The organism is Sulfitobacter dubius (assembly GCF_027214245.1).
In the GTDB taxonomy this organism is placed as follows: domain Bacteria; phylum Pseudomonadota; class Alphaproteobacteria; order Rhodobacterales; family Rhodobacteraceae; genus Sulfitobacter; species Sulfitobacter dubius_A.
On record NZ_JAPWHM010000004.1, the window covers coordinates 112263 to 169933 of the forward strand.

The 57671-nt window shown below is 61.8% G+C and carries 52 protein-coding genes (1 of these 52 only partly in view); 30 read left to right on the top strand and 22 right to left on the bottom strand.

All coding sequences use genetic code 11. The features are described 5' to 3' along the window. Nucleotides 1-117: 117 nt before the first annotated feature. The 7 genes from O4H31_RS10630 to lexA all read left to right on the top strand — a co-directional run bounded on the left by O4H31_RS10630 (nt 118) and on the right by lexA (nt 5597). The gene (locus tag O4H31_RS10630) at nt 118-699 is read left to right on the top strand and encodes an anthranilate synthase component II (protein ID WP_269345552.1); all 582 of its coding nucleotides are present in this window, start codon (nt 118-120) and stop codon (nt 697-699) included. Then, nucleotides 696-1712, top strand: coding sequence for an anthranilate phosphoribosyltransferase (gene trpD / locus O4H31_RS10635; protein ID WP_269345554.1), 1017 nt, complete (start codon nt 696-698; stop codon nt 1710-1712). The genes O4H31_RS10630 and trpD overlap by 4 nt, the downstream gene beginning before the upstream one ends. Beyond that, the gene (locus O4H31_RS10640) at nt 1709-2368 is read left to right on the top strand and encodes a uracil-DNA glycosylase (protein WP_269345556.1); all 660 of its coding nucleotides are present in this window, start codon (nt 1709-1711) and stop codon (nt 2366-2368) included. The genes trpD and O4H31_RS10640 overlap by 4 nt, the downstream gene beginning before the upstream one ends. Before the next feature lie 7 nt (nt 2369-2375). Continuing rightward, a complete protein-coding gene (trpC, locus tag O4H31_RS10645) occupies nt 2376-3188 on the top strand; it encodes an indole-3-glycerol phosphate synthase TrpC (protein WP_269345558.1) in 813 nt (270 codons plus the stop codon). Then, nucleotides 3188-3661 carry a cyclic pyranopterin monophosphate synthase MoaC gene (moaC, locus tag O4H31_RS10650; protein ID WP_269345560.1) on the top strand — a complete coding sequence of 158 codons (474 nt, stop codon included), beginning with the start codon at nt 3188-3190 and terminating at the stop codon, nt 3659-3661. The genes trpC and moaC overlap by 1 nt, the downstream gene beginning before the upstream one ends. Further along, nucleotides 3658-4830 (top strand): gephyrin-like molybdotransferase Glp, encoded by a 1173-nt coding sequence (gene glp, locus O4H31_RS10655; protein ID WP_269345562.1) that lies wholly within the window; start codon nt 3658-3660, stop codon nt 4828-4830. Before moaC ends, glp begins: the two co-directional genes overlap by 4 nt. A gap of 71 nt (nt 4831-4901) precedes the next feature. Next, nucleotides 4902-5597, top strand: a complete 696-nt coding sequence (lexA, locus tag O4H31_RS10660) for a transcriptional repressor LexA (RefSeq protein WP_269345564.1) — start codon at nt 4902-4904, stop codon at nt 5595-5597. Here lexA and O4H31_RS10665 read toward each other — a convergent pair. Beyond that, nucleotides 5591-7618 carry a ComEC/Rec2 family competence protein gene (locus tag O4H31_RS10665; protein ID WP_269345566.1) on the bottom strand — a complete coding sequence of 676 codons (2028 nt, stop codon included), beginning with the start codon at nt 7616-7618 and terminating at the stop codon, nt 5591-5593. The two genes, lexA and O4H31_RS10665, sit on opposite strands and share 7 nt — an antisense overlap. A gap of 115 nt (nt 7619-7733) precedes the next feature. Between O4H31_RS10665 and gltX the strand changes: the two genes are divergently transcribed. From gltX to O4H31_RS10680, 3 genes are all read left to right on the top strand, one after another. Then, nucleotides 7734-9134, top strand: a complete 1401-nt coding sequence (gene gltX / locus O4H31_RS10670; protein WP_269345568.1) for a glutamate--tRNA ligase — start codon at nt 7734-7736, stop codon at nt 9132-9134. 115 nt (nt 9135-9249) lie between these two features. Further along, nucleotides 9250-10545, top strand: coding sequence for a citrate synthase (locus O4H31_RS10675; protein ID WP_269345570.1), 1296 nt, complete (start codon nt 9250-9252; stop codon nt 10543-10545). 480 nt (nt 10546-11025) lie between these two features. Beyond that, nucleotides 11026-11325 carry a hypothetical protein gene (locus O4H31_RS10680; protein ID WP_269345572.1) on the top strand — a complete coding sequence of 100 codons (300 nt, stop codon included), beginning with the start codon at nt 11026-11028 and terminating at the stop codon, nt 11323-11325. A 2-nt stretch (nt 11326-11327) separates the two neighbouring features. Here O4H31_RS10680 and O4H31_RS10685 read toward each other — a convergent pair whose 3' ends face one another. From O4H31_RS10685 to O4H31_RS10730, 10 genes are all read right to left on the bottom strand, one after another. Continuing rightward, nucleotides 11328-12101, bottom strand: coding sequence for an enoyl-CoA hydratase-related protein (locus tag O4H31_RS10685; protein WP_269345574.1), 774 nt, complete (start codon nt 12099-12101; stop codon nt 11328-11330). Between the two features lie 67 nt (nt 12102-12168). Further along, nucleotides 12169-12621: a cytochrome c-type biogenesis protein gene (locus tag O4H31_RS10690; protein ID WP_269345576.1), complete on the bottom strand. Its 453-nt coding sequence runs from the start codon at nt 12619-12621 to the stop codon at nt 12169-12171. Beyond that, nucleotides 12618-14582 (bottom strand): heme lyase CcmF/NrfE family subunit, encoded by a 1965-nt coding sequence (locus O4H31_RS10695; protein WP_132443504.1) that lies wholly within the window; start codon nt 14580-14582, stop codon nt 12618-12620. Before O4H31_RS10695 ends, O4H31_RS10690 begins: the two co-directional genes overlap by 4 nt. Nucleotides 14583-14656: 74 nt before the next feature. After that, entirely contained in the window at nt 14657-15232 is a 576-nt protein-coding gene (locus O4H31_RS10700; RefSeq protein ID WP_269345578.1) for a holin family protein, read from the bottom strand. Beyond that, on the bottom strand, nt 15223-15834 hold the full coding sequence (locus O4H31_RS10705) for a holin-associated N-acetylmuramidase (RefSeq protein ID WP_269345579.1): 612 nt from the start codon (nt 15832-15834) through the stop codon (nt 15223-15225). Before O4H31_RS10705 ends, O4H31_RS10700 begins: the two co-directional genes overlap by 10 nt. Nucleotides 15835-15916: 82 nt before the next feature. After that, on the bottom strand, nt 15917-16360 hold the full coding sequence (ccmE, locus tag O4H31_RS10710; protein ID WP_067626977.1) for a cytochrome c maturation protein CcmE: 444 nt from the start codon (nt 16358-16360) through the stop codon (nt 15917-15919). Next, nucleotides 16357-17385, bottom strand: coding sequence for an N-acetyl-gamma-glutamyl-phosphate reductase (gene argC, locus O4H31_RS10715; protein ID WP_269345582.1), 1029 nt, complete (start codon nt 17383-17385; stop codon nt 16357-16359). Before argC ends, ccmE begins: the two co-directional genes overlap by 4 nt. A gap of 38 nt (nt 17386-17423) precedes the next feature. Beyond that, complete coding sequence (locus O4H31_RS10720; RefSeq protein ID WP_269345584.1) at nt 17424-18233, bottom strand: glutamate racemase; 810 nt, start codon at nt 18231-18233, stop codon at nt 17424-17426. Nucleotides 18234-18242: 9 nt separating this feature from the next. Continuing rightward, on the bottom strand, nt 18243-19043 hold the full coding sequence (locus O4H31_RS10725; RefSeq protein ID WP_269345586.1) for a lysophospholipid acyltransferase family protein: 801 nt from the start codon (nt 19041-19043) through the stop codon (nt 18243-18245). A gap of 129 nt (nt 19044-19172) precedes the next feature. After that, on the bottom strand, nt 19173-22589 hold the full coding sequence (locus tag O4H31_RS10730; protein ID WP_269345588.1) for an indolepyruvate ferredoxin oxidoreductase family protein: 3417 nt from the start codon (nt 22587-22589) through the stop codon (nt 19173-19175). Between the two features lie 169 nt (nt 22590-22758). Here O4H31_RS10730 and O4H31_RS10735 point away from each other — a divergent pair, with 169 nt between their 5' ends. Both O4H31_RS10735 and purL read left to right on the top strand, forming a co-directional pair. Next, on the top strand, nt 22759-23670 hold the full coding sequence (locus tag O4H31_RS10735) for a LysR family transcriptional regulator (RefSeq protein WP_067626714.1): 912 nt from the start codon (nt 22759-22761) through the stop codon (nt 23668-23670). Nucleotides 23671-23954: 284 nt separating this feature from the next. Beyond that, a complete protein-coding gene (gene purL, locus O4H31_RS10740; RefSeq protein ID WP_269345591.1) occupies nt 23955-26114 on the top strand; it encodes a phosphoribosylformylglycinamidine synthase subunit PurL in 2160 nt (719 codons plus the stop codon). A gap of 211 nt (nt 26115-26325) precedes the next feature. On the opposite strand, the gene O4H31_RS10745 is transcribed toward purL, so the two are convergent. Beyond that, on the bottom strand, nt 26326-27585 hold the full coding sequence (locus O4H31_RS10745; protein ID WP_269345593.1) for a vWA domain-containing protein: 1260 nt from the start codon (nt 27583-27585) through the stop codon (nt 26326-26328). A 5-nt stretch (nt 27586-27590) separates the two neighbouring features. Then, nucleotides 27591-28499 (bottom strand): AAA family ATPase, encoded by a 909-nt coding sequence (locus O4H31_RS10750; protein WP_269345595.1) that lies wholly within the window; start codon nt 28497-28499, stop codon nt 27591-27593. A 185-nt stretch (nt 28500-28684) separates the two neighbouring features. Here O4H31_RS10750 and O4H31_RS10755 point away from each other — a divergent pair, with 185 nt between their 5' ends. From O4H31_RS10755 to O4H31_RS10800, 10 genes are all read left to right on the top strand, one after another. Continuing rightward, nucleotides 28685-29704, top strand: a complete 1020-nt coding sequence (locus O4H31_RS10755; RefSeq protein ID WP_269345597.1) for a glycosyltransferase family 2 protein — start codon at nt 28685-28687, stop codon at nt 29702-29704. After that, nucleotides 29701-30327 carry a sulfotransferase gene (locus tag O4H31_RS10760; protein ID WP_269345599.1) on the top strand — a complete coding sequence of 209 codons (627 nt, stop codon included), beginning with the start codon at nt 29701-29703 and terminating at the stop codon, nt 30325-30327. The genes O4H31_RS10755 and O4H31_RS10760 overlap by 4 nt, the downstream gene beginning before the upstream one ends. Further along, nucleotides 30327-32681, top strand: coding sequence for a glycosyltransferase family 2 protein (locus O4H31_RS10765; protein ID WP_269345600.1), 2355 nt, complete (start codon nt 30327-30329; stop codon nt 32679-32681). The genes O4H31_RS10760 and O4H31_RS10765 overlap by 1 nt, the downstream gene beginning before the upstream one ends. Before the next feature lie 3 nt (nt 32682-32684). Beyond that, on the top strand, nt 32685-33374 hold the full coding sequence (locus tag O4H31_RS10770; protein WP_269345602.1) for an FkbM family methyltransferase: 690 nt from the start codon (nt 32685-32687) through the stop codon (nt 33372-33374). Continuing rightward, entirely contained in the window at nt 33364-34428 is a 1065-nt protein-coding gene (locus tag O4H31_RS10775) for a glycosyltransferase family 2 protein (RefSeq protein ID WP_269345604.1), read from the top strand. The genes O4H31_RS10770 and O4H31_RS10775 overlap by 11 nt, the downstream gene beginning before the upstream one ends. Nucleotides 34429-34570: 142 nt before the next feature. After that, a complete protein-coding gene (locus O4H31_RS10780; protein ID WP_269345606.1) occupies nt 34571-35530 on the top strand; it encodes a phosphoadenosine phosphosulfate reductase in 960 nt (319 codons plus the stop codon). Between the two features lie 46 nt (nt 35531-35576). Beyond that, on the top strand, nt 35577-36608 hold the full coding sequence (gene pyrC, locus O4H31_RS10785) for a dihydroorotase (RefSeq protein WP_269345608.1): 1032 nt from the start codon (nt 35577-35579) through the stop codon (nt 36606-36608). A 55-nt stretch (nt 36609-36663) separates the two neighbouring features. Continuing rightward, nucleotides 36664-37341, top strand: a complete 678-nt coding sequence (locus tag O4H31_RS10790; RefSeq protein ID WP_269345612.1) for an orotate phosphoribosyltransferase — start codon at nt 36664-36666, stop codon at nt 37339-37341. 150 nt (nt 37342-37491) lie between these two features. Beyond that, nucleotides 37492-38994, top strand: coding sequence for a replicative DNA helicase (locus O4H31_RS10795; protein ID WP_269345614.1), 1503 nt, complete (start codon nt 37492-37494; stop codon nt 38992-38994). A 175-nt stretch (nt 38995-39169) separates the two neighbouring features. Continuing rightward, nucleotides 39170-39625 (top strand): DsrE family protein, encoded by a 456-nt coding sequence (locus O4H31_RS10800; protein ID WP_269345616.1) that lies wholly within the window; start codon nt 39170-39172, stop codon nt 39623-39625. 45 nt (nt 39626-39670) lie between these two features. Here O4H31_RS10800 and O4H31_RS10805 read toward each other — a convergent pair whose 3' ends face one another. Together O4H31_RS10805 and O4H31_RS10810 are read right to left on the bottom strand one after the other, a co-directional pair. Then, the gene (locus O4H31_RS10805; protein WP_269346335.1) at nt 39671-40978 is read right to left on the bottom strand and encodes an alpha/beta hydrolase family protein; all 1308 of its coding nucleotides are present in this window, start codon (nt 40976-40978) and stop codon (nt 39671-39673) included. Nucleotides 40979-41078: 100 nt separating this feature from the next. Then, nucleotides 41079-41786 carry a sterol desaturase family protein gene (locus tag O4H31_RS10810; RefSeq protein WP_269345618.1) on the bottom strand — a complete coding sequence of 236 codons (708 nt, stop codon included), beginning with the start codon at nt 41784-41786 and terminating at the stop codon, nt 41079-41081. Between the two features lie 147 nt (nt 41787-41933). Here O4H31_RS10810 and alr point away from each other — a divergent pair, with 147 nt between their 5' ends. The 5 genes from alr to purF all read left to right on the top strand — a co-directional run bounded on the left by alr (nt 41934) and on the right by purF (nt 47841). Then, nucleotides 41934-42977, top strand: a complete 1044-nt coding sequence (gene alr / locus O4H31_RS10815) for an alanine racemase (RefSeq protein ID WP_269345620.1) — start codon at nt 41934-41936, stop codon at nt 42975-42977. A gap of 280 nt (nt 42978-43257) precedes the next feature. Next, complete coding sequence (locus tag O4H31_RS10820) at nt 43258-44055, top strand: DNA repair protein (protein WP_269345622.1); 798 nt, start codon at nt 43258-43260, stop codon at nt 44053-44055. 104 nt (nt 44056-44159) lie between these two features. Then, complete coding sequence (radA, locus tag O4H31_RS10825; protein WP_269345624.1) at nt 44160-45527, top strand: DNA repair protein RadA; 1368 nt, start codon at nt 44160-44162, stop codon at nt 45525-45527. Nucleotides 45528-45556: 29 nt separating this feature from the next. Next, nucleotides 45557-46111, top strand: a complete 555-nt coding sequence (locus O4H31_RS10830; RefSeq protein ID WP_269345626.1) for a CvpA family protein — start codon at nt 45557-45559, stop codon at nt 46109-46111. Nucleotides 46112-46356: 245 nt separating this feature from the next. Beyond that, a complete protein-coding gene (purF, locus tag O4H31_RS10835) occupies nt 46357-47841 on the top strand; it encodes an amidophosphoribosyltransferase (protein ID WP_269346336.1) in 1485 nt (494 codons plus the stop codon). Between the two features lie 92 nt (nt 47842-47933). On the opposite strand, the gene O4H31_RS10840 is transcribed toward purF, so the two are convergent. Beyond that, entirely contained in the window at nt 47934-48203 is a 270-nt protein-coding gene (locus O4H31_RS10840) for a hypothetical protein (protein WP_067629134.1), read from the bottom strand. Nucleotides 48204-48402: 199 nt separating this feature from the next. Between O4H31_RS10840 and infC the strand changes: the two genes are divergently transcribed. Further along, nucleotides 48403-48951: a translation initiation factor IF-3 gene (gene infC / locus O4H31_RS10845; RefSeq protein WP_120350915.1), complete on the top strand. Its 549-nt coding sequence runs from the start codon at nt 48403-48405 to the stop codon at nt 48949-48951. A gap of 111 nt (nt 48952-49062) precedes the next feature. Here the strand turns inward: infC and O4H31_RS10850 are convergent, their stop codons facing one another. From O4H31_RS10850 to O4H31_RS10875, 6 genes are all read right to left on the bottom strand, one after another. After that, a complete protein-coding gene (locus O4H31_RS10850) occupies nt 49063-50949 on the bottom strand; it encodes an OmpA family protein (RefSeq protein ID WP_269345630.1) in 1887 nt (628 codons plus the stop codon). Nucleotides 50950-51111: 162 nt separating this feature from the next. Next, nucleotides 51112-51900: an FAD binding domain-containing protein gene (locus O4H31_RS10855; protein ID WP_269345632.1), complete on the bottom strand. Its 789-nt coding sequence runs from the start codon at nt 51898-51900 to the stop codon at nt 51112-51114. A 71-nt stretch (nt 51901-51971) separates the two neighbouring features. Further along, a complete protein-coding gene (locus O4H31_RS10860; RefSeq protein WP_269345634.1) occupies nt 51972-54347 on the bottom strand; it encodes a xanthine dehydrogenase family protein molybdopterin-binding subunit in 2376 nt (791 codons plus the stop codon). Between the two features lie 115 nt (nt 54348-54462). Next, on the bottom strand, nt 54463-54948 hold the full coding sequence (locus O4H31_RS10865; protein ID WP_269345635.1) for a (2Fe-2S)-binding protein: 486 nt from the start codon (nt 54946-54948) through the stop codon (nt 54463-54465). Between the two features lie 86 nt (nt 54949-55034). Then, nucleotides 55035-56036: a molybdopterin-binding protein gene (locus O4H31_RS10870; RefSeq protein WP_269345637.1), complete on the bottom strand. Its 1002-nt coding sequence runs from the start codon at nt 56034-56036 to the stop codon at nt 55035-55037. Next, nucleotides 56033-56992, bottom strand: coding sequence for an XdhC family protein (locus tag O4H31_RS10875; protein WP_269345639.1), 960 nt, complete (start codon nt 56990-56992; stop codon nt 56033-56035). The genes O4H31_RS10870 and O4H31_RS10875 overlap by 4 nt, the downstream gene beginning before the upstream one ends. Before the next feature lie 145 nt (nt 56993-57137). Here O4H31_RS10875 and O4H31_RS10880 point away from each other — a divergent pair, with 145 nt between their 5' ends. Both O4H31_RS10880 and O4H31_RS10885 read left to right on the top strand, forming a co-directional pair. Next, nucleotides 57138-57374, top strand: a complete 237-nt coding sequence (locus O4H31_RS10880; protein WP_067629149.1) for a BolA family protein — start codon at nt 57138-57140, stop codon at nt 57372-57374. Between the two features lie 3 nt (nt 57375-57377). Then, nucleotides 57378-57671, top strand: the 5' portion of a protein-coding gene (locus O4H31_RS10885) for a hypothetical protein (protein ID WP_269345644.1). 51 nt of this gene lie beyond the right edge of the window; only the first 294 of its 345 coding nucleotides appear in the window; the start codon lies at nt 57378-57380; the stop codon falls past the right edge of the window.

Consider the following 57671-nt stretch of genomic DNA (forward strand, 5'->3'; position numbering starts at 1 on the left):
CTCAATTGGCTTGCCCCAAACTCTTGACGATAGGGTTCAAGCCTGAACATGTATGCCAAAACCTATACCGCGCCCCGGCGTGGTTTCTCCAGTCCTAATACAAAGAAATGCCTGCCTGTGCTGCTGCTCATCGATAACTACGACAGCTTTACCTATAATCTGGTTCATTACCTGGGCAGCCTCGGCGCGGATGTGCAGGTGCACCGCAATGATGCGCTTAGCGTGGATGAAGCGATGTCCATGAACCCCGCCGGTATCTTGCTGTCTCCCGGCCCCTGTGACCCTGACCAAGCGGGAATTTGCCTAGGGTTGACCCATGCCGCTGCCGAAGCGCGGGTGCCGCTCTTGGGTGTCTGCCTTGGTCATCAAACGCTGGGCCAAGCCTTTGGCGGCAAGGTCGTGCGTGCGGATGACATCGTGCACGGAAAGCTGGGCCAGATGCAACATGAGGGGCGCGGTGTCTTTGCCGGGCTGCCCTCGCCCTTTGGGGCCACGCGCTATCACTCGCTGGTGGTGGAACGCGCAAGCCTGCCGGAGTGTCTTGAGATCACCGCCTCGCTCGAAGACGGCACGATCATGGGGCTGCAACACCGCGACCTGCCGTTGCACGGCGTGCAATTCCATCCAGAATCGATCCGGTCCGAGCATGGCCACGCCCTGCTGCAAAACTTCCTGAATGAGATGAAGGTCCCGGCATGAGTAGCGCGCTGAAACCCTTGCTCGACGCCGCTGCCAACGGGCCGCTCACCTCGGATCAGGCTGTAGAGGCCTTTGAAATCCTCTTCGAAGGCGAAGCCACGCCAAGCCAGATCGGCGGTTTTCTCATGGCCCTGCGCACCCGGGGCGAAACGGTCACCGAATATGCCGCCGCGGCACAGGTCATGCGCAGCAAATGCAACGCCGTGCGCGCGCCCGAAGGGGCGATCGACATCGTTGGCACCGGAGGCGACGGCAAGGGCACACTCAACATCTCCACCGCTGCCGCCTTTGTCGCGGCAGGCGCCGGGGCGATCGTAGCGAAACACGGCAACCGCAACCTCAGCTCGAAATCCGGCGCTTCCGACGCGCTTTCGCAGCTTGGCATCAATGTCATGGTCGGCCCTGCGGTGGTCGAACGTGAATTGGCTGAGGCGGGCATCGGTTTCATGATGGCCCCAATGCATCACCCCGCCGTCGCCCATGTCATGCCCACAAGGTCCGAGCTTGGCACCCGCACGATCTTTAACATCCTCGGCCCGCTCACCAATCCCGCAGGGGTGAAGCGCCAGTTGACCGGCGCCTATACCCGTGACCTGATCGAACCAATGGCGCTGACGCTGAAACAACTCGGCTCTGAAAAAGCGTGGCTCGTGCACGGATCCGACGGCACGGATGAACTGACGATCACCGGCGTTAGCTGGGTCGCCGCACTGGAAGACGGCGTGGTTAACTTGCGCGAATTGCACCCCGAAGACGCGGGACTGCCCGTGCATCCGTTCGAGGCCATCGCCGGGGGTGAGCCTGCCGAGAACACCAAACATTTCAAAGCGTTGTTAGACGGCGCTCCATCGGGTTACCGCGACGCTGTGTTGCTCAACGCGGCCTCTGCCTTGGTCGTTGCGGATGTGGCCCCCGATTTGAAAACCGGCGTCGAAATGGCTCGTGAAAGCATCGACAGCGGTGCTGCGCGTGAGCGGATCGAAAAAGTGGCGCAGATCAGCCAGTCGAAATGACACCGCCAAGCCTCAGCGCGCTTGGCGAATGGGCCGAACTGCCCTTTTTCGCTGCGGACTGGCCGCGTATCGCCGAACAGCTAGCAGCCGAGCCGCGTGAGATTTTGCCGCCCGCTCCCAAGATATTCGCGGCACTTGAACACCTTCAACCTGCAGCGGTGGAGGTGGTGATCCTCGGCCAAGACCCCTATCCAACGCCCGGCCATGCGCACGGCTATGCCTTCTCAGCCGAGCCTCATGTGCGCCCGATACCACGATCTCTTGCCAATATTTTCAAAGAGTTACAGGACGATCTTGGTGCACCGCCTGAAGACCCCGATCTGCGGTTCTGGGCCGATCAAGGCGTCTTGTTGTTGAACAATGTGCTAACGGTTCCAGCGGGCTCTGCGAACGGACATGCGAAACTCGGCTGGCAAACGCTGACCGCTCAGGTGCTGGCCCGCATCTCGGATCGTCCTCGCGCCTATCTGCTCTGGGGCGCCCATGCGCAGAAGGCCGCGGCGGAGGTTGACCCGGCGCAAAACCTCAAGATTGAGACACCGCACCCCTCGCCGCTTTCCGCCCGGCGCGGCTTCTTTGGCTCGCGCCCCTTCAGCCGGGTGAATGACTGGTTGCAGGGCCAAGGCAAGCCCGGCATACATTGGACAAAGCCGTGAGGATGCCATGACCGCCACTATTCTGGAAAAAATCAAAGCCTATAAGCTGGAAGAAATCGCCGCTGCCAAGGCCGAAAAATCGCAGGCTGACATGGAGGCCGCCGCCCGTGCAGCACCGCCCGTGCGCCCCTTTGCGCAGCGCCTGCACGAAGCCTCCCGCGAAGGCTATGGCCTGATTGCCGAGATCAAGAAAGCCAGCCCGTCGAAAGGGTTGATCCGAGAAGATTTTGAGCCCGCCGACCTTGCCCGCGCCTATGCGGCAGGCGGCGCCACCTGCCTATCGGTTTTGACCGATACGCCCAGTTTTCAAGGTGCGAAGGAATTTTTGGTCGATGCCCGCGCAGCCTGCGATCTTCCGGTGCTGCGCAAGGATTTCCTTTACGACCCCTATCAGGTCGCCGAAGCGCGCAGCCTTGGCGCGGATTGCATTCTGATCATCATGGCCTCTGTTTCTGATGCGCAGGCCGCCGAGTTGGAGCAAGCCGCGCAGGACTGGGGCATGGATGCGCTGATCGAAGTGCATGACGCCGCCGAACTGGCCCGCGCCGAAAAGCTTACCAGCCGGATGATTGGGATTAATAACCGCAATCTTAATACCTTCGAGACCTCTCTTGATGTAACACGTCAACTTTCGGAAGCGGTGCCGCCCGATCGTATGCTGGTCTGTGAATCCGGCCTTTACACCCCTGCGGACCTCGCCGATATGGCGGTTTATGGCGCGCGCTGTTTCTTGATCGGCGAAAGCCTCATGCGGCAAGAAGATGTTGAACAGGCCACCCGCGATCTACTGGCCAGCCCCCTCGTCCCGGGGGGTATGTAATGGCGCTGACGCATTTCGACGCCGAGGGTGACGCGCATATGGTCGATGTCTCGGACAAGGCCGTCACCTCTCGCGTTGCCAGAGCCGAAAGCTACATCAAGATGGCACCCGAAACACTTGAAATCATTACCGAAGGACGTGCCAAGAAAGGTGACGTTCTCGGCGTCGCAAGGCTTGCGGGGATCATGGCGGCCAAGCGCACAGCGGATCTGATCCCGCTTTGTCACCCTTTGCCGATCACCAAAGTCAGCGTTGACCTAGCGCCCGACGCCACCCTACCGGGCATTCGGATCTCGGCCACCGTCAAGACAACCGGTCAAACGGGAGTTGAGATGGAAGCCCTCACCGCTGCCTCCGTCGCCGCGCTCACAGTCTATGACATGGCGAAAGCGGTAGATAAGGCGATGGAAATTGGCGGCACGCGGGTCACATTGAAAGACGGTGGCAAATCAGGCCGTTATGAGGCGACATGATCAGCGTTGAAGCGGCAATGGAGGCTGTTTTAGACCTCGTCACCCCGCTAGAAACCGAGGAAATCGCTCTGCGGGCCGCAAATGGCCGCGTCTTGTCACAACCCGTGATGGCGCAGCGCAGCCAACCGCCCTTCGCCGCGTCCTCTATGGACGGCTACGCACTGCGCTGGGCTGAGGTTGAGCCGGACGCGATGTTTAAGGTGGTTGGCGAGGCCGCGGCGGGCCATGGCTACGCAGGGACGCTCCGCGCCGGGCAAGCCATCCGCATATTCACTGGCGCACCCATCCCCGATGGGGCCGATTTCGTGGTGATCCAAGAGGATATCACCCGGCGCGGCAACCTTATCATCCTTGGCCACCGCATTGATGACAAAGACAATATCCGCCCTGCGGGGGGTGACTTCACCCAAGGCGAAGAGCTCACTGCTCCGCGCATTCTGCGCCCCGCCGACGTGGCGTTGCTCGCCGCGATGAACGTCGCGAGAGTGCCCGTCACCCGCAAACCCGTCATCGCGATCCTCGCCACAGGCGATGAATTGGTGCAACCCGGCGAGAGCCCCCGCCCTGACCAGATCATCGCCTCCAACAGCTACGGCCTTGCCGCGATGTTCGAGGATGCAGGCGCCGAGGTGCGTATGCTGCCCATCGCGCGCGACACTGCAGCCTCGCTCAAACAAGCCTTCGCCTTGGCCCGCGGCGCGGACCTTATTGTCACGATCGGCGGCGCTTCGGTAGGCGATCACGACCTGATTGCGCCGGTCGCGGCAGAACTCGGCATGCAACAGGCTTTTTACAAAGTCGCCATGCGCCCGGGCAAGCCCCTGATGGCAGGCAAAATCGGAGCTTCAGCAATGATCGGTCTGCCGGGAAACCCAGTCTCAGCAATGGTTTGCGGGGCGGTCTTCGTGTTGCCGATGCTGCGGCGGATGTTGGGGTTGCAAGACGTACAAGCCACTCTGCGCGATGCGCCACTCGGGCGCGGCATTGGTCCGAATGGACCGCGAGCGCACTATATGCGAGCTCAGCTTCGCGATGGGGAGCTTTATCCGGATGATCGTCAGGATTCATCGCTTCTGTCCGTCTTGGCGCAGGCGGATGCTTTGATGGTTCGTCCGCCCGCGGATCCAGCAAGGAATGCCGGGGATATGCAGCAGTACATTTTGATTTAACGCCCGCAGCGGTTGACACAAAACAAGAACATCCCTAGAACAAAAGCGATAAAAGCTTCAGGGGCCCTGCGATGCTGACCAAAAAACAACTCGATTTGCTTTCTTTCATTCACCAGCGCGTGCAGCGCGACGGCGTCCCGCCGAGTTTTGATGAGATGAAGTTGGCGCTCGATCTGCGGTCAAAATCTGGCATTCACCGTTTGATCACGGCACTAGAAGAACGCGGATTTATCCGGCGCCTTGCCCATCGTGCCCGCGCGATCGAAGTGGTCAAACTTCCTGAAAGCCTTGGCGGTGCGCCCGGGTTTGCCCCGCGCGTGATTGACGGGGATCGCCCCGACACCCCGCCGCCGCCCGCAGCACAATCGGTGACGGCGCAACATGCCTTTGATGTGCCGGTCATGGGCCGGATCGCTGCCGGTGTTCCGATTGAGGCGATCTCACAAGTCTCGCACAGCGTTACGGTTCCGGGTGGAATGATCGCCGGTCAAGGCGAGCACTACGCGCTTGAAGTGCGGGGCGACTCGATGATTGAGGCGGGCATCAACGATGGCGACATCGTGGTTATCCGCGAGACAGCTGTGGCCGACAACGGTGATATCGTGGTCGCGTTGGTCGAGGATCAAGAGGCGACGTTGAAACGTTTCCGTAGGCAGGGGTCTTCGGTCGCGTTGGAAGCGGCGAACGCGGCCTATGAAACCCGCGTACTGCCTTCGGATAAGGTTAAGGTTCAGGGCCGACTGGTGGGGTTGATCCGCACCTACTGACGCTTTGGCCCGCTGTTCCACAAACGCAGGCCGGCACGGTCCCTCGCGGTGGTGATCTGCCAACCCTGGGACGATTTGGTTAGCGCCAGTGCGCCGGTTTCACGTAGGCGAACGGGATCATAGATCGGGCAGCCCCAAGCCTGGGCGGTCTTTATCTCGACAGATGCCACCACGATCTCTTCGGGCTGACAGCCGGTAAATGCAGCGACGGCGCGTTTTCCTGAAAGGTGGATAATTCCAGCCTCTTGCGCGGCCCACCTTTGGGCGGCCATGGCCTGATCGACGCCGTCGCCGTCATTTTCCAACCAATTGCGGGCAACAAATCCGGCACCCCTCTCTTTGCTGAGCGCCCTGCCCGCCGGGGTCATTACACCCACCAACGTCCCAGTATCGGCGACAAGCACATCGGGGCGCGTGGCCCCCTCCCAAAGGGCGAAGGACAACAGCATCGCGGGCGCGCCCAACCAGCGCAGGCGGCCTTGCCACAGGATGAGCCATAGAAATCCAAGCGACAGAAGCGGCAGCACCCATCCCCCCGGCCCCGGCACGAAACTGCGCGCGCCGGGCAGATTTGCCACCAGATCCGCGACCGATAGTATCCACCTGAGGCCGAGCCCCATCGCCCAAAGCGGGAGCCCCTCGCCCCCGATGGGCGCGAGGATGGCGGCCAGCACGGCGGCGGGGATGACCAAGACGCCCATCAAGGGGACCGAAAGCAGGTTTGCCACCAGCCCGTAATGTGCGACCGTGTTAAAATGCGCGGCGGAGATTGGCGCGGTGGCGAAACCCGCAACGGCCGAAGAGATCACGACAGCAGCGACCGGGCGCAGGCGCTTGGGGATGACTTCACCCTCGAAGTCGCGCATCCAGCTAAAGACAGCGACAAGCGCGGTGGTCGCGGCGAAGGACATCTGGAACCCCGGCCCCATCAGCGCCTCGGGGCGCAGGGTCAGCACGATGATCCCCGCCACGGCAACGGCACGCAACGAAATCGCCCGCCGCCCGATCATCAGCGCGCATAATGCGACGGCACACATAATATAGGCCCGCTCGGTCGCGACATTTCCGCCTGAGAGCGCGAGATAGCCGGTGGCGGCGATAAGCGCAGCCGCCGCCGCGATGCTGCGGCTGGGCCACCCAGTGGCCGAAACCGGATGCAGAGCAAGGATCAACCGCGCCGCGCCAAAGACGACCGCGCTGAGCAGCCCCATGTGCAGCCCCGAGATCGCCAATAGATGCGCCAGATTGCTGCTGCGCAGGTTTTGCAGCGCGGCTTGCGAAATGGCGCTGCGGTCGCCGGTGGTGATGGCGGCGGCAAAACCGCCAATGTCTCCGGGCAGATGCGCGCGTACCCGTGCAGATGCGGCCATGCGCAGCCGAAACAGGGCCAGATCGGGGTCCCTTTCGGCGGGTTCCGCGATCCCCAACAGCGGCACCCGGGCATAGCCCACCGCCCCCAGCCCCACGAACCAAGCGTGGCGCTGAAAATCAAAGCCGCCGGGTTCAACCGGGCCCGCGGGCGGCGACAGATGGGCCGTGGTCATCACGAGCATGCCCGGCTTGGGCGCAACCGCGCCGTGGAGTTTTGAGTGGAGCGAGATCCGGACTCGGCTCGGCGTCCGTGCGGGCGGCACCCGCTCCAACCGAACCTGATCAAGCGTGATACGCGGCGCATCCGATTGGCTGCGGTCAAGCGCCACAACGCGCCCTTCGACAGCGCCGTAGTAGCGCCAGCCAAGCACGGGGGCGCTTATCGAATGCGCCCGAAACGCCGCAAGGAGCAACCCCAGCAGAACCAAGGCCAAACCGACCGCGAAGGGTGCAGTGACCTCAGGCAAGGCCCGCGCCACAAGCGCCAACGCGGCGGCGGCGAGTGCGGTGGCCCATAGCAAAGCTACCGAAGGCTCCGCCGCCAGCGAAAAATACCAACCGATCCCCAAAGCGAGGCACACCGGCACCCAGCCGAACAGATGCCCCCGCTGGCGCAGCATTATGGCGCTGAACTGGTTCCAAAGGCCCATGCTTGCCCCCGCGGATCGCACTGGGTAGACAGACGTCAAATCCTAGGACCGGTAGGGTTACCAAACGGTAAACGCCGCTCCGAGCACCATATCTCTGACCGAAAGGCCCACCGCCATGAACGCCCCTGTTGTGACCCGTTTCGCCCCGTCTCCTACCGGGTTCTTGCACATCGGCGGGGCGCGTACCGCCCTGTTCAATTGGCTCTATGCCCGTGGCCGTGGGGGTAAATTCCTGCTGCGCATTGAAGACACCGACCGCGCGCGGTCCACACCAGAAGCAACGAAAGCGATTCTCGCCGGCATGTCCTGGCTGGGTCTGGATCACGACGGCGAAATCGTCAGCCAGTTCGAAAACGCCCCCCGCCACGCCGAAGTGGCGAACGAGCTGCTCGCAGCGGGCAAAGCCTATAAATGTTTCGCTTCCCAAGACGAAATCACCGCATTCCGTGAGGCCGCACGCGCCGAGGGGCGCAGCACGCTCTATCGCTCCCCTTGGCGCGATGCCGATCCGGCGAGCCATCCTGACGCGCCCTACGTGATCCGCATCAAGGCGCCGCTGGAAGGCACCACCGTGATCCGCGATCAGGTGCAGGGCGATGTCACCATCCGCAACGATCAGCTCGACGATATGATCCTGCTGCGCTCGGACGGAACGCCGGTCTATATGCTGGCCGTGGTGGTGGACGATCACGATATGGGCGTGACCCATGTGGTGCGCGGCGACGATCACCTCAACAATGCCGCCCGCCAGATGATGATCTATGAGGCGATGGGTTGGGACGTGCCGGTCTGGGCGCATATCCCGCTGATTCACGGCGCGGATGGCAAGAAGCTGTCGAAACGTCACGGCGCCTTGGGTGCGCAGGAATATCAGGTGATGGGCTATCCTGCGGCGGGCATGCGCAACTACCTCGCCCGTCTGGGCTGGAGCCATGGGGATGACGAATTCTTTACCGATGCACAGGCGCAGGAATGGTTTGACCTTGACGGCATCCGCAAAAGCCCCGCGCAATTCGACCTGAAAAAGCTCGAAAATCTTTGCGGCCAGCATATCGCGCAGGCGGATGATGCCGCGCTGCGGCGCGAAATCGAAGCCTATCTGGAGGCCGCAGGTCAGCCTGCCCTTACGGCACCCCAAGCCGAGGGTTTGGAGAAGGCGATGTATTGCCTCAAAGATCGCGCGAAGACATTCCCGGAACTGCTTGATAAAGCGACCTTTGTCTTAGCGGAGCGCCCGATCACCCCGGATGAGAAAGCGGCAAAGAACCTCGATACGGTATCCCGTGGCATACTGTCGGAATTGACGCCGCAATTGCAAAATGCTAGCTGGAACAAAGAAACGCTGGAGGAGGTACTGAACGGCTTTGCTGCCGCGCATGACACCAAATTTGGCAAGCTGGCGGGGCCGCTTCGGGCGGCCTTGGCTGGCAGGGCAGTCACCCCATCGGTTTTTGACATGATGTTGGTGCTGGGGCGCGATGAGACCCTTGCCCGACTGACGGACGCCGCGGCCTAAGTTTTGGTTCACCACTTCTTTGGGCGGCAGGTATAACTGAACGGGACAGCCCCATTTGGGGCTAGGCCCAGACGGCGGAGAGCATCTCCGCAGCCTACATTCGGGAAGGGATTTCATGACCAATAACAATAAAACCGCAACGCTGACGATCGACGATCAGAGCTTTGAGCTGCCGATTCACAGCCCCACCGACGGCCCCGATGTTGTCGACATCCGCAAGCTTTACGCTCAGGCGGGTGTCTTTACCTACGACCCGGGGTTCACTTCGACCGCGGCCTGCGACAGCACGATTACTTTCATCGACGGTGACAAAGGCGTGCTGCTACATCGTGGCTATCCGATCGAGCAACTGGCGAGCAAATCGCACTACCTCGAAGTATGCTACCTGCTGCTATACGGTGAGCTGCCCGGCCCCAAAGCCTTGGAAGAGTTCGAATGCTTGGTGACCAACCACACCATGCTGCACGAACAGATGATGAATTTCTTCCGTGGTTTCCGCCGCGATGCGCACCCAATGGCGATCATGGTCGGTGTGGTCGGCGCAATGTCGGCTTTCTATCACGACAGCACCGACATCAACGACGAGCACCAGCGCGAAGTCGCGACGATCCGTCTGATTGCCAAGATGCCGACCATCGCGGCGATGGCCTATAAATACACCATCGGTCAGCCCTTCATTTATCCGCGCAACGATCTGGACTATGCGTCGAACTTCCTGCGCATGTGCTTTGCCGTTCCGGCCGAAGACCATGAGGTAAACCCGATCCTGAGCCGCGCGATGGACCGGATCTTTACCCTCCACGCGGACCACGAGCAGAACGCCTCAACCTCCACAGTGCGTCTGGCGTCTTCTTCCGGCGCGAACCCCTTTGCTTGTATCGCCGCTGGCATTGCCTGCCTTTGGGGCCCGGCGCATGGCGGTGCGAACCAAGCCTGCTTGGAAATGCTCAAGGAAATCGGCACGCCCGATCGCATTCCTGAGTTCATCGCCCGCGCCAAGGACAAGAACGATCCCTTCCGCCTGATGGGCTTTGGCCACCGCGTTTACAAAAACCACGACCCGCGCGCGACCGTGATGAAGGAAAGCGCCGACGAGGTTCTGGAGCTGATGGGTGTTGAAAACAACCCTATCCTTCAGGTCGCCAAGGAACTCGAAAAAGCGGCATTGGAAGATCCGTATTTCGCGGAGAAGAAGCTTTTCCCGAACGTGGATTTCTATTCCGGCATCATCCTCGAAGCGATGGGCTTCCCCACATCGATGTTCACCCCGATCTTCGCGCTGGCGCGGACCGTGGGCTGGATCTCGCAGTGGAAAGAGCAGATCAGCGATCCGCAGCTTAAAATCGGTCGTCCGCGCCAGCTTTACCTTGGTGAGGACAAGCGCGACTACGTCGACATCGAGAACCGCTGAACCAACCGACAGTGACATCGCAAACGCCCCGGAATTCCGGGGCGTTTCGCATTTTACCCCAGCCATGCAAACGCCACCGGCGTCAGACGTTGTTGACCCTAGGGCAACAATTGAAATGCGAAGCGGGGTGCGAACACCCCGGTTCCGAATCGCGAAAATCAACGCCACTTCTCGCGGCGTATGCAATGGTTCCGAAAAACAGTGAATGTTTCCAAGCGTTTTGCCAGTTGCGAAACACCGAGGCGCAAATTACGGCCAAATTACGGCACTGTTTCGCTTCGCCTGACAATGACCCCGGCCCGCTTGACGGGAATCCCCCCGGGGCGATACCCTCCCATCAAGAGGCTTTTTCGGGGTGGGAAAGGCATCATCGCGGCACTGCATTGAGGGATTTCTCCTCTCGCGGTCCGGCTGGAGGCCGCCCCAAAGGTAGATGACATTAGGCAGCTTTGCAGCCCGCCCGCGACGAAGGAAAGCACGATGACCGCATCAGAACGGACCAAAGGGCTTCGCTGGGACTGCGCCACCGGTCTGACGCCCGCCAAGGCCAGTGAAATCCCCGGCCCTCAGGGTGCACTGGTGCCCGACACGCTGCATGATTGCGATCAGATTGCGGTGGTCTATGACAAGGGCCAGACCCCGCCGCGGATCACCATCGCGCAGGTGTCGAATTCTGTGCATACGGTTTTGGCGGATGGGGTCGCGGTGGCGGTGGTGGCGCGGGCCAATGGCCCGGCACCTTCGGCAAGCGATGTGCTTTTGGTCGAGCGGAGCTGCTAGCCTTACCGCCCCTGAAACTTGGGGCTGCGCTTTTGGGTAAAGGCCGTGACCCCTTCGGCGAAATCCTGTGACTTTCCGCAGCGGCCCTGCGCTTCGGCTTCCAGCGACAGTTGATCCTCTAACCCATTGTCCCAAGACCCGCGGATCGCTTTCTTGGCCTCTGCATAGGCCGCTGTGGGACCAGCGGCCAATTGCGCGGCCTTGGCGCGCCAATGGGCGTCGAATTCGGCATCCGCTACGGCTTGCCAGATCATGCCCCAGTCATCGGCCTGCCGCGCGGTGATCTTATCGGCGAAAAGGGCCGCGCCCATCGCCTTGGCCATGCCCATCTGGCGCGGCAGCGCATAGGTGCCGCCCGCGTCAGGGATCAAGCCAATGCGGGTGAAAGCCTGCATGAAATAAGCGCTCTCACTGGCAAAGACGACATCGGCGGCCAGTGCGATATTCGCACCCGCTCCCGCTGCCGGGCCGTTCACGGCGGCGATGGTCGGCACGGGGCAGTTGATGATGGCGCGCAGCAGCGGGGCATATTCTTCGCGCAGCGTTTTCTCCAGATCAGCGACGCCGCCTGCCCGGTCGGCCAAGTCCTGCCCCGAGCAAAAGGCCCGGCCCGCCCCTGTCAGGACCACGACCCGCGCCGCGCGCCCGCCTTCGGTCACCGCATGGGTTAGCTCCGCCCGCATTTGGGTGGTCAGCGCATTCATCTTGTCGGCGCGGTTCAGCGTGATCAATGCGACATCATCGGTCAGCGCATAGGTGATCGTTTCATAGTCCATCTTGCTATCCTTGATTGCTTGGCCGCAGCATATCAAAGCAAGTTGTCACTGCCAGTACAACGGCGCGTCAGCGGTCGAGAATATCGCGCAGGCGGGCTTCTTCCTCTGGTGAAAGTGGGGCCTCGGTCGGGGTTTTGCTGCGCGCACGGCCACGCAGATAGACCACACCGAGCCCTCCGGCCAGCAAAAGCATCAGCGGCCCCGCCCCCCACAGCAGCCAATTGCCCCCCGTGGCCTGCGGGTTAAGAAGGACATATTCACCGTAGCGGTCGACGATGAAATCCACCGCTTCCTCATCGCTGTCGCCTGCCACCAACCGTTCGCGCAGCAGTATTCGCAGATCGCGCGCAAGGCTTGCGTTGCTCTCATCGATGCTTTCGTTACGGCAAACGAGGCAGCGCAGACCTTGGCTCAGTTCCCTCGCGCGGGCCTCCAATGCGGGATCGTCCAACACCTCGTCAGGCTGAACCGCCCAAAGCGGGCTGGCGAGCAAGGCCAAGATCAGGATCAGTCGCTTCATTCCGCAGGCACTCCCGCAGGTTGTTTGCGTGCGCCCGCCGCGACACGGAAGCGCCGGTCGCTCAGGCTCAGTACCCCGCCAAGCGCCATCAGCGCACAACCAATCCAAATCCAATTGGTCATCGGTTTGATATAGGTCCGCACGGCCCAACCGCCGCCGTCCTGCGCATCGCCGATCACCACATAGATGTCCCGCGCGAGATTATAGTCGATCGCCGCCTCGGTCGTCGGCATCTGCGCCACGGGGTAGAACCGCTTTTCAGGCCGCAGGGTCGAGATCACATCACCCTCCTGCGCCAGCGTGATCTCGGCCATAGTGCTGAGGTAGTTCGGCCCCCTGACTTCACTCACGTCGCGGAGGGTTAGCGTATAGCTGCCCACGTCAAAAGGCTCATCAATCCGGGCCACGCGGATGTCATCCACGGCCCAAGCCATCAGCCCCGCGATCCCGGCCATGGTGATGCCCAGCCCGCCATGCGCCGTGGCCTTGCCCCAATCAGCGCGCGGCAGACGCCGAAGACGGCGCAACTTACCCGGGCCGCGGCCCAAACGCTGCATCACATCCACCCCGGTACCCATCAGCAGCCATGCCCCAAGGAACATGCCCACAGGCCCCAACAGCCCGCGTCCGGACTGCATGGCAAAGGCCAAGCCCCCAAGCGCCAGCGCCAAGAGGAAGACATAGCGCAGCGGGTATAGTGCGCGCATGATCTTGGCCCGTTTCCACGGCATCGCGCTGCCGATCGGCAGGATCAGTCCAAGCGCTACCATGAAAGGAGTAAACGCAGCGTTAAAGAATGGCGGGCCGACACTGAGTTTGCGGTCAAGGAACATCTCGGCCACCAGCGGCCACATGGTGCCCACGAAAACGACGAAACAGGCCACAGCCAGCAGCAGATTGTTCACCACCAAGGCGGTCTCACGGCTCAAAAGGCCAAAGACGCCCTTGGCCTCAAGCGCCGATGCACGCAGCGAGTAGAGCACCAGCGCCCCGCCGGTGAAAGACCCCAAAATGGCCAGAATAAAGACCCCGCGCTCAGGGTCATTGGCAAAGGCATGGACCGAGGTCAGCAGACCAGAACGCACAATAAAGGTGCCGATCAGCGAGAAACCGAAAGCAAGGATCGCCAGCAGGATAGTCCAGCTTTTCAAGCTCTCGCGTTTTTCGACCACAATCGCCGAATGCAACAGCGCCGCCGCCAAGAGCCAGGGCATGAAGCTCGCGTTCTCGACCGGATCCCAGAACCAGAAACCGCCCCAGCCAAGCTCATAATAGGCCCACCAAGACCCAAGCGCGATGCCGATGGTCAGGAAGACCCAAGCCGCCAGTGTCCAAGGCCGCACCCAACGCCCCCAAGCCGCATCCACACGCCCCTCGATCAGGGCCGCCACCGCAAAGCTGAAGGCCATGCTCAGGCCGACGTATCCGAGATAAAGAAACGGTGGATGGAAGGCCAGACCGGGGTCTTGCAGCAGCGGGTTCAGGTCTTGGCCGTCAAAAGGCGGCGTGCCCATGCGCAGAAAGGGGTTCGAGGTGAAGAGGATGAATGCCAGAAAGGCCACCCCAATCGCCGCCTGTACCGAGAGCACCCGCGCGCGCAGGCGCGGCGGCAGATTACCGCCAAACCACGCGGCCATGGCCCCGAAAAGCGCCACGATCAACACCCAAAGCAGCATCGAGCCTTCGTGGTTGCCCCATGTCCCGCTGATCTTATACAGCATGGGCTTGGCGGAATGGCTGTTGGCCACCACCAGTTGCAGGCTGAAATCCGAGGTGATGAAGGCCCACATTAGCGCGCCAAAGGACAGGGCAATCAGGATGAACTGCGCCGCCGCCGCCGGTTCGGCCATCGCCATCCAAGCAGCCCGGCCCCGCCAAGCGCCCCACATCGGCACCACCATCTGTACAAGGGCCACGCCAAAGGCGAGCACAAGCGCGAAATGTCCAAGCTCTGTAATCATGGGGCAGACTATAGGGGGCCTAAGCCCCCTAAGCCATGGCAAATCAAACGTGGAAAACGGTCAATCGGTCGCAGTCAGGCACGGCTGCGGCGCCACGCGTCTAGGGCCGCGTTGTCCGACGGTGTGACCACAGCGAGCGCCAAGCGGCTATCGGCACCCGTGTCGGCCACATGGGGGCTATCTGCGCGCAGCGAGCGCAGGGTCTCGATATTCTCGACCACCTGGGGCACCCGCGCGATGGTGCCCACGATCGCGCGCTGAAACTCCTGCGATTTCATCTGCTGCCGCGCTCCGAAATAGAAGGACACGATCACGCCCAACAGCCACCAAAGCGGCTCTGGCACCAGCGCAATGCCCTGCATCCGTTCGGCAAACCACAAAGGGTTAACCATTGCCGTGACGAACAGCCCCAATGTGCCGAGCGCCAGCATCGGGCGGGGCAAACGGTTGATCCCATCCATGAAGCGGTCAAAGCCGCCCTGCCGAGCCTGGGCGAACTCGGCCCCATATTGCGCCATCGCTTGGCCCTGCACCGCATGGGCACGCTGCGCCCCGGCCTCGGCATTCTCGCGAAACACTTCGACCGTGTCGCGGATGACATTGCGCTCGCCGCCGAAAACCGTCGTGAAAATACGTTCGATCAGCCCCATTGTGCCACCCTCCGTGCGAAATCGGCGTCGCTCATGTGATATTGCGGTGCGATGAACTCCTCCGCGCGCCGGATCCAGCCGCCCTTGCCGCCTGCCCGGCTGCGCGCGTATTTGCGGCTGGCGGGGCGACGGTCGGCGAGACGAAAGTAGTAGTTGCACCGCGCGATGCCGTAGGCGTCGACCAGATGATCAGGGGCGGCCCGCCACGCGGCATGGGCTGCGCGGATGGTTTGCGGCCCGATGACCCCGTCAACCGCGATCTCCTGCCCCATCTCGCGCAGCAAGCTTTGCAGGATCTTCACCGCATTGCTGCCTGCGTTGACATACATGTCAAAGACGCTCGGCTGCAAAGGCGCGGGCAATTCCGCGATGCGCGGGGCGTTAAAGTAATGTCTGACAAAGATATCCACCGCCTGCGCGCGGCTAAGGCGGCGTACGTCGGGCACATTGATCGCCCCATCCCCCGTCAGGTCCAGCCCCAATCGGCGCATGGTATGGATCGTCACCCCGAATTTCGTCGCCCCGCCGGGGTCATCGGGATCATTCACAAAGCCGCCCTCCCGGGCGACGATGGCGCTGGCGATCTCTCGGACGGTCTGCATCGCGGGCTCTCCTGTCTTGGGTGCAGACAGGCTCGGCCGGATGGGTTAACGGGGCCTCAGCCCCGCGTGCGTTGCGCGCAGATCAGCCTTCGGGCTCGCGGTAGACGCCCTGCTCTTTCAGCGCGTCCGTCACTTCCTTGGGCATGTAAGTCTCGTCATGTTTGGCAAGGATTTCAGAGGCTTCGAAAGTCCCATCGATATAACGCCCGGTGCCGACCATGCCTTGGTTCTCTTCAAACAGATCAGGCAGCACCCCGGTAAAAACCACCGGCACGGAGGCACCACCATCGGTCACGGCAAAACGAATCTGTTCGCCCTGCCCGCGTTTCAGCGAGCCTTCTTCGACCAGCCCGCCAATGCGGAACACCTCTGCCGGGCCGGGCGGCTCGGCGATGACCTGGCTGGGCGCGCGAAAATAGTTAATCCCGTCGCGCAGCGCATAGCCGATCAAGGCGGTAGACAGCACCAAGGCCACCGCTGCCACCGCGATGATCTGGATCCGGCGCTGTTTCTTGAGGCTCTTCATGGGAACAGCGGGGCCATCATCAGCCCCTCGGTTTCCGGCAGACCGAGCATCAGATTCGCGTTCTGCAACGCCTGCCCGCTAGAGCCTTTGGTCAGGTTATCGAGCGCCGCGACCACCGTCGCCCGCCCGGTCTGACGGTCGGCCACCACGCCAATATGGCAGAAGTTCGAGCCGCGAATGTGCCGGGTGCTGGGCGCTTCGCCGAAGGGCAACACCTCGATAAAGGGCTCTTCTGCATAGGCTTTCTGCATCGTCTCATGGATGATCTGTGCATCCCCTCTGACATAGCAGGTGGCCAAGATACCACGGTTTGCGGGCACCAGATGCGGGGTGAATTGCACCTGCACGGGCCGCGCGGCAATGGCCGAGAATTCCTGATCGAACTCACCCAAATGGCGGTGCGTGCTGCCAAGCGCATAGGCGTGATAGCCCTCGCTCAATTCCGCATGCAGCAGGTTCTCTTTCAACGAGCGCCCTGCGCCCGAGACCGCGCATTTCAGGTCTAGGATGATGTCATCCAGATCAATCACCCCTGCCGCGATAAGTGGGCGCAGGGCAAACTGCCCCGTGGCCGCATTGCAGCCCGTTCCCGCCACCAGACGCGCGGCGGCGATTTCCGCGCGGTAGAATTCGGTGAGCCCATACACCGCCTCTTTCTGCACATCGACAGCCGCGTGTTTGTTGCCGTACCATTTGGCATAATCCTCGGGGTCGCGCAGGCGGAAATCGGCGGAAAGATCGACGATCTTTAGATCTTTGGGCAGTGCCGCGATGACCTGTTGGCTGGTCTTATGCGGCAGCGCGCAGAAACACAGATCAATCTGGGAAAAGTCGATTTCTTCGATCGTGACCAGCGCCGGAAGATCAAGATGGCGCAGATGCGGAAAGACCTCCGCCATGGTCTGCCCCGCCTTGGAGTTCGCCCCCAAAGCGGTGATCTTCATCGAAGAATGGCCAGCTATCAGCCGGATGAGTTCTGCCCCGGTATAGCCGGAGGCGCCAAGAATGGCGATGTTCTGGGTCATGGTCTGTCCCCTTGTTCGGAACGAAATGTAATTGGAATTCAGGCGGCGGTGAATGTGATCTGTCGTCGCAGGAACTGCGTCGCACGGTCGCTTACGCGGGCGGGATCACCGGTGGTCAGAAAGGCCGCCTCGCCACTACCCATCATATTAGGGTGCCGTACAAGATAGTCCGCAAGCGACTCCGCGACCAACTCGGCTTGGCTAAACACCTTTACCTTGGCCCCCAAGGCCGCCTGAAATGCCTCTTGCATCAGCGGGTAATGGGTACAGCCCAAGATTGCCGCATCTGGATCGGGCATCTTGCGCTTCAGCGCGTCGACATGGCTGCGCACCAACGCCTCGGCGAGGATCATGTCACCCTCTTCAATAGCATCGACCACCCCGCCGCAGGCCTGCGCCTCGACATCCACACCGATCGCGCGGAAGGAAAGTTCGCGTTGAAACGCGCGGCTCGCCACGGTTGCGGGGGTGGCAAAGAGCGCCACATGGTTCACGGCCACTTCGCGCGGCGGGGAATTGTCGCCCCACTGCCGCTCCGTCATCGCTTCAATCAGCGGCACAAAGACGCCCAGCACACGTTTGTCGCGGGGAATCCAACCCTCTTGCATGCGCCGCAACGCAGCAGCAGAGGCAGTATTACAGGCGAGGATCACCAGATCGCAGCCCGCATCAAACAGCCGCTGTACGGAGGCACAGGTCAGATCATAGATGTCATCCGCGTTGCGCACGCCGTAGGGCGCATGGGCACTGTCAGCGAGATAGACAAAATCCACCTCCGGAAGCCGTTCTTGCACCTTGTTCCAGACGGTCAGACCGCCCAGCCCCGAATCGAAAATACCAACTGCCATGGTCTGTCGTCACCTGTCGGCTCTATGCCGTTCCTCAAACTCGTAACCGAGACCCTGATACTGGCCCGGCTTTGGTGACAACTCATAGGTGGCTTTGCGCAGGAAATCCATCATCGCTTTTGCGTCCCCCGCAAGCGGGTCAAGTGCAGCGCGCGGGATCGGGTCGCCGATGGCCACGCGCACGGGGGTATCGACACGCGCGCGGAACTCCTTAATCAGCAAGCCCATGCGCAGATTGGCGTGCAGATGGCTGGCGATTTGGAACAGTCGGCTAGTGTGGCCGTCAAAGTAGATCGGCACGACCGTGGCGTTAGATTTGGCGATCATCCGTGCGGTGAAACTACGCCAACCCGGATCCATCGGCTGGGAAAAGGGTTTTGCCGCCGTGCTAACCGTGCCGCCAGGAAAGATGCCAATTGCCCCGCCCTGCGCTAGATAATCTAACGCGGTTCGGCGTGTGGCGAGGTTCAAAGCCAGCGCGGCGCGGTCTTCGGCAAAGCTGATCGGCAAAAGATGATACGCCAGATCCGGCGCTTGGCTGAACACCGCATTGGCCATGATCCGAAAGTCACCGCGCGTCTTGCTGAGGATATGGCCCAGCATCAGCCCGTCCAGAATGCCGTAGGGGTGATTGGCGATCAGAATGACAGGGCCGCGCTTTGGAATATCGGCCAAGGACCCGCGCATCACATCCAATGTCAAACCACAGCGCCGCACCATGGCATCAAAGAACCCCAGCCCCGCGGCCACATCGTCTTCGTAGCCCTTGGCCCGTTTCAACAAAGACACCCGCCCGGTAGTGTTTTCCATCAATCGAATGAGCGCCCTCCCGCCTCGAGTTCGGGCGGAATGGGCATAGCTTATGTCACGGGCGTAGGTCACATCTGGGCCTCAGGATCGCACTGATGCTTTCCCTAGCCCAGAAATGTAACAGCCGTATTACTCCGCTGCCTTGGCCGTGGAGGTGCCGCCCGCGCGGATCACCGCCAGCAGTTCCTCACGGCGCTTCTCGGCCTTGGCTTCATTGGCCTGTTTCACCGGACCGAAACCGCGAATTTGCAACGGCAGTTCGGCCAGCGCCACGATGGCGTCGCGGGTCTGATCGGTCAGTTTGGGCAGCACTTCGGCCATGTCTGCCTCATACTGTTTGATCAACGCGCGCTCCATCTTGCGCTCGGCGGTATAGCCGAAGGGATCGAAAGGCGTGCCGCGCAGCCCCTTGAACTTCGCCATGACCCGCAGCGGCCCTTCGAGCCATTGGCCGAATTCCCGCTTCTGGGGCCGACCGTTGGGCCCCATCTTGGACAAGAGCGGCGGCGCCATGTGGAAAGTCATGCTGAAATCGCCATCGAACTGCGCCCGCGCCTTGTCACGGCTGGTGATCAACAGGCGGGCGACCTCGTATTCGTCCTTGTAGCTCAAGAGCTTATGATAGCCCATCGCCGCCGCCGCCTTGACGTCACGGTCTTCAATACCGTCGAGCATCTTGGTATAGCGCTTGGCCAGCCCCTTGCCCTGATAGTCGGTCAGGTGATTTTCGCGGAAAGCAATTTTCTCAGTCAGCGATTTGGGTAATTCCACCACGTTATCAGGCTGGCTTACCGCTTTGGCGTCTTCGGGATAGAGCACGGCCCAGCGGCCAATCTCAAACGCGCGCTTGTTGCGCTCTACCGCCGCGCCGTTCATCTCGATCGCTTGCATCAGGCTTTCGAACGAGAGGGGCAAAAGGCCGCGCTGCCATGCGGCGCCGAAGATCATCATGTTGGAGAAGATCGAGTCGCCCAATGCCGCCTTGGCCAGATCAGAGGCATCAAACATCGCGACATCGTCCTTCAACCGCGCTTCAAGCGCGAGGCTCAGCCGGTCATAGGGCATCTGAAACTCGGTATCGCGGGTGAAATCACCGGTGATAATCTGGTGCGAGTTCACCACGGCCCCGGTGCGCCCGGCGCGGGTCAGCCCCAGTGTCTTGTGCCCCGCCGAGACGACCAGATCGCCGCCAATGAGCGCATGCGCCTCGCCGGTGGCCACGCGGATCGCGCTGATGTCTTCGGGGCGCTCGGCCAGACGGCAGTGGATATGCACAGCGCCGCCTTTTTGGGCAAGGCCGGCCATCTCCATCATGCCAGCCCCCTTGCCATCAAGCTGTGCCGCCTGCGCCAGCAGCGCGCCGATGGTGACGACCCCGGTGCCGCCCACGCCGGTGATGACGACGTTATGGGTGCCGTCGATCTTGGGCAGTTCGGGCTGTGGCAGGTCGGGGATGGTCAGTTCGGTGGTCGGGTCCTTGCGGATCTTTGCCCCTTCCAGCGTCACGAAGGAGGGGCAGAACCCGTCGAGGCAGGAAAAGTCCTTGTTGCACTGCGACTGGTCAATGGCGCGTTTGCGGCCCAGCTCGGTCTCGTTCGGCACCACGGCCACGCAGTTCGACTGCACACCGCAATCGCCGCAGCCTTCGCAAACGTCCTCGTTGATGAAAACGCGCTTGTCGGGGTCCGGGAACAGCCCGCGCTTGCGGCGGCGGCGCTTCTCGGCGGCGCAGGTCTGGATATAGACGATGGCGCTGACGCCCTTGTGCTTGCGGTAGGCCTTTTGCACATTCGGCATCTCGGCGCGCTCGTGGATTTCGACACCCTTGAAGCGCGACAGGTCCACGTCTTCCTTCTGGTCATAGACCACGGCGAGGTTCTTCACGCCCATCGCCTTCAACTCTTCGACGATGCGGTAGGCGTCAAGGTCGCCCTCGTTGTGCTGCCCCCCGGTCATTGCAACCGCATCGTTATAGAGGATCTTGTAGGTGATGTTTGTCCCCGCCGCTATGGCGGCCCGAATGGCCAGCACACCGGAGTGGTTGTAGGTGCCATCGCCAAGGTTCTGGAACACATGCTCTGTATTGGAGAACGGCGCCTCGCCGATCCAGTTCGCGCCCTCGCCGCCCATATGGGTGAAGCCCGTGGTCTCACGGTCCATCCACTGCACCATATAGTGACAGCCGATCCCCGCATAGGCGCGCGAGCCTTCAGGCACTTTGGTCGAGGAGTTATGCGGGCAGCCCGCGCAGTAATACGGCAGACGTGCTGCGATATCTTCGGCATTGTCCGACCGGCGTGCCTCGTTCAGTGCCTCAAGCCCCGCCCGGATGCCATCGGTCTCGCGACCCTCTTCCAACAGGATGCCGCCGATCTTTTCAGCGATCAGAATAGGGTCGAGCGCGCCACGAGTCGGGAACAACTCTTCGCCATGCTCCATGCCCGCGCCCCCCTTGTGCCAGCCATAGACGCGGCGGTGGGTATCATTGAACAGCGCTTCCTTGATCTGTACTTCGATCAGCTTGCGCTTTTCTTCGACCACCACCACCAGATCGAGCCCATCGGCCCATTCATGGAACCCCTGCATGTCGAGCGGGAAGGTCTGACCGATCTTATAAGTGGTGATCCCTAGGCGCTCGGCCTCGTTCTCGTCGATGTTCAGCAGGCTCAGCGCATGCACCAGATCGAGCCAGTTCTTGCCCGCAGCGGCAAAGCCAATCTTGGCCCCGCGCTTACCCCAGACGCGCTTGTCCATCTTGTTGGCATGAGAGAACGCCTCGGCGGCGAAGCGTTTGTAGTCGATCATCCGCGCTTCTTGCAGATGCGGCGTATCGCCCAGACGGATGCTCAGACCGCCATCAGGCATGTCGAACTCCGGCGTAATCAGCTTCATCCGGTTCGGATCGCCATTAACGACGCTCGTCGCCTCAACGGTGTCCTTCATCGTCTTCAGGCCGACCCAAAGGCCCGAGAACCGGCTGAGCGCCCAGCCGTAGATGCCGTAATCAAGGATTTCCTGCACACCGGCGGGCGAGACCACCGGCATATAGGCATCCACCATCGCCCATTCCGACTGGTGCAACACGGTCGAGGATTCGCCGGTATGGTCATCCCCCATCGCCATCAGCACTCCACCATGGGGCGAGGTGCCCGCCATATTCGCATGGCGCATCACATCGCCGGTGCGGTCCACACCCGGCCCCTTGCCGTACCACAGACCAAAGACACCGTCGTATTTCCCTTCGCCGCGCAACTCGGCTTGCTGGCTGCCCCAAAGCATCGTCGCCGCGAGGTCTTCGTTTAGACCCGGCTCAAACCGCACGTTATGCTCGGCCAGTTTCTTTTCAGCGCGCTGCATTTGCAGATCGACCCCGCCCAGCGGGCTGCCCCGGTAGCCGGTCACATAGCCTGCGGTGTTCAACCCTGCCGCGCGGTCGCGTGCGGATTGCATCATCATCAGCCGGACCAGCGCCTGCGTGCCGTTCAGCAGCACCGGGCTTTTCTCAAGGTCGAAACGATCGTTCAGTGAAATCTTTTGCGTTGTCATGGCGGGCCCTCCCTAGCACGTCAGTCTTGCATGATTGCGTCCTATATAGGTCACAGTTGCTGACCTGTATAGCAGTTATTCCGCAGCGGCAGCCCTGCAGGGGACGGTTTGTGCTGTTTTCTCCCGGCTATTAAGGTAGGAGAAAGGCTGGGCAAGGAAAGTACGGGCCATGGATTGGGACAAACTCAGAATTTTTCACGCCGTGGCCGATGCCGGGTCGCTGACCCATGCGGGTGACAAGCTTAACCTCTCGCAATCTGCCGTCAGTCGGCAGATTCGCGGGCTTGAGGAACAGCTTAATACCAACCTCTTCCACCGCCACGCGCGCGGGCTGATCCTGACCGAACAGGGCGAGCTATTGTTCGACGCGACCTCGGCCATGGCCAAGCGTCTTGACGCCGCCGCCGCGCGCATTCGCGACAGTGAGGAAGAAGTCTTTGGCGAATTGCGCGTGACCACCACCACTGGTTTCGGCACGCTCTGGCTCGCCCCGCGCTTGCCGAAACTTTATGAGCAATATCCTGACCTTAAGGTCGACCTAATGCTCGAAGAGCGCGTGCTCGACCTGCCGATGCGCGAGGCCGACGTGGCGATCCGCATGAAAGAACCAAGTCAGGCCGATCTGGTGCGCAAACGGCTGATGACCGTGCGGATGGGCCTCTACGCAAGCCCTGAATACCTGGAAAAACACGGCACGCCGGAGCGGATGGAAGATATGGCCGATCACCGGCTGATCTGTCAGAATACCGACAGCGATCAAGTCGGCGCCGGGCTGCAACTGGTCAAAGAACTGATGATGTATGACCTGCGCTCGCTCTTGACGGTGAACAACTACTTCGGCGTGTTGCAAGGCGTGGTGCATCACCTTGGCCTCGGCGTGTTGCCCAACTACCTGATCCAAGATTTCCCGCATATCGTGCAGGTGATGCCCGATATCGAATCCGCCGAAGTGCCGGTCTACCTCGCCTATCCCGAAGAGCTTCGCCAATCCAAGCGCGTCGCCGCCTTTAAGGATTTTGTGCAGGAAGAGATCATAACCTACCGTAAACAATGGCGCGAACGGGTCGAAGGCGACAACTGAACCGCAACCCCACCGCAAGCCATGCAATAAGCGCATATCGGCCATGATGACTTGCGATGTTAAATAGCCTTGATTTGAACAGCCCTGCCTCCTATTTCACCATTATGAAGATTGACAGCCTGAGGGCGCGTCGCTTCATACCTCCCTGTTGGACTTGGCCGAGCTTTTAGCTCGGCCTTTTTTTTGGCCCATCGCCTTCTTTCAGCCCACAGGCGGTCAAAGCCACTTCCCCCCCGGCATTTCCCCTTGTATGAGGGCGCAAACGCGCCAGCCGGGGAATTTACATGCAAGATCCAGCCATCACACCCGACCTTATCGCCAGCCACGGGTTCACCCCCGAGGAATACGCCGAGGTCGTCAACATCCTCGGGCGCGAGCCAAACTACACCGAGATGGGCATTTTCTCGGCCATGTGGAACGAGCATTGTTCCTATAAGTCGTCCAAGAAATGGCTCCGCACCCTGCCCACCGATGGCCCGCAAGTGATCTGCGGCCCCGGCGAGAACGCAGGCGTGGTCGATATCGGCGATGGTCAAGCGCTGGTCTTCAAGATGGAGAGCCACAACCACCCCTCCTACATCGAACCCTACCAAGGTGCGGCCACAGGCGTCGGCGGCATTCTGCGCGATGTCTTCACCATGGGCGCGCGCCCGATTGCTGCGATGAACGCGCTGAGCTTTGGCCGCCCCGACCACCCCAAGACACGCCAACTTGTGCACGGCGTCGTCGAAGGCGTCGGCGGCTATGGCAACTGCTTCGGCGTGCCGACCGTTGGCGGCGAAGTGCGGTTCGACACAGCCTATGATGGCAACTGCCTTGTCAACGCCTTCGCAGCGGGCCTCGCGGATGCCGACAAGATTTTCTACTCCGCCGCCTCCGGCGTCGGCATGCCGGTGGTCTACCTTGGCGCGAAAACAGGCCGCGACGGTGTCGGTGGGGCGACCATGGCCTCCGCCGAATTCGACGACACCATCGAAGAGAAACGCCCGACTGTCCAAGTCGGCGACCCTTTCACCGAAAAGCGCCTGATGGAAGCCACGCTCGAGCTGATGGCAACCGGCGCCGTGATCTCAATCCAAGACATGGGCGCTGCTGGCCTGACCTGCTCCGCCGTGGAAATGGGCGACAAAGGCGGCCTCGGCGTGCGCCTCGACCTTGAAAAAGTGCCGACGCGGGAACCGCATATGACGGCCTATGAAATGATGCTCAGCGAAAGCCAAGAGCGTATGCTTATGGTGCTGCGCCCCGAGCTTGAGGCCGAAGCCAAAGCGGTTTTCGACAAATGGGACCTCGACTTCGCCATCGTGGGCGAAACCCTCCCCGAAGACCGTTTCCTCATCTGTCTCGATGGCGAGGTCAAAGCCGACCTGCCGCTGTCGAAACTCGCCTCCACCGCGCCCGAATACGACCGCCCTTGGGTGGAAACGCCCGCCGCCGCCGCTTTGTCCGACGCGCCAACCATCGACCCCATCGAAGGCCTCCGCGCCCTCATAGGCTCCGTGAACCACGCCTCCAAAGCATGGGTCTATGAGCAATACGACACGATGGTCATGGGCGACACCGTCCGCCTGCCCGGCCTCGGCGCTGGCATCGTGCGGGTCCATGGCACCGACAAGGCGCTGGCCTTCACTTCCGACGTGACCCCGCGCTACGTCAAAGCCAACCCCACCGAGGGCGGCAAACAGGCCGTGGCCGAAGCCTATCGCAACCTCTGCGCTGTGGGCGCCAAACCCTTGGCAACAACAGACAACCTCAACTTCGGCAATCCCGAAAAGCCCGAGATCATGGGCCAGTTCGTCGGCGCGATCAAAGGCATCGGCGAAGCCGTAGGCGCGCTCGACATGCCAATCGTGTCGGGCAACGTATCGCTCTATAACGAGACTGACGGCAAGGGCATCTTGCCCACGCCCACCATTGGCGCGGTCGGCCTGATCGACAATATTGACCAGATCATCAGCAACCAACTGCGCGAGGGGCATGTGGCCCTCTTGATCGGCAGCGCGGGCAGCCACCTCGGCCAATCCGCTCTCCTCGCCGAAGCCTTCGGCCGGGCCGAGGGCGATGCGCCCCATGTCGACCTCGCGGCCGAACGCCGCCACGGTGAATTCATCCGCGCTCAGTCCGGCCAAATCTCCGCCTGCACCGACCTCGGCGATGGCGGCCTCGCCCTCGCCGCCTTCGAACTGGCCGAAACCGCAGGCATCGGCGTCGAGATCGAAAGCGACGACACCGCAACCCTCTTCGGTGAAGACCAAGCCCGCTACCTCGTCGCCTGCACCGCCGAGGCCGCTGAGGCCCTGATCGCCGCAGGCAAAGAGACCGGCGTGCCGGTGGCCCAAGTCGGCGCATTCGGTGGAGAGGAGATCAGCTTCGGCGCGGCCTCTGCCCTGCTGGCAGACCTGCGCGCCACTTACCGCAGCACCTTTGCCCAGACCTTCGCCTGAACCTCTGGTTTCGGAGCCGCCCTTGCTTGAGACCAAGCGGTCGCGCGCAGGGCGGCGGGGCAAGCTAAATCGCCGAGGGGCCCCCTCAGGGGATGCGGCTATTTCGCTTGAGCCGACGACAGGCGGGTGACAGGCCGGGATCACTCAAGGGTGGTTCCGAAACCTTCTGGTTTTGGAGAGACCCGCAGCCCCGCTTCCCTCGGCCTCGCGCCTAGCCATCCGCGTTCAACCCCGCCAACATGCGCGCCTTTTCGCCCAGATCATCGGGGCGCGAGATCGCCTCGGCCAAGGCCTCCAACGACGCAATGGAATGCCCCGCGCGAAAGCTGTCGACATGGGGCAGCATCGCGCGAATGCCCGCCACCTTGGGCGCAAACCCGTCCCACCTCAAAAGCGGATTTAGCCAGATCACCCGCCGCGCGGTCAATTGCAGCCGCTGCATCTGCCGCGCCAGATCCGCCGGATCGTCCCGGTCAAGCCCGTCGGTGATCAAGAGGACCACCGCGCCCTGCCCCATAACCCGCCGTGACCAATCGCGGTTGAACGCCGCTAATGCTGCACCGATCCGCGTGCCGCCCTCCCAATCCTGTGCCTGCGCGCCCGCCGCTGCCAGTGCGGCGTCCACGTCGCGGGTGGCGAGATGCCGGGTGATATTGGTCAGGCGCGTGCCAAAGGTGAAACCATGCACCTGCGCCCAGCCCGCGCCTTTGCGGTTGGCCACCGCGTGCAGGAAATGCAGGATCACCCGACTGTATTGGCTCATCGAGCCCGAAATATCACAGAGCACCACAAGGTTCGGATAGCGTTCCCGCGGCTTCATCCGGTAAAGCCGTTCCATCTCCCCCCCACGCCGAAGCGCCGCTTTCATCGTGCGGGCCACGTCGATCCGCCCCCGCGCCGCCGTCACATTTCGCCGGCTGAGCATTGGCGGAACCGGGAGAGTAAGCTTGGCCAACATCCGTTTCGCCTGAGCCATCTCGGCAAGACTCATCTGTTCGAAATCCAGCGTCCGGAGCCGCTCGCGCGCCGACATGGTCAGGCTCGCATCCACTTCAGTGAGGGTCTCTTCCGGTTCGGGCTGATCGTCACGCTCCGGCGCTTCGGCCCCGTCCAGCAAAGCCTCCGCCGCGCGTTTTTCGGCAGGGGTTGCGGGACGGTCTTCCTGCACACCGCGGATGGCGGGCAGCATCGCGGCCATCATATGTTCCAGATACCGCGGATCGCGCCAATAGAGCCGGAATATCTGCGCAAACACCCGCGCCTGTTCAGGGCGGTTCACGAAACAGGCGTGGAGCGTCCAATAGAAATCGCGGCGGCTGGTGAAACCGACGGCAGCGACCGCCTCCACCGCCTCTATCACGCGCCCCGGTCCAATCGAGAGCCCCGCCCGTCGCAGAGCGCGGGCGAAATGGGTGATATTCCCCGCCAGCTTCGGGTCGTCCGGCAGGTCGAGGGGGATCTGCTCAGCCATTCTGCTTAGGCGGGCACCAGCGACGCCCGGGCCTGTTCGAGAATGCGCGCGGCCTCAGAGCCTTGCAGCTTGGCGATGTCATCTTGGTATTTCAGCACCGCCCCCAACGTATCGGCGATGACCTCGGGGCTTAGGGTCGTCACGTCCAAGGCCAGCAAGCATTTCGCCCAATCGATGGTCTCTGCCACGCCGGGTTTCTTGAACAGATCCTCAGTCCGCAATTGCTGAACAAAAGCCACAACCTCGCGACTGAGCGCCTCTGCCGCCTCAGGCGCGCGGGCGGCAAGGATCGCCATCTCGCGTTCCACATCCGGGTAATCGACCCAATGGTAAAGGCACCGCCGCTTCAGCGCGTCATGCACCTCCCGCGTGCGGTTTGAGGTGAGGATCACAATCGGCGGCTCCGGCGCACGGATCGTGCCAAGCTCGGGGATGGTCACCTGAAAATCACTCAGCGCTTCCAACAGAAACGCCTCAAAAGGCGCGTCGGTGCGGTCCAACTCGTCGATCAGCAGCACCGGTGCGCCATTCTCATCCGGGCGCAGCGCCTGCAGAAGGGGGCGTTCGATTAGGTAGTCATCGCTGAAAAGCTCCTGTGTCAACGCACGCCGGTCCGCGCCGCCCCCGACTTCTGCCGTGCGGATCGCCACCATCTGAGCGGGAAAGTTCCACTCATAAACCGCGCTCGACGCATCAAGCCCTTCGTAGCATTGCAACCGGATCAACCGCCGGCCCAACCCGGCGGCCAAGGCCTTGGCAATCTCGGTCTTGCCGACACCCGCCTCGCCTTCCAGAAACAAGGGCCGCCCCAACGTGAGGCTGAGGAAAACCACAACCCCGAGCGCGCGGTCACAGACATAGCCCTCAGCGCTCAGCATCTCTTGGACCGCGTCGATCGTATCAATGTTTTTCATGGCCCCAGTGGTGCATTCCCGCCCCGCCCCGTCAAGGGGTCTGAGAGGGCGCGGGCAGATTGACGTAATTTCTCCGCGCTGGCATAGTCTTAAGCAATAATCGACGGTCACCGGGAACAACGGGGACACAGGGGCGGATATGGGACAGAGCATTTTCATCGCGATACGGCGCGTCGGGGTCTGACATGCGCATCACCGCTGTCACCTGCGTCAAGAACGAGGGCCCGTTTCTGCTGGAATGGATCGCCTTCAATCGGGTGATCGGGGTTACGGATTTCCTATTCTACTCCAATGATTGCACCGATGGGACTGACCGGTTGCTCGACGCCCTTGGCGCGCAGGGCATCCTTACCCATCTGCCCAACCCGGCCACCAACCGAAACTACCAGATGCAGGCGCTCAAGGATGCGCGGGGTCAGCCCGTCGTCACACGGGCCGATTGGGTCTGGGTCGCGGATGTGGATGAGTTTTTGAACATCTATGTGGGCGACCACCGCCTGCCCGCGCTGATCGCAGCCTGCGGCGATCCGCAGGCAATCTCGCTGCATTTCCAGTTCTTCGCCAATGGCGGGATCGAGGAGTTCGTCGATGAACCGATCATCGCGCAATTCACCCGCAGCCATAACCCCGACATCTGGTGCGCCGATACGGCGATAGAGGTTAAATCATTGGTCCGACAAGATTTCCCCTTGGGCTATTACGGCGCCCACCGCCCCTTTCATGATGACAGCAAAGTCCAACCCCATTGGACGGACGGCGCAGGCAGGCAGGTGCCCGCGCCCTTCCGCAGCGCTGCCAACAAACGCCGCATCCGTGCCTTTCCTGCCCGCGGCGCGCGGCGTTTTGCGACCCTGAACCACTACGCGCTGCGCTCGCTTGACAGCTATCTAGTCAAGAATGATCGGGGTGACGTGAACCGCGAACACCGCGCCTTTGACGACACCTATTGGCGCGACCGTAATGATGCAGCTTGGGAGGATCGCTCGATCCAGCGCTACCTGCCCGCCCTGCGCGCCGAGATGGACCGCCTCAAATCCCTGCCCGGCATCGCTGAACTTCATGCCGAAGCCGTGGCCGCGCACCGCGCCCGCCGCGATGCCCTGCTGGCCGATCCGGTCTACCGCGCGATGCAGGCGCAACTGCGCGAGGTTAGCCCCTACTCCGCCGCCGAAGCGCAGGTCCGCGCCGAGATTGGACTGAAATGACCGGCCCACGGATCATCAACCTTGGCCTGCCCAAGACCGGCACCACCACGCTCACCGATGCGCTGCGCCACGCGGGGCTTAAGGTCGCCGATTGGCGCATCCGCAAAGGGCAAAGCGCTCTGCCTGACATTACCGGAGAGCATGTCGGCCGGATCATCTATGCCGATTATTTTGCCAACGGCGACCCGCTGGCGCGGCTGCAAGAATTCGACGTGATCAACGAGATGAGCGCCGTGCGCCACGACCGCAGCCTATGGCCGCAGACCGACTGGGGGCTGCTGAGCGCCATTCAGCAACATCACCCCGACATCAAGTTCCTGCTGTCGCACCGCGATCCGGCAAAGACGGCGAACAGCATGATGCGCTGGAACAATCTGGGCCGCCGGCGCCTGCCACAGGCGGATGTGCCGGGCCTGCCCCGCGGCTTTGGCCGCAGCGAGGCCGAGCTCGCCAAATGGGTCGAGGGGCATTTCACCTTTTGCCGCCGGGTCTTTGCTGGCTGCGCCAATTTTCTGGAATTCGACATCGAAGACCCCGGCGCCCGCGACAAGATCGCCGCCTACCTCGGCATCGACCTGCCATGGTGGGGCCAAAGCAACACCGGCAGAGAAGACGCCGAGTGATGCGCCTCACCCTGTTCATCGGCCCGACCGAAAAAGCCGCCGCGCGACTGCGCAATATCTTGCAACAGCAAAAGGGTGCGCTGTTGAAACAAGGTGTTTTGGCCCCCGATTGGAACCACGTCCGCCTCTATGCCGCCTGCGCCGCGCCTGATGTGGTTGGACTGCTGCGCCATCGACGCGGGCTCGACAGTGCTTTGATCGACGCCACACTGCGTGATGAATTTCACGCCCTGATCCCTCGTGATTTGGCCGAGACCCGCGCCGATCATGTGGTGCTGAGCGCGGCACAGCTGGGCAACCTGTTGTCGCGCCCCGAGGAACTTGCCCACCTGCGCGATCTGCTCTGTCCCTATTTCGATGACATCCGCATTATCGCGCATCTAGATGAACAGGCCCGACTTCTCACCGCGCATTATACCTTTGCCGTGACCGAAGGCCGCCGCCATCCGCTGACGCAGGAACTCGCCTTGGCGGAGCGTGGCAAGTGGTGGCAAGGCGCGCTCGAACCTGCTGAGGATGCCCCCGACTTTGGCCTATTCTCGGATGTGCAAAACCCGCCCTTCTGGTTGGATTATCAGGCGCTTCACAGTCATTGGGCAGATGCCTTTGGGGCCGAAAAGGTCGAATTCCGCCCGCTCGACCTGCCGCATCTCCTGTCCAAAGACGGGGCGCGGGAGGTTTCCGATAGCCTTGACCTGACCGCGCCCCTCGGTCCGGTCGACCCGGGCCGCGCGCTAGCCCCTCTGCCCGCGCCTTGGCTGGCCCGAATGCGCGCGTTTAACGATGTACTGATCCGATATCTGCAAGCGCATGACCTCACCTGCCCGCGCAGCACATGGGGCCAGATGTTGCAGGCGCTGCAAATCGGTGGCGCAGCGATCGCGCCCGGCAGTCTCGCCCCAATCTCCGACCATTTCGCCCGCGACAACGCTGCCCTCATCACCCGATATCCCGCGCTGGCCGCGGCGCTCACCCCCGACAGGCCGGAACCCTTTTGGACCGAAGCAGACCCCGAACGCGGCTTTCGCGCCACGCAATACCTTGCCGCCTTCGCCCACCGTATCCGAACAACCGCGACCCCACTGGCGCAGAAACGCGCAGAGGCTGAGACGGCGCGCGAGTCGGCGGCGAAATTCGAGGCAATGCTATCGGACCCCGCCGCCCCAGAAGACGCCCGCGCGGCCTATGCCCAGCTTTTGAACCGGGTGAAGGTCAACCACGAGATGATCCTCAGCAGCCCCTTTCGTCCGCATAACGACACGGCGCCCGAGGGCGAGGACCAGCCTGCGCCCGCCTATACCACCGTCCCGCCGCGCCAATTACCGCCCGGCAACAGCGGCAATGTCATCGTCGGCTGCATGAAGAACGAGGCCCCCTATATCCTTGAGTGGGTCGCCTATCACCGCGCCGTGGGCTTTGATAACTTCCTGATCTACACCAACGATTGCGCCGATGGCACCGATGCCGTGCTCGGGCGGTTGCAAGACATGGGCATCCTGCAACACCGCAACAACGACGATTGGAAGGGCAATTCGCCCCAGCAGCATGCCCTGAACCACGCGCTGAAAGAGCCGCTGATCCGCGACGCGGAATGGATCGCGCATATTGATGTTGACGAATTCGTCAATATCCGCACCGGCAACGGCACGCTCAACGATTTTTTCGCCGCCGCGCCCGAGGCCACCAATATCGCGATGACTTGGCGGCTTTTTGGCCATAACGGCGTGACGGCCCTGTCGGGCGCGCCGGTGATCGGCCAGTTCGACCGCTGCGCACCCAGTTTTTGTCCGAAACCTCATACCGCATGGGGGTTCAAGACAATGTTCTGCAACATCGGCGCCTATGAAAAACTCTCCTGCCACCGGCCCAACAAGTTGGACGACGCGCAGGCGGAACGGGTCAAATGGGTCAACGGCTCGGGCCGCGACATGACGCGCGATGCGGTGCGCAACGGGTGGCGGTCTTCCAAAAGCAACATCGGTTATGACCTGCTGCAATTGAACCACTACGCTCTGCGCTCAGCCGACTCCTTTCTTGTCAAACGCCAGCGCGGGCGGGCGCTGCATGTCGACCGCTCCATCGGCATCAACTACTGGATCCGCATGGATTGGAACGACCACCAAGATGTCTCAATCCAGCGCAACCTGCCGCGTCTGCATGCCGAGATGGCCCGCCTGCTGGCCGACGACCCGCTTCGCGCGCATCACGAAGCAGGCCTTGCTTGGCACCGCGCTAAGGCGGAAGAGCTGCACCAAACGCCAGAGTTCCGCGACCTCTACCGCCAAGCGCTTAACATCAAGTTAAGCGCGACCGAGCGTGTCGCCTATGCTCTCGCTCTCGATATGGAAAGCTGACCCGTGACAGACACCAAGCCTGAGCCGAATTTCATCCACTCCCGCGGCATGAAATTCCCCGACGATCCAACGATCCTGCGCGGGCGGGTCCGCAAACTGCTGCGCCAAAACGCCTATGAAGCAAAGGAGAGCGAGGCCGCGCTGCGCGTGGTCAGGGAGGGCGACCGGGTGATCGAACTGGGTGGCGGCGTGGGCTATATGTCGACGCTGGTGGCCAGCAAACGCAACGTGACTTCGGTTCATTCATTTGAGGCAAACCCGAACCTTATCCCCTATATCCGCCGGGTCCATGCGGCCAACGGGCTGAGCAATGCCTATGTCACCAACGCCATCCTCGGCCCCGCGCCGGGCAAGGTTGATTTTCACGTGCGTGAACAAATCCTGTCCTCCTCCATGACCCGGTTCGAAGGCGAAGCCCCGCCCGAGACACATCAAATCGACGTGCTGGGCGCCGCTGAGGTCTTTGCCGACCTCGCCCCCAGCGTTCTGATCTGCGACATTGAAGGCGCTGAGGTTGACCTGATCCCGTCGCTGCCGCTCGACACTCTGCGCGCTGCTATCATCGAGTTGCACCCACAATGGATCGGCCCCGCGGGGGTTAACAAGGTGTTCAGCGCCTTCATGCAGGCGGGCATGGCCTATTACCACCGGGGCTCGCATAACAAAGTCGTGGCCTTCCGCCGTGAGTGGTAAAGTCTCCCACCTCGCGATCCTTTGTGTGCGCAACGAAGGGGCGTTCTTGCTGGAATGGCTTGCCCATCACCGCGCCATCGGCTTCGATCATGTGCTGGTTTTTTCCAACGATTGCGATGACGGCACCGATGACATGCTTGACCGGCTGCAAGCGCTTGGCGGTGTCACCCACATCCGCAACGACGGCCCCTATGAGCAAGGCGGCATTCAGTTCACCGCGCTGAAGGCCGCTGCCGAGTTAAAGATCGTGCAGCAGGCCGATTGGATCCTGCCCCTTGATGTCGATGAATTTGTAAACATCCATGTCGGCGATCACAGCCTCTCCGCGCTGCACGCCGCACTGCCCGAGGCCACGGCGATCACTCTTACATGGCGGCTTTTCGGCAGTGGCGATCAGGTCCGCTACGAAGACCGCCCGGTGACCGAAGGCTTTACCCGCTGCGCCTCTGCGGTGATGCACTGGCCGTGGCGGGCTGCCATGTTCAAAACCCTCTACCGCAATGATGGCACCTATGCGCAGCCGGGTGTGCACCGCCCCCGTGGCCCCGACCCCGCGCGGCTGGACCAATCCCGCTGGTTTGACGGCCATGGCCGCGCCCTGCCCGATCTCTTCAAGACGCGGCGCATTTTTTCAACCTATGGCCGGCAGAACTATGGGCTGGCCCAGATCAATCACTACCCCTTGGGCGCGATGGAATCCTATGTTCTTAAAGCCGACCGCGGCCGCGCGGTGCACCGCGCAGACATGCTGGGGCTGGACTATTGGGTAGAGCGGAATTTCAACACCGAGACCGACACAACCATCAACCGCAGCGCCCCGGCGCGGTCCCGCGAACTCGCCGCCCTCAAGTCCGACACGACCCTCGCCGCCCTGCACGAAACGGCCGTCGCTTGGCGCCGTACCCGGTTCGACGCGCTAATGTCGCAAGAGCCATTTCGCGCCCTATTCGGACGCCTCCTGATGGCCCCGCCAAGCCGTCCGGTCACCGCCAAAGCGGCGCGTGTCATGCTGGACTATGCGAGGCGCGCCCAAGCCGCCGAGTTCACTCAATAGCGCACTGCCACCACACCGCCCCCGGAAAACCGTCATATTCTCTTCAATTTCTCACGGATTTTCCGCATTTTCGCCCTATTATCCGGCTATACCCTGCTGAAACGGCGGTTCTGCCCCGCCCTGACAAGCCCGAGGATGCCCGATGCCGCGCGAGACGCCCACGATCGAAAGCTCACTGGCCGATATGCCCAAACGCGACTGGCTGCGCGCAATAGAGGCCGTGGCCGAAGAGGATGGATATTTCCAATCCTTGGGCAAACGCCATTTCTCTGCCTTCATTGAGCGTGAGACCACCCTGCTGGTCACGTTTGAGACCTATCAAGGCATGCACGCCCTTTCCGACAAGGCGCAGCCCTTGGGCTGGGACATGGTTCGCAATCACGACTGGTCGCATCTTTGCCTTGCCAGCGATGGCGACACATGGTTCCGCGCCGAAGAGGTCTATGCCTATTTCGACAGGCTGATCGACGACGGGTTCTTTGATGAATTTGATCAAGTGTTGTTCTACGGCGCTGGCCCCTGCGCCTATGCTGCCGCTGCCTACTCCGTCGCCTCTCCCGGTGCAGCGGTTGTGGCGATCCAACCACAGGCCACACTGAACCCGCGCATCACCGATTGGGACGACCGTTTCACCGATATGCGGATCCTCGATTTCACTTCCCGCTATGGTTATGCACCCGATATGCTTGACGCCGCGGAACGGGTCTTTGTGCTCTACGACCCGCGAGAAAAACTCGACGCGATGCATGCCGCGCTCTTTACCCGCGCCAATGTCACCAAACTGCGCATGCCCTTCATGGGCGATGCACTGCAGACCGACCTGCTGGAGATCGACCAGCTTGACCCACTGCTGCAAGCCGCCGCCGACGGCACGCTGGATGCGGCCCGCTTCGCCGCCCTCTACCGCGCTCGACGCGACTACCTGCCCTACCTGCGCAACCTCAGCCAAGCGGTCAACGCCCAAGGGCGCGAGAGACTGCTCGAAGCGGTCTGCGCCAATGTCAGCGCGCGGATGAGCGCCCCACGCTTTGCCCGCCGCCTTGAACGCATTCGCGCCCGCCGTCAGGCAGATGTGGCCGAGGTCGCAACCGCCACCGGATAGGTTTTCAATCTGGCGCGCGCCCCCGCTCTGTGCTAGCCCCGCGGCCATGACACAAAGCCTCACGATCCGCCGTCCCGACGACTGGCACCTGCACCTGCGCGACGGCGACATGCTGCGCGCCGTACTGCCCCATAGCGCCCGCGACTTTGCCCGCGCCATCATCATGCCAAATCTCGTACCCCCCGTGGTGACAGGCGCCCAAGCCGCCGCCTACCGCGACCGCATCATGGCGGCCCTGCCTGAGGGTGCCAATTTCACCCCGCTGATGACCCTCTACCTGACCGAGGACACAGACCCAGACGACGTGGCCCGCGCGCATGCGGATGGCCTCATCCAGGCGGTCAAACTCTACCCTGCGGGCGCCACCACCAATTCCGCCAGCGGCGTGTCCAACTTCGACAATGTCGCCCCGGTGCTCGACCGTATGGCCGAGATCGGCCTGCCGCTTTGCACCCACGGCGAAGTCACCGACAGCGAGATCGACATCTTCGACCGCGAGGCCGTCTTCATCGACCGCGTGCTCGACCCAATTCGCCGTGCGCATCCTGCGCTGCGCGTGATCATGGAGCATATCACCACCGCCGATGCCGCCGACTACGTGCGCAGCAACGACTGCGGCCTTGCGGCCACGATCACCACGCATCACCTCGTGATCAACCGCAACCACATCCTCGCTGGCGGCATCCGCCCGCATTACTACTGCCTGCCCGTGGCCAAACGCGAGACCCACCGCCTCGCCCTTCGCCAAGCGGCCACCTCCGGCGATCCGCGCTTCTTCCTCGGCACCGACAGCGCGCCCCATACCGATGGCGCCAAGCTGCAGCCCTGCGGCTGCGCGGGGTGCTTCACCGCGCCCAACACAATGTCGATCCTCGCACAGGTTTTCGAAGAGGACGGTGCCCTCGACAAGCTCGAAGCTTTCACCTCCCTCAACGGCCCCGCTTTCTACGGCCTGCCGCCAAACGAGACGCAAATCACCCTGCGCCGCGAAGCGCCAACCCACCCCGCCAGCATCGACACCCCGGACGGGCCGGTCACGGTCTTCGACCCCGGTTTCGATCTACACTGGACCTCCTAATCTTCATCCTTTCTCAAATACCGCTCCGACCTCTCCCCAGCCAAGGACGCCTGACATGATCCCCACCAGTCACCCCAGCCCCGAAGAAATGGCCCGCCTCACCGCGCGCATGTTGCTGGAGATCGGCGCGGTGCATTTCAACGCGGATGACCCCTTCACGCTGGCCTCCGGCCTGCCCAGCCCGACTTACATCGACTGCCGCAAGCTGATCTCACACCCGCGCATCCGTTCGACCCTGATGGATTTTCTCACTGTCACCGTGATGCGCAACGCCGGTTTCGAGGCCTTTGACAATATCGCCGGTGGCGAGACGGCGGGCATCCCTTTCGCCGCGATGGTCGCCGAGCGTATGGCGCTGCCGATGACCTATGTCCGCAAAAAGCCCAAAGGCTACGGTCGCAACGCGCGGATCGAAGGTGACATGACCGAAGGCCAGCGCGTGCTGCTGGTTGAGGATCTGACCACCGATGGCGGCTCAAAGCTCAGCTTTGTCGACGCGATTCGGGAAACCGGGGCCACCTGCGCCCATACCGCCGTGATCTTCCACTACGGCATTTTCCCACAAACCGAAAAGACCCTTGGCGACCATGGCGTTACGCTCCACGCGCTTTGCACATGGTGGGATGTCTTGGCCGAAGCGCGGGCGCAAGGCGCCTTTGACGCGGCCACATTGAGCGAAGTCGAAGCCTTCCTGAACGCCCCGCGCGAATGGCAGGAATCCCGCAAAAGTTAGCGGAATTTCCGCAAGATGTTGACCCAAGCCCCCTTCACAAGGCAAAATGTGGTGGGGCCTTTTGTCGATCAAGTTATCCACAAAAGATAAAATTTGCGCCGGACGACCCCGCTGGTTATGACGACCATCTGGGCAGATATGGGTGAGGTCATGAACGAGATTACGTCGCTGAACGCGAACCAATTGGCCGTGCAGGCACCGGAATCGATGCCGCATTCGATCGAGGCCGAGCAGCAATTGCTGGGCGCTATCCTGACCAATAACGACGTTTATGACCGCGTGGCCTCCGTCATTGGCCCCAAGCATTTCTACGAGCCGGTCCACGCGCGCATCTTCGACATCGCGGCCCAGCGGATCGCCAAGAACAACCTCGCCTCCCCGGTAACGCTCAAGGCCTTCATGGAAGACGACGAGGGTCTGAAAGAACTCGGCGGTCCGGCCTATCTCGCCCGTCTTGCGGGTGCCGCGATCAGCGCCTTCGCGGTGCGCGACTATGCACAGATGATCTACGATCTCGCCGTGCGCCGCGATCTGATCCAACTTGGCCGTGACATTTCCGCAAAGGCCGCGCAGGTGGATGTTTCCTCCGAGCCGCGCGAGCAGATTGTCGAGGCGGAACAGGAACTCTACAAGCTGGCCGAACAGGGTCAGGTTGAAAGCGGCTTCCAGTCCTTTCTCAAGGCCGTCACGGATGCGGTCAACGTCGCCAATGCCGCCTATCAGCGGGACGGCGGCCTGTCAGGCGTCTCGACCGGGCTGATCGACATGGACAAGAAACTGGGCGGTCTGCACCGCTCTGACCTTCTGATCCTTGCGGGCCGTCCGTCGATGGGGAAAACCTCGCTTGCGACCAACATCGCCTTCAACGTGGCCAAAGCCTACAAACGCGGGATGAAGCCCGACGGCACCGAAGGCGCGGTCGATGGCGGCGTGGTGGGTTTCTACAGCCTTGAGATGAGCGCCGAACAGCTTGCCGCGCGGATCCTCTCGGAAGCCGCCGAGATCCCCAGTCAGCAGATTCGCTCGGGCGATATGACAGAGACCGAGTTCCGCCGTTTCGTCGATGCCGCCAAGGCGCTGGAGGCCTGCCCGCTCTTCATCGACGACACGCCCGCCCTGCCGATCAGCCAGCTTGCCGCGCGCGCACGGCGCCTCAAGCGGACGCACGGGCTTGATGTGTTGATCATCGACTACCTGCAGCTGGTGCGGGGCACGGGTAAATCGGAAAACCGGGTGAACGAAATCTCGGAAATCACCATGGGTCTCAAGGCCATCGCCAAGGAACTCGACATTCCGGTGATTGCCCTGTCACAGCTCTCGCGTCAGGTGGAGAGCCGCGAAGATAAACGTCCGCAGCTGTCGGACCTGCGCGAATCCGGCTCGATCGAGCAGGATGCTGATGTGGTGATGTTCGTCTACCGTGAGGAATACTACAAAGAACGTGAGAAGCCCGGCGATCACGAGTTGGACAAGATGGCCGCGTGGCAGGAAGAGATGGAGCGCCTGCACGGCCGCGCCGAAGTGGTGATCGGCAAGCAGCGTCACGGCCCGATTGGGACAGTAGACCTTAGCTTTGAGGGCAAGTTCACCCGCTTCGGCAACCTTGTGCAGCCGTGGCAGCAAGGCGGCGGGAACGACGATCAGGAATTTTAATCTCTCGATTTATGGCCACTGCTCATTTGGGGGCGGTGGCGCTCTCCTACCGGTCCCCATCCTCATCAAATTCACATACTTGAATAAATGATTTGGATTGTCCGTCACTGCCGTTAGGCTAGATGGGCGGTTCTGCGCATCGCGCCAGTACCGTCACTCACCTTGGGAGGACCAAATGACCAATATCATCCGCGCCATCTGCCTGATGCTCGCCACCACCTTCGCCTTCGCGCTCCACGCCGAAGAATCCGAGCGCTACGGCAAGCAAAAAGTCGTCTATCACATCAACTACAACGGCGGCGAAGCCTCAAAGGCGCATCTGGGGGCCATGCGCAACATTCAAAATCACATCAACGCTGTCGGAGCCGAGAATATCGACGTGAAAGTCGTGTTGCACGGCCACGGGCTGAGCCTCTTGGCCGATGCCAAAGGCAATGAGAAGATGCAGACCACCGTATCTTCTCTCAAAGGGCAGAACGTCAGCTTCCACGTCTGCAACAACACCCTGCGCGGCCGCGAGATCAGCTATGAGGATGACCTCTATGACGTGTGGGAGGAAGACATCGTGCCCTCCGGCGTGGCGGAACTGTCGCGTCTGCAACAGATGGGCTATACATACATCAAACCTTAAAACGCACCGCCCGAGGGGGGACACTCCCCCCGGGCGTTCGTTTTGTTACTCCCCCGCCGCGCGGGTCTCATACATCAGCCCCTTGGCGCTGCCTTCGGCAAAACCTTTCCAATAGCTGTGGTCTTCCTTCTCGGTCCCGTCTTCTGCGACCGACCAGACGCCAGCGTTGGATTCCTCTACCAGATCAAGGTAGCTCCCCTTCTCGGCCTCATCCTTCAGACGGCTATCCATCCATGCGGTCACGAGATGCTGGGCGATATTGTTCATCCGCACCGTGTCCCAAACCGCATCTGTGTAATGTTCTGAGATGTTGAATCCTTTGTCTTCGCTGAAGTAATAGGACTCCTCTGGCGCGGGCATCGGCGCGCCGGCGTTATGGCCCGCGTTCACATAGGTCAGCAACGCACGGTCGACGTTTGAGGTGTTCTCCCAGATCGCGCGAATGCCATCTTCGTACAGAGATGTGTCATCCTGCGATCCGGCAATGAAGAGCATCGGGATCTGCACGCCCGACAGACCCTCGGCATCCCAAAAACCACGGTTCATGCCCCAAGGGCCAAAAGCTACGGCTGTCTTGATGCGCGGATCGGGCAGCGTGTTGTGGGTCTCGGACCCGGCCTGATGAATGCCCAATGTGCCATGCGGCCCACCCCGTGTGTAGCCGACCGACGCCTCGGTCACGCCACCGCCTGCGGTGATGATCGCGCCATAGCCGCCCATGGAGTAGCCGATCAGCCCGGTGTTCTCGGCGTCATAAAGCCCTGCGAAATCGCCACCCTCTGCGGCTTTCTGTGCCATCTGCTCCAGCACAAAAAGTTGGTCCAGAGAACGGTTCACCAGTGTCGAGCCAAAGGTCGCCTGTGTGCGGTAGGTGCTGTCGGTGTGATCGATCGACGCCACGACATAGCCTTTAGAGGCGAGGTTCTCGGCCAGATGCGACAGCAGATAGCGGTTACCCGGATAGCCGTGGCTGATTAGGACCAGCGGAAAGGTCTCTCCCGCCAGTGGGTCCACGTCGCGCATGGCCTGCCCGGTGAGGGTGACTTCGGTGGTGCCATCGCGCAGATAGGCTTTGAAGGCGGTTTCACCCTGCGCGCCCTCGGCGGCGGGGTAATACATCTCAACGGTCAAAGGCCGGTCATAGCGCGGCATCTCATCGGGCTTATCGGCGGCCGGGTCGATGGCGAGTATGTCGATCTGGCCGGGGTTCACCATCTCAAGCGTGCGCACGCCCACCGCGTGATCGCCATAGGCCGCGAGTTCGGGGGCATTCGGCAGCTGTCGGTCGATCCGGTTCTCCGCCTGCGCCGCCCCGGCGGCAAGGCTGGCGGCAAGCAGGGCCGTGGTGGTCATATGTCGGTGCATGGTTCGTCCTCCCTTGGATAGGCCCGAGCCTACCTGCGTCGCGGAGGCAAGCAAGCGCCCTGCCCGTGACGTTACGGAAGCTTCACATTCACCCCCGCGCGGCGCGGGCCACTTCGACCTCAGAAAGCCCGTATTTTCCGGCGAATTTGGCGCGGGCGGCCAACAGCCTTGGGTCATCGGGTTTCATTCCCAAGGTGCGGATAAAGGCGATGCGCTGCTGCTGTTTCAAGGCTTCGGTGTCGATATCCGTGCCCATGGCGCGATCGATGATCTCTCCGCCGGGGCTGACATGGAACCACTTGTTGAAGTCGCGGAAATGATGCTGGCTGTGCAGCCGCGTGACATGCCGCTCGACCGCCGTTTTGGGGACCGTCAGATGCGCGGTCATGTGGAACCACTCATAGCCCAAAAAGGTCAGCACCCCGCCCAAGGGCACGATTGCCGTGGCAATCCAAAGGCTTGCGTCAAACCCTAGCAGCGCCGCAATGCCCCAAACCAAAAGAAAATTACTCACGAGCATCGGCAAGGCGACCCAGAGCGGCACAAAGAACAGCCCGTGATTAGTAGGAAAATCATGGTGCCCGTAATGCGCGCGGTAGAGCAGATCAAAGGCCCATTGCCGTTTCGGCGGGTCAAGGTGGAAGATATGGCGGTGCAGATTGTATTCATTCAGCATCTGTGCCGCGATCCCCAGTGGCACCAGCGCCCAGCACCACAGCGGCGCCCCCCAGAGCATCGCCAGAAAGGCCACCGCGCAGGCCAGCCCCATGAGTGACACACCCGTATGGCTGAACATAATCCTGATCCGTGACATCCGCCTGACCTCCCCATCCTGCGCATCCGGTAGGCAAAACTGTAACAAATCGCCCTCGCCCCTGTCGCGCATGACGTTAGGTGCCCTTGGCCGCTTGACCTCCCCCCGCATTCTGGCCCACATCCGCCCATGAGCAAAGCAACACTGACCATCGACCTGCAAGCCATCACCGACAACTGGCGCGCCCTTGACCGCATGACGGAGGCCGAGACCGGCGCGGTCGTCAAAGCCGACAGTTATGGCCTTGGTGCGGCCCGTGTGGCGACAGCCTTGGCCGAGGCTGGCGCACGGCAGTTCTTTGTGGCCTTGGCCGAAGAAGGTGTGGCGCTACGACAGGCCTTGGGCGAAGGCCCGGTCATCAATGTCTTTTCCGGCCATATGGCAGGCGACGCCGAGGCGATTGCCGGTGCCGCCTTGACGCCGATGGTCAACTCGACCGAGCAGCTTTTGCGCCAGCTTGAGACCCTGCCCGGCCATGGCTTTGGCATCCAACTCGACAGCGGCATGAACCGGCTGGGGATGGAGCCTGCGGAATGGGCCGCCCTGCGCGACATCGCACTCAGCCAGAACCCTTCGCTGATCATGTCGCATCTGGCGTGCTCAGACGAACCGGGGCACGAGATGAACGACGCGCAGCTGCGCAGTTTTCACGAGATGACCCAAGGGATCGACGTGCCCCGCTCGCTCTCTGCCACGGGGGGCATCCTGCTGGGTTCGGATTATCACTTCGATGTCACGCGGCCCGGGATTGGCCTTTATGGCGGGCGCCCCTTCACCGATGCGCGGCCTGTGGTTACCCTCGATGTGCCGGTGATCCAAATCCGCAACGTCACCCCGGGAGAGACCGTAGGCTATGGCAACACATGGACGGCGGAGGGCACGGTAAAGCTCGCCACCGTCGCTGCGGGCTACGCCGACGGGCTTCAGCGCGCCATGGGCAATGCGGTCGGGGCCGCTTGCTTCCAACATGACGGCATCCCGCTGCCGATTATCGGGCGCGTGTCGATGGATCTGATCACGGTAGATGTCTCTGCGTTGGATGAAGTCCCCGCGACATTGCAATTGCTGGGGCCAAAGCAGGGTGTCGATGATCTGGCGGATTGGGCTGGGACGATCGGCTACGAAATGCTCACCTCGCTCGGGGCGAGATACGCGCGGAGCTACGCCGAATAGATCGGCGATTTTCCCCCATCTCATATTGGCTGGGCTCCAAGGCGGCGCCCTTTAGCGTGGCTATTTTCCCACAGGTCTGCCCCCGCCCGCTTCGGCCTTCCACGCGATAAATCCCCCCAATCACCGCAAAAAGTTTACGAAAACCTGAGGTTGTGCCATAATGTTGGCAAAACTGCGTTAAATCCTCAGCATAATTCCGCACTGAATGGGAACCAAGAAGGATAAAGAGGCGTTGGTCGGCAGAAACTTGCTTAGTAGCTCTTCCAGGGGGGGAGAAAGTATGTCCCAGCTTCGTTCATTCGCCTACCTCATCCAATTCGCCTTTCAAAGGCTTGCCGTTGTGGTCTTTGCCCTTGCGGCCTTGGCCCTCACCGGGGCCAGCATCATGGCCGGTATCGGCCTTTGGGATTGGATCAGCCTTGATCTTCAATATGGCGGTGAGCCTGTTGAAAACGCCGGGATGTACGCCCAGCTAGCCTTGACCGTTCTTGCCGTGGGCCTGTGTTTTTTCCTGCCCACCAACCGCCGCGTCATGCAGCTTGAAACCTCGCACCGCCAGTTCAATGTTGGCATGCAGGACGTGGCCCGCGCCTACGGTGCCGTGCACGCCGCCGACCGTGCAGAGACCTTTCAGATGAGTTCGGAATTCGATTCGGTGCGCGAACGTCTGGCCTATCTGCGCGATCATCCCGACCTCAGCACGCTGGAACCCGCTGTGCTGGAAATGGCCGCACAGATGAGCCACGTGGCCCGCGATCTGGCCGAAGTTTACTCGGATGAAAAACTGGCCCGGGCCCGCAGCTTCTTGAAACAGCGCCAAGAAGAGGTCGAGTTGTTCAACAGCCGTCTGGATCAGGCCAAAGCCATCTCGACAGAGATGAAACATTGGCTGCACGAGGTCGAACTTGAAGAAAGCGTCGCCGTGGCCCAGCTTGAGCGCCTGCGTGACGAGATGCGTGAGATCATGCCAGAGCTTGGCCTTGAGCGTGTGGTGCAGACCGAAGCCCCCGAGCGCCAGCCGGAGCCGACATCGCTCGACAATATCGTGATTGATCTGCCTCCCAAAGCTGCCGAGTAACACCGGCGGCAGCATCCGGCCCATTGGGTTCCCCCCCGGGATCATCACCCAAAGGCCGGATGCTTTTCCTTTGACGCCATCCGGCACCTGCGCGAAAAGGGCCCATGGCCAAATCCTCCTCAAGTTTTTCTTGCACCGAATGCGGCGCAAAACATTCCAAATGGTCCGGGCGCTGTGACGCCTGTGGCGCTTGGAATTCGATCGTCGAAGACAAGGGCATCTCCGCAGGCCCGCCCAGCAAATCCTTGGGCGCACGGCGCGGCTCTGCCATTGAACTCACCGATCTTGCCACCCAAGAAACCCCGCCACCGCGCGCCCGATCAGGTATTGCCGAGTTGGACCGCGTTCTAGGCGGCGGCTTGGTGCCCGCTTCGGCGATCCTTGTGGGCGGCGATCCGGGCATCGGCAAATCTACCCTACTACTTCAAGCTGCCGCGCATTTTGCGAATTCGGGTCTAAAGACGATTTACGTCAGCGGAGAGGAAGCCAGCGCGCAGGTCCGCATGCGCGCCCAACGACTGGGCCTTTCCGAAGCGCCGGTCAAACTGGCGGCGGAAACCAATCTGCGCGATATCCTCACCACGCTGGAAGCCGAACGGCCACAGCTTGCCATCATCGATTCCATTCAAACCATGTGGGCCGATAACGTCGAAAGCGCGCCGGGCTCGGTCAGTCAGGTGCGCGCCGCGGCGCATGAGTTGACCAGTTTTGCCAAACGGCGCGGGGTTGCCGTGATCCTCGTAGGCCACGTCACCAAAGAAGGCCAGATCGCAGGCCCGCGGGTGGTGGAGCATATGGTCGACACCGTTCTTTATTTCGAAGGCGAGCGGGGCCACCAATTCCGCATCCTGCGCGCGGTCAAAAACCGTTTTGGCCCGGCGGATGAAATCGGCGTGTTCGAGATGACGGGCGGCGGTCTGTCTGAGGTCCTGAACCCCTCGGCGTTGTTTTTGTCGGAACGCGGCCAACCCTCCCCCGGATCGGTGGTCTTTGCGGGCATCGAAGGCACGCGCCCCGTCTTGGTCGAGCTTCAGGCGCTCGTTGCCCCCTCACCCCATTCCCAAGCGCGCCGCACCGTGGTGGGGTGGGATTCGGGCCGCTTGGCGATGATCCTAGCCGTGTTGGAGGCACGCTGCGGGATTCCTTTTGCGGGGCTGGATGTCTATCTCAATGTGGCAGGCGGCATGAAGATCTCGGAGCCCGCCGCCGATCTGGCCGTGGCTGCCGCGATCCTTTCGGCCCGAGAAGACGCGGCCCTGCCCGCCGAAACCGTTGTTTTCGGGGAAATCAGCCTGTCCGGTGCGCTGCGCCCCGCCAGCCAGACGGAAAACAGGTTGAAAGAGGCGCAAAAACTTGGTTTTACGAGCGCTATTGCACCGCGCGGCGGGAAAGCCGTGGGTGCGACCGGAATTGCGCTGAATACGATGAGCGATCTGACCGGATTTGTTGGCGAAATTTTCGGGGCGGGCTGATCCCCCCTTAGACGAGGGCGAGAACGCGCATGGACGGTTTTACCATTATTGACGGGGTGGTCGCGGTGGTCATCGTGCTATCGGCATTGCTGGCCTATGGCCGCGGGCTGGTGCGCGAGATGATGGCGATTGTCGGCTGGATTGCAGCGGCAGTGCTGGCCTTTCTCTTTGCGCCGCAGGTTGAGCCGCTGGTGCGTGAACTGCCCTATATTGGCGAATTCCTTGCCGACAGTTGCGAATTGTCGGTGATCGGCGCCTTCGCGCTGGTCTTTGCCGCCGCGTTGATCGTGGTTTCACTTTTCACACCGTTGTTCTCTTCGCTGGTGCATCGTTCGATGCTGGGCGGCCTCGATCAAGGGCTTGGCTTTATTTTCGGTGTCGTGCGCGGCGTGCTGTTGGTGGCGATTGCCTTCTTCGTTTACGACACGGTCATCACCGGTGAGCGCACGACAATGGTCGAAAACAGCCGCTCCGCCGCTGTATTCTCGCGCTTTACCGGCCAGATCGAAGAAAAAGACCCGCAAGAGGCGCTTGGTTGGATCACCAACCGTTATGAGGCGCTCGTCGGGAAATGTAGCGCCTAAAGCGGTCACAAACTCTTAACACTATCGTTTTAGACAGGCGGCCAGAACAACGGGCCGCCTGTTTTGCATTTGGGGCATATCCGGGACTGGCAGCGGTGCACCCGCTGCACAGTTCTCGACCCCTCGGCACGCTTTATCGCGCCTGTCGCTACTTGCGGGCGACATGCGGGGTGACAGTCGGGTGCGAAGCCCCTACATAGGCACCGACCCCACCCGGATTCGGAGTTGCCCCGTTGTCCAAGCTCATGCCACCCGCCCATCCCTTTGACACATCCTACCTGCGCGACAGCGGAGATGAGGATAAACTGAAGGAGGAATGCGGCGTTTTCGGCGTGGTTGGCGTTGCTGATGCCGCCACTTTCGTGGCCCTTGGCCTCCACGCCCTCCAACACCGCGGACAAGAGGCAGGCGGCATCGTCAGCTATGATCCCGAAGCTGGTTTCCAATCGGCCCGACGGTTTGGCTATGTCCGTGATAACTTCACCTCACAGGATATCATGCAGACCCTGCCCGGCGAATTGTCCATCGGCCATGTGCGCTATTCCACCTCCGGCAACAAAGGCCCCACCGCGATCCGCGATGTGCAGCCTTTCTTTGGCGAGTTTGCCATGGGCGGTGCCGCAATTGCGCATAACGGCAACATCACCAATGCCAACGCGCTGCGCCGCGAGTTGATCGAACGCGGTTCGATCTTTCAGTCTTCCTCGGACAGTGAGTGCATCATTCACCTGATGGCACGGTCGTTGCAGCGCAATATTCCCGAACGGATGGAAGACGCGCTGCGCCGGGTCGAAGGGGCCTTTTCCGTCGTGGCAATGACCCGCACCAAGTTGATTGGCGTGCGCGATCCGCTGGGGGTTCGCCCGCTGGTTCTGGGCCGTGTTGGCGATGGCTGGGCGCTCAGCTCTGAAACCTGCGCGCTTGACATCATTGGAGCCGAATTCGTGCGCGAAATCGAGCCGGGCGAAATGGTGGTGATCACCGAGAAAGGGGTCGAAAGCCACTTCCCCTTCCGGCGCGTCGCTTCGCGTTTCTGCATTTTTGAGCACGTATATTTCAGCCGCCCCGACAGCATCCTCGGCGGTCGCTCGGTCTATGAAACGCGCGAGAATATTGGCCGCGAACTGGCCAAGGAAAGCCCGGTTGACGCCGATCTTGTCTGCCCCGTGCCCGACAGTGGCACCCCGGCAGCGATTGGTTTCAGCCTTGAATCCGGCATTCCCTACGCGATGGGCATCATCCGCAACCAATATATGGGCCGGACCTTCATCGAGCCGACCGAGCAGATCCGCAACATGGGTGTGCGTCTCAAGCTCAACGTCAACCGCGCGCTTATCAGGGACAAGCGGGTGATCTTGGTCGACGACTCGGTGGTGCGCGGCACCACCTCGCGCAAGATCAAAGAGATGATTCTGGATGCCGGGGCCAAGGAAGTGCACTTCCGCATCGCCTCCCCGCCCACGGCATGGCCCTGTTTCTACGGCGTCGACACCCCGCAGCGCGAAAAACTGCTGGCGGCGACCATGTCCGAAGATGAGATGCGCGATCACCTACAGGTCGACAGCCTCAAGTTCATCTCGCTCGACGGTCTGTACCGCGCGGTGGGCGAAGCCGAAGGCCGAAAGGCCGAGTGCCCGCAGTATTGCGACGCCTGCTTCTCGGGCGACTACCCGGTTACCCCTGCCGATCAGGTCAAGGAAGGGTTCCAGATGAAGCCCGCCGCCGAATAACCTGCCAAGCGGACTGCACCAAAGCAAAGGCCGCGCCCGGAACCCCGGGCGCGGCCTTTGCTTTTTTTTGCCACCCTCGCGGGATCGCTTGATTAGTTCTGCGCCGCAGGCTCGGCCGCATCATTGGCGCTGTCCGTCGCATCATCCACGGCATCGCTGATCGCCTCTCCGGCGGCGTCGACCGTGTCGGTGATCGCCTCTGCCGCGTCTTCGGCGGCATTGGTCACATCCTCGGCCACCTCTGGCGCATTGATCGCCTCAGAGGCTTCGATGGCCACTTCCTGCGGCCCTTTGCCGGTGAAAAGCATATAGCCCGCCAGCGCAATCAACGCCGCCACGACCAACCAGACCAGATTCTTCATTCCATTCCCCTTAATATACGCCCCGCGACGTTAGAGATTACCCCCGGGGCCGCATAGCCGTCAATTGCGCCACATTCGCCCCAGATCAAGGGTAAATCGCCGCAAAGCCCACGCATAGCGCGATTTTGCGGCTTGAAGATGCCCCCCTGCGGGTTTACCTTGCATTCTCGAATTAGGTAACAATCAAAGGACCATCACCATCGCTCGCAGACCCCATAACGCGCCGCCCCAACGTGACACCGGCCCGCGCGTCAACGACAAGATCCGCTCCACTGAAATCCGCCTGATCGGGGCAGACGGCGAAAACGTCGGCGTTGTGACGCCTCAGCGTGCCATGGAAATGGCCGAAGAAGCTGGGCTCGACCTTGTCGAAATTTCGCCGAATGCCAAGCCGCCCGTGTGTAAGATCATGGATTTCGGCAAGTTCAAATATGAACAGCAAAAGCGCGAGAGCGAAGCCCGCAAGAAACAGAAGATCATCGAGATCAAAGAGGTCAAGTTCCGTCCCAATACGGATACGAACGACTACGATGTGAAGATGCGCAATGTCTTCAAGTTTCTCGAAGGTGGCGACAAGGTGAAGGTTACTCTACGGTTCCGTGGCCGTGAGATGGCGCACCAGAACCTTGGTCGTGAGCTTTTGGAGCGCGTTGCTGCGGATACCAAAGACATCGGCCGGGTTGAGAACTTTCCCAAGATGGAAGGCCGCCAGATGGTCATGGTGATCGGGCCCCTGCCCAACAAGTGATCCGCTCTATGTCGGGTCCGCACGGCGGGCCCGATTGATCATCTTACAGCCCATAACGCAAAACGCCCCCGGATCGCTCCGGGGGCGTTTTCACTTTAGGGGTAGGTCTGCTTAGCGCAGCAGACCAGTAATGTTCCGCACGACCGCACGGCGGTTCGCAGGTTCAGCTGACGTCGTCGGCACGCGCAGCTGGCTTTCACCGTAGCCCTGCGTGATCAGGTTGGCAGGCGGTACATCAAAGTACTCCGTTAGAGCCAGTGCAACGGTCTCTGCACGGCGGTCCGACAGGGCGAGGTTGTAGCTCGCATCGCCAACCGCATCCGTATGCCCTTCGACAAGGATCACGGTGCGCGGATCCTTTTCGATCAGGTCACGCAGCGTGGTGCCGATATTGGCAAGCGAACGCGCCTGCTCAGGCTGGATTGCAGCAGAGCCTGTGGGGAAGCGCACGGCGTCCAATTCCAACTGCGGCGCAAGAGAGCGCACCTCACGGATTTCGCGCACCTGACGCAGGGAGAATGTCCGCCCCTGATCGTTGCGCAATTCCGTTTGCAGAGCCTGACGCAGCGCTGCTTCGTCCTGCGTACTGGCGCGCTGAGCCTGCTGGGTTTCTTGAACCTGCGGCAGGTCGTTCACCACAACTTCGCGCTCTTCGACAAGGTCATCCACAAGCACGTACTCGCGGCCCTGTGCGTCAAAGTTGGTGCGGCGCAACACGGTGCCATCGCGCGAGCGAATGGTCTCAACCCGGCTGCCATCGCTCTTGGTCACGATGGTACGGGTGGAGCCGTCGTCGAAGGTCTGAGTCTGCACTTCATCGCCGGGACGACGCAGCAGCGCATTGTCGTCCTTCAGAACACGCAGTTCACCAGTATCGTCCTGAACAACCACACGGTCACCGGAACGGCTGACGATCTTTTCACCATTGTTCAGCACCGACCCTACTGCGACGGCGCCAAGGCCAAGCAGCAAGGCTTTCTCGAAGTCCGACAGACCGCTGTCGTCATCATCCGAGGCCGCGGCTTCGGCTTCGCCGGCAGCGGTCACTTTGGTGTCGAAATCTTCGTCCGAGCTACGCACGTCCTCTTCGGTGACTTCTTCGGTCACTACTTCTGCTTCCGCATCGTTTTCGGCCGCAGCGGCAGCCGCAGCAGCGGCCTCACGCTCGGCACGGCGTTCTTCGCGACGCTCTTCGCGGCGCTCGGCACGGCGGGCTTCGCGGCGCTCTTCACGGGCTTGGATCTGCTCTTCGGTCAGACCAGCGTTGTCCTCTTCGCCCACCGCTTCGCCGCTCATTTCGGCGTCGGTTTCGGCATCCTGCGCGGTAGTGGCAGCAGCTTCGTCATTCTGGACCGTTTCTGCTTCGGTCGCAGTTTCGGCCTCCAACTCGCTTTCGACAGGCTCGGTGGTTTCTACAGTCTCAGTGGTCTCGACGGCTGTATCAGCAGTTGCATCGGCCTCTGCAGTGGTTTCAGCCTCGGCCTCGACTTCCGCGTCCTGCATGGTCTCGGCTTCGACTTCGGCCTCTTGCTCAACCTCAGCCTCGGCCTCTACCTCTTCGTCAACTTCAGCTGTCGCCTCGGCTTCAGCTTCCGACGCAGCTTCGGCGGCAGCTTCAGCTTGCGCCTCTGCAGCATCAGCCGCTTCGTCGGCCTGTTCAGCCACGCTGTCTACAGCGGCAGCGGCGGCATCGCCGGTCGTCTCAACCGCATCGGCGGCTTGATCCAAGACAGAACCGGTTTCCGCTTCGGCCTCGGTTTCAACTTCAGCTTCGGCTTCCACTTCCGCCGATGCTTCCGCATCAGCGCTCAGCCCGGCGATAACGCGCAACTCTTCGGCGTTCTCTACCGTTTGATCGTCAAATGCGCAGGGAAACTCTGTCGCTTCGCCCACGGGGCCGCATTCGGCCAGATTCTGCTCCTGAGCGAAAGCGCCATGCGGGAAGGCCAATGCAAGGCTCAGACCCAGCGAAGTCGTAGATCTCAGTAGGTTTTTCATGTTCACGTCCTCATTATTACGGGAACGCCGTTCGGGCAGCGCTTGTCACCCAACGCATAATGGGGGCGCTGGTTCCGCTATCCAATATCAATACCTTATCCCATGAAAATACCGCGCCCCCATTCGGGGACGCGGCAAAGGTTTACAAAGTGTTATCGACTATCAGGCGATGGCTGCGACAGCGCGGCGGGTCATCACGCCGCAAAGATGCGCGCGGTAGGCGCCGCTGCCGTGCAGATCGCTGATCATATCATCCGAACCGAGGGTCAGCCCCTCCAAAGCACCAGCCTCAAACCGGCCATTCAAAGCGGCTTCGGCCTCCGTCCAGCGGAAGACACCATCGTTCGACGCGCCGGTGATCGCCACCCGCACCCCGTCACCGAACCGGGCGACATAGGCTGCGACCAGCGGAAAGCGTGAGGCGGGTTGGATGAACTTCTCGTAATGCGCGGCCTGCGGAATGGGAAAGCGCACGCCGGTCACGATCTCCCCTTCTTCCAAAGCGGTGGTGAACATGCCCTGAAAATAGTCATCCGCCGCAATTTCTCGCCGGTCGGTCTCAATCGTCGCCCCGCTGGCCAAGGCCCCGGCGGGATAGCAGGCAGAAGGGTCGTTATTAGCAAGCGATCCGCCGATCGTGCCGCGGTTGCGTACCGCCGGGTCACCGATCCGCGCGGCGAGGCTGGCCAAGGCGGGATAGCTCTCAGCGGCCTCGCGCATGACGGTCGCGTGGGTCGTGCCGCCGCCAATCCAAAGCGCGCCGTCGCGCATCTCCACGCCTTTCAACGCATCAATCCCCGCAAGCGACACCAGAACAGAGGGCATCGCCAGCCGCGCCTTCAGCGTGGGGATCAGCGTCTGCCCCCCGCTCAGCGGTTGCGCGTCTTCCTGCCCCAAGGCTTTGACCGCATCTGCCACGCTGCTGGGGCGCTCTACTTCGAAATCATACATCTTTCATCCTTCCCAGAGGCCGTCCGTGCGTCGCCTCTTTGTCCAATACATTTTTCAGTAGGCCAAGGAGCTCAGCCATTCATCGCCTCCCAAACCCGCGCGGGGCTGACCGGCATGTCGATATGGCCGATGTCCTTCCCGCCCGAGCGCATGGCATCCAGCACCGCGTTCACCACAGCAGGCGGCGAGCCAATCGCCCCCGCCTCCCCGCAGCCTTTCACGCCCAAGGGGTTGTGGGTGCAGGGCGTTTGGCAGGAATGATCCACGTCATAGAACGGCAGATCGCTGGCGCGGGGCATGGCGTAATCCATGTAAGACGCGCTGAGCAATTGGCCGTCTTCGTCATAGGCGCAGTTCTCCAACAAAGCCTGACCGATCCCCTGGGCCAAGCCGCCATGCACTTGGCCGGTAACGATCATCGGGTTGACCACATTGCCAAAGTCATCGGCGGCCGTGAACCGCTCAACGGTGACTTGGCCGGTGTCGGGGTCAAGCTCCACCTCGCAGGCATAGGCACCCGCCGGATAGGTAAAGTTCGACGGGTCGTAGAAGGCAGTTTCTTCCAGCCCCGGTTCGATCTCCTCCAACGGATAGTTATGCGGCACGTAGGCCGCCAGCGTCACATCGCCCCAAGCCACGGATTTGTCGGTGCCCGCCACGCTGAACGCGCCGTCCTTCAACTCGATATCCCCTTCCGACGCTTCGAGCAGGTGGCTTGCGATCTTTTTGGCCTTGGCGATGATCTTTTCCGTCGCGCGCACCATGGCACTGCCGCCCACAGCCAGCGAGCGTGAGCCATAGGTGCCCATCCCCATCGGTGTGCGCGCCGTGTCGCCATGGACGATCTCGACCATATTCTCATCGATGCCGATCATATCGGCCACCACCTGCGCGAATGAGGTCTCATGCCCCTGCCCGTGGCTGTGGCTACCGGTCATCACGACGAGCCCGCCGGTGGCATTGACCCGCACCGTGGCGCTTTCATAGAGGCCCGCGCGTGCACCCAGTTGGCCTACAAGGTTCGACGGCGCGATGCCGCAAGCCTCGATATAGCAGTTCACGCCGAAACCGCGCAGCTTGCCTTTGGCTTCGCTTTCCTTGCGACGGGCTTCGAAACCAGCGTGGTCGGCAATCTCCTCTAGCTTATCCATCGTGGCGTTGTAGTCGCCGGTGTCATATTCCACTGCCACCGGCGTGGCATAGGGAAACTCCGTCACGAAGTTCTGTCGGCGCAGTTTGATCGGGTCGACCTTCAACTCATGCGCGGCCTTGTCGATCAGACGCTCCAACTGATAGGTCGCCTCGGGCCGTCCGGCCCCGCGATAGGCATCTACTGGCACGGTATTGGTAAAGACCGCCTTAACGTTCACATAGATCAGCGGCGTTTTGTAATTCCCCGCCATGAGCGTGCCGTGCAGCCAGGTCGGCACCGAGGGCGCGAAGGTCGACAGATAGGCCCCCATATTGGCGTAGGTATCGGTGCGCAGGGCGGTGAAGTTATTATCCGCATCCAGTGCCAATTCGATCTTGGTGACGTGATCCCGGCCATGGGCGTCGGACATGAAAGCCTCGGACCGGCTGGAGGTCCATTTCACCGGACGCCCCACCGCCTTGGCGGCGAAGGTGCAAAAGGCTTCTTCTTGATAGTGGAAAATCTTGGTGCCAAAGCCGCCGCCCACATCCGGGGCAACAACGCGCAGTTTATGCTCGGGGATGCCGAGCACAAAGGCGCCCATCAGCAGGCGGATCACATGCGGGTTCTGGCTGGTGGTATAAAGCGTATAATCGCCAGCCGAGCGGTCGTACTCGCCGATCGCCACGCGCGGCTCCATCGGGTTGGCGACGAGGCGGTTGTTCACCAGTTCCAACGTGGTGACATGGGCGGCGTCTTCGAAGGCCTTGTTCACCGCGTCCTTGTTTTCCTCAACAAAACCCCAGTCGTAGCAGAGATTGCTGGTCAGATCGTCATGCACCTTGGGCGCATCGTCTTTGACCGCCTCCTTCATGTTGACCACGGCGGGCAACTCGCCGATATCGACGACAATCGCCTCGGCGGCGTCGCGCGCCTGCGCCAGCGTCTCGGCCACCACGGCGGCGATGGGCTCGCCCACATGGCGGACCTTTTCATGGGCCAGAACCGGGTGTTTCGGCTCTTGCATCGGTTGTCCATGTTTGTCGGTGATCTGCCAGCCGCAGGGCATCCCGCCGATCTCGGCAAAATCCGCGCCAGTGAAAATCTTTAGCACGCCGGGCATATCCTCGGCGGCAGAGGTATCGACCCCCGTCAGTCGCCCATGCGCCACATCCGAGCGCAGGAAAAACACATGGGTCTGGCGGCGCAGGTTGATGTCATCGGTGTAGCGCCCCGACCCGGTGAGAAAGCGAATATCCTCCCGCCGTTTGCTGCTGGCCCCAATTCCGCTGCTCGGTTCAAAATCCTTTGGCATAATATCCTCCCGTTTGGTGGCGGTGCGGATGCACCTGATCTGTCACGCGGCGCCCGGTTCTGGTGGTCCTCCCTCCGCCATCACCGGTCTGCTCAGCGCGACACTGCTTCCAACGTTACTCTGCCGCCAGCGCGCTGACCTCTTGGCCGCTGGCCGCCATGATCGCTTTGACGATGTTGTGGTAGCCGGTGCAGCGGCAGATGTTGCCGTCAAGGTAATGGCGCACCTCGGCCTCGCTTGGCTTGGGGTTGTCCTTGAGCAGGGCCGCCGCCGACATCACCATGCCCGGCGTGCAAAATCCGCATTGCAGCCCGTGGTGATCCTGAAACGCCTGCTGGATGGTGTTGAGCGTGCCATCGGGAGCCGCCTGCCCTTCGATGGTGTCGATCTTGGCCCCATCAGCCTCAATCGCGAACATGGTGCAGGCCTTGACCGCATTGCCATTCACATGAACCACACAGGCCCCGCATTGGCTGGTGTCGCAGCCCACATGGGTGCCGGTGAGTTCCAGATCATCGCGTAGGAAATGCACCAGCAGCGTGCGGCCTTCGACCTCCCCTGACGCGGGTTTGCCGTTCACGGTCATCTTGACCTGTGTCATGTTCTTCCTCCCAGTCTGACGCTTGTTAGAGGCAGTTAAGCACGACAAGCACTAGTTGAGAACACATATTTTCTGAGGGCTTTCTGTCAGCCACCGCTCGCGCTTTCGCCGGGGTTTCGCGGCTGTGGGCGGGTCGGGATTTCCTTGAGCAGTCCGCCCACCCCCATGCCCGCGATATCCGCGCTGGTGACCGGAATGCCGCATGCCAACCGCGACAGCACCCAATCCGCGCCATTCAGCGCAGGCGAGCGGGCGCAGCCAGGCAGGCCAATCACGGCTCGGGTGCCCAGGTGGCCGAGAAAGAGCAGATTGCCGGGGTCCACAGGCATGCCAAAACGTGTCACCTCGCCGCCTGCAGTGCGCAAAGCCATTGGGGCCACATCATTGATATCGGACGTGGCCGAGGCGGTGAGGATCAGGATCAGATCGGTCTGCGCGGCCGCAATGGCTTCGGCCAGCGGGGCGGTGCGATGGGGAACCGTTGTGGCATCTTTCAGGGTCACGTTCAGGGCCTTCAGCCGCCCCTCCACCGCCGCGCGGCCCTTCTCTCCGGCGCCGCCGGGGACATCGGTGATGATGAGCGTCGCGTCGCCCAAGACGGGTGCCGCAAGGCTCAGCGCGCCCTCTCCCGCTGCCGCACAAGCGGTCTCCACCGCGTCGGCGGGCACGGCGTAGGAGATAATCTTGATCGTTGCCACCATCCCGTTCTCGCCCATCTGCTGATAGGGCGGCACGGTGGCCAGCGTGATCATCGGATGCACCGCGTTCACCGCCTCAAGGGCGGCGCGGTCCATCACCACCACGCCCGGCCCATCGGCCAGCAGGTTCACGCGCCCGGTAAAGGGTTCCGACATCCTTAGCCCCTGCCCGCAAAGGGCTTGGGCCAAACGCGCAGCACCGGCGTCTTCGTCAATGTCACCGGGGTCGAGCTGGGCGACGATCACCTCTGCGATCCCGGCCTCTTTCAGCGCATCGATATCGCCCTGTGCCAGCACCCTACCCTTGCGCAGCCGCCCGGAAGGGACCGCCACGGAATGAGCCAGCGTCGCGCCGAGGGCATCGCTCAGGGGAACCGGGCCGAACCTCATGGCCGACGCAGGCTTTGGATCATCTGAGCAAGGATCGAGACGGCGATTTCGGCGGGGCTTGCCGCCCCAATATCAAGCCCGACCGGTCCGTTGATCCGCGCCGCTTGCGCTGCCGGCACGCCCGCCTCTTCCAATCGCGCAAGGCGGCTGGCCTGGGTTCGGGTCGAGCCGAGCGCGCCGATATAAAAAGCCTCTGACCCAAGCGCCACATGCAGCGCCGGATCGTCGAGTTTGGGGTCATGGGTCAGCAAAACAACGGCAGAGCGGGCATCGAGGTCGATCTCGCGCAGCGCGGCATCGGGCCAGTCGTTCACAAGCCGACAGTTAGGGAAGCGCGCAGGAGAGCCGAAGGCTTCGCGCGGGTCGACGACGATGGGATCAAACCCAGCCTCCCGCGCCATGCGCACCAAATGCTGCGCGATATGCACTGCGCCGACGATCACAAGGCGCAGCGGCGGGTTGTGGATGGCGATGAAACGCCCACTGTCTTCCTCTACGCCAGACCGGTCCCGGCGGAAGCGGTCTTGATGTCCCTCATGCGTCAAGTGGCGGTGGCTGCCATCAAGGGCAACCTCATAGGCCACGGCCTCCCGCGCCGCGCGTTTCGCAACGAGTTCCCGCAGCATCTCTAGGGGTAATGCGTCAGGCCCGACCGGTTCCACCAGCACTTTGATCGTGCCCCCGCAGGCCAAGCCCACTGCGAAGGCATCACCATCGCTCACGCCGTATTCCAGCAGCCGCGTGCGCCCGTCCTCCAGCGCTTCCAGCGCCTCGACCACCACCGCGCCTTCCACACATCCGCCCGAGACTGAGCCCATCATCGTGCCATCGCCCGCCACGGCCAGCTGCGCGCCTGCGCGGCGCGGGGCCGAGCCCCATGTCTCTACCACCGTGGCCAGCGCCACAGGCTGTCCAGCCTCGGCCCATTCGAGCGCCTGTTCGGGGATCCGGTCCATCTGCTGTCCTTTCGCCGTGAGGGCGCAGAGTGTGTTGCAACGCGGGCAAAGGTCAATGCCCGATCCAGCCTTCGGCTTCGCCTTGCACGCAGCGCAGTGCGGCACTACATCTAGGCCAAGATATCACAACACCCGGAGCCACCCTATGCCCATGCAAGCCAGCGAAATCGAAGACCTGATCCGCGCTTCCTTTCCGGACGCCAAGATCACCGTCGAAGGCAATGATGGTGTGCATATGGCGGCCATGGTCGTTGACGAAAGCTTTCGCGGTATGAACCGGGTTCAGCAACAGCGCGCCGTCTATGCGGCCCTCAAAGGCAAGATGGACGGATCGAACGGTGATCTGCACGCGCTGGCGCTGACCACACGGACGCCGGATTAAGCGATGTGGGGCTGGGCCGCAGCGGTTGTTCTGGGCGGGATTGCCGCTACCGCCTATGCCCAACACCGTGCGCGGCGCGGGCGGCATGTGCCGCTGTCGCAGCGCCAGCCTCCGCGCCCTGAGACCGGCAAAGTGCCGCTGGGGATGGAGGCGCTGGATCTGGATGCCGTGGCCAGCACCGCGCGGCGCAATGAGAGCCTTGAGCGTGGGCAGACGAATTGGACGAAGAAACGGGGCGGTTTCTTTCTCGGCGGGGCCGAGTTGGATGTGAAGCCCTGGGCCGACGATGAAACCTAT

Excerpts from the sequence above, each read along its gene's own strand:
- O4H31_RS10690 (WP_269345576.1), bottom strand. The coding sequence starts at position 12,621 with ATGAAGCGACTGATCCTGATCTTGGCCTTGCTCGCCAGCCCGCTTTGG.
- O4H31_RS10800 (WP_269345616.1), top strand. The coding sequence starts at position 39,170 with ATGACCAATATCATCCGCGCCATCTGCCTGATGCTCGCCACCACCTTC.
- O4H31_RS10850 (WP_269345630.1), bottom strand. The coding sequence starts at position 50,949 with ATGAAAAACCTACTGAGATCTACGACTTCGCTGGGTCTGAGCCTTGCA.
- O4H31_RS10830 (WP_269345626.1), top strand. The coding sequence starts at position 45,557 with ATGGACGGTTTTACCATTATTGACGGGGTGGTCGCGGTGGTCATCGTG.
- radA (WP_269345624.1), top strand. The coding sequence starts at position 44,160 with ATGGCCAAATCCTCCTCAAGTTTTTCTTGCACCGAATGCGGCGCAAAA.
- purL (WP_269345591.1), top strand. The coding sequence starts at position 23,955 with ATGCAAGATCCAGCCATCACACCCGACCTTATCGCCAGCCACGGGTTC.
- argC (WP_269345582.1), bottom strand. The coding sequence starts at position 17,385 with ATGACCCAGAACATCGCCATTCTTGGCGCCTCCGGCTATACCGGGGCA.
- O4H31_RS10685 (WP_269345574.1), bottom strand. The coding sequence starts at position 12,101 with ATGGACTATGAAACGATCACCTATGCGCTGACCGATGATGTCGCATTG.
- O4H31_RS10750 (WP_269345595.1), bottom strand. The coding sequence starts at position 28,499 with ATGAAAAACATTGATACGATCGACGCGGTCCAAGAGATGCTGAGCGCT.
- O4H31_RS10780 (WP_269345606.1), top strand. The coding sequence starts at position 34,571 with ATGCCGCGCGAGACGCCCACGATCGAAAGCTCACTGGCCGATATGCCC.
- O4H31_RS10640 (WP_269345556.1), top strand. The coding sequence starts at position 1,709 with ATGACACCGCCAAGCCTCAGCGCGCTTGGCGAATGGGCCGAACTGCCC.
- O4H31_RS10875 (WP_269345639.1), bottom strand. The coding sequence starts at position 56,992 with ATGGACCGGATCCCCGAACAGGCGCTCGAATGGGCCGAGGCTGGACAG.
- O4H31_RS10680 (WP_269345572.1), top strand. The coding sequence starts at position 11,026 with ATGACCGCATCAGAACGGACCAAAGGGCTTCGCTGGGACTGCGCCACC.
- O4H31_RS10695 (WP_132443504.1), bottom strand. The coding sequence starts at position 14,582 with ATGATTACAGAGCTTGGACATTTCGCGCTTGTGCTCGCCTTTGGCGTG.
- O4H31_RS10725 (WP_269345586.1), bottom strand. The coding sequence starts at position 19,043 with ATGGAAAACACTACCGGGCGGGTGTCTTTGTTGAAACGGGCCAAGGGC.
- O4H31_RS10665 (WP_269345566.1), bottom strand. The coding sequence starts at position 7,618 with ATGGGCCTTTGGAACCAGTTCAGCGCCATAATGCTGCGCCAGCGGGGG.
- gltX (WP_269345568.1), top strand. The coding sequence starts at position 7,734 with ATGAACGCCCCTGTTGTGACCCGTTTCGCCCCGTCTCCTACCGGGTTC.
- O4H31_RS10865 (WP_269345635.1), bottom strand. The coding sequence starts at position 54,948 with ATGACACAGGTCAAGATGACCGTGAACGGCAAACCCGCGTCAGGGGAG.
- O4H31_RS10840 (WP_067629134.1), bottom strand. The coding sequence starts at position 48,203 with ATGAAGAATCTGGTCTGGTTGGTCGTGGCGGCGTTGATTGCGCTGGCG.
- pyrC (WP_269345608.1), top strand. The coding sequence starts at position 35,577 with ATGACACAAAGCCTCACGATCCGCCGTCCCGACGACTGGCACCTGCAC.
- O4H31_RS10675 (WP_269345570.1), top strand. The coding sequence starts at position 9,250 with ATGACCAATAACAATAAAACCGCAACGCTGACGATCGACGATCAGAGC.
- O4H31_RS10880 (WP_067629149.1), top strand. The coding sequence starts at position 57,138 with ATGCCCATGCAAGCCAGCGAAATCGAAGACCTGATCCGCGCTTCCTTT.
- O4H31_RS10790 (WP_269345612.1), top strand. The coding sequence starts at position 36,664 with ATGATCCCCACCAGTCACCCCAGCCCCGAAGAAATGGCCCGCCTCACC.
- O4H31_RS10860 (WP_269345634.1), bottom strand. The coding sequence starts at position 54,347 with ATGCCAAAGGATTTTGAACCGAGCAGCGGAATTGGGGCCAGCAGCAAA.
- glp (WP_269345562.1), top strand. The coding sequence starts at position 3,658 with ATGATCAGCGTTGAAGCGGCAATGGAGGCTGTTTTAGACCTCGTCACC.
- lexA (WP_269345564.1), top strand. The coding sequence starts at position 4,902 with ATGCTGACCAAAAAACAACTCGATTTGCTTTCTTTCATTCACCAGCGC.
- O4H31_RS10745 (WP_269345593.1), bottom strand. The coding sequence starts at position 27,585 with ATGGCTGAGCAGATCCCCCTCGACCTGCCGGACGACCCGAAGCTGGCG.
- O4H31_RS10755 (WP_269345597.1), top strand. The coding sequence starts at position 28,685 with ATGCGCATCACCGCTGTCACCTGCGTCAAGAACGAGGGCCCGTTTCTG.
- O4H31_RS10730 (WP_269345588.1), bottom strand. The coding sequence starts at position 22,589 with ATGACAACGCAAAAGATTTCACTGAACGATCGTTTCGACCTTGAGAAA.
- purF (WP_269346336.1), top strand. The coding sequence starts at position 46,357 with ATGCCACCCGCCCATCCCTTTGACACATCCTACCTGCGCGACAGCGGA.
- trpC (WP_269345558.1), top strand. The coding sequence starts at position 2,376 with ATGACCGCCACTATTCTGGAAAAAATCAAAGCCTATAAGCTGGAAGAA.
- trpD (WP_269345554.1), top strand. The coding sequence starts at position 696 with ATGAGTAGCGCGCTGAAACCCTTGCTCGACGCCGCTGCCAACGGGCCG.
- O4H31_RS10705 (WP_269345579.1), bottom strand. The coding sequence starts at position 15,834 with ATGCAGACCGTCCGAGAGATCGCCAGCGCCATCGTCGCCCGGGAGGGC.
- O4H31_RS10855 (WP_269345632.1), bottom strand. The coding sequence starts at position 51,900 with ATGTATGATTTCGAAGTAGAGCGCCCCAGCAGCGTGGCAGATGCGGTC.
- O4H31_RS10700 (WP_269345578.1), bottom strand. The coding sequence starts at position 15,232 with ATGGGGCTGATCGAACGTATTTTCACGACGGTTTTCGGCGGCGAGCGC.
- O4H31_RS10795 (WP_269345614.1), top strand. The coding sequence starts at position 37,492 with ATGAACGAGATTACGTCGCTGAACGCGAACCAATTGGCCGTGCAGGCA.
- O4H31_RS10760 (WP_269345599.1), top strand. The coding sequence starts at position 29,701 with ATGACCGGCCCACGGATCATCAACCTTGGCCTGCCCAAGACCGGCACC.
- alr (WP_269345620.1), top strand. The coding sequence starts at position 41,934 with ATGAGCAAAGCAACACTGACCATCGACCTGCAAGCCATCACCGACAAC.
- O4H31_RS10765 (WP_269345600.1), top strand. The coding sequence starts at position 30,327 with ATGCGCCTCACCCTGTTCATCGGCCCGACCGAAAAAGCCGCCGCGCGA.
- O4H31_RS10735 (WP_067626714.1), top strand. The coding sequence starts at position 22,759 with ATGGATTGGGACAAACTCAGAATTTTTCACGCCGTGGCCGATGCCGGG.
- O4H31_RS10870 (WP_269345637.1), bottom strand. The coding sequence starts at position 56,036 with ATGAGGTTCGGCCCGGTTCCCCTGAGCGATGCCCTCGGCGCGACGCTG.
- ccmE (WP_067626977.1), bottom strand. The coding sequence starts at position 16,360 with ATGAAGAGCCTCAAGAAACAGCGCCGGATCCAGATCATCGCGGTGGCA.
- O4H31_RS10805 (WP_269346335.1), bottom strand. The coding sequence starts at position 40,978 with ATGACCACCACGGCCCTGCTTGCCGCCAGCCTTGCCGCCGGGGCGGCG.
- O4H31_RS10720 (WP_269345584.1), bottom strand. The coding sequence starts at position 18,233 with ATGGCAGTTGGTATTTTCGATTCGGGGCTGGGCGGTCTGACCGTCTGG.
- moaC (WP_269345560.1), top strand. The coding sequence starts at position 3,188 with ATGGCGCTGACGCATTTCGACGCCGAGGGTGACGCGCATATGGTCGAT.
- O4H31_RS10810 (WP_269345618.1), bottom strand. The coding sequence starts at position 41,786 with ATGTTCAGCCATACGGGTGTGTCACTCATGGGGCTGGCCTGCGCGGTG.
- O4H31_RS10820 (WP_269345622.1), top strand. The coding sequence starts at position 43,258 with ATGTCCCAGCTTCGTTCATTCGCCTACCTCATCCAATTCGCCTTTCAA.